Annotated in this window: 56 protein-coding genes (2 of these 56 running past the window's edge); 27 read left to right on the plus strand and 29 right to left on the minus strand. The window is 71.9% G+C overall.

Features of this window, described 5'->3' with window-relative positions; translation table 11 throughout:
• From O7618_RS01820 to O7618_RS01830, 3 genes are all read right to left on the minus strand, one after another.
• Positions 1-50, minus strand: the start of a protein-coding gene (locus tag O7618_RS01820; protein WP_278104196.1) for a hypothetical protein. It extends 655 nt beyond the left edge of the window; only the first 50 of its 705 coding nucleotides appear in the window; the start codon lies at positions 48-50; its stop codon lies off the left edge, out of view.
• Positions 51-238: 188 nt separating this feature from the next.
• The gene (locus tag O7618_RS32155; RefSeq protein ID WP_347405406.1) at positions 239-499 is read right to left on the minus strand and encodes a hypothetical protein; all 261 of its coding nucleotides are present in this window, start codon (positions 497-499) and stop codon (positions 239-241) included.
• Positions 496-894 carry a helix-turn-helix transcriptional regulator gene (locus tag O7618_RS01830; protein WP_278104198.1) on the minus strand — a complete coding sequence of 133 codons (399 nt, stop codon included), beginning with the start codon at positions 892-894 and terminating at the stop codon, positions 496-498. The genes O7618_RS32155 and O7618_RS01830 overlap by 4 nt, the downstream gene beginning before the upstream one ends.
• 596 nt (positions 895-1,490) lie before the next feature.
• On the opposite strand from O7618_RS01830, the gene O7618_RS01835 reads away from it, so the two are divergent.
• Positions 1,491-2,558, plus strand: a complete 1,068-nt coding sequence (locus O7618_RS01835; protein ID WP_278104199.1) for a helix-turn-helix transcriptional regulator — start codon at positions 1,491-1,493, stop codon at positions 2,556-2,558.
• 550 nt (positions 2,559-3,108) lie between these two features.
• Positions 3,109-3,234: a hypothetical protein gene (locus O7618_RS01840; RefSeq protein WP_278104200.1), complete on the plus strand. Its 126-nt coding sequence runs from the start codon at positions 3,109-3,111 to the stop codon at positions 3,232-3,234.
• A gap of 252 nt (positions 3,235-3,486) precedes the next feature.
• Here O7618_RS01840 and O7618_RS01845 read toward each other — a convergent pair whose 3' ends face one another.
• Together O7618_RS01845 and O7618_RS01850 are read right to left on the minus strand one after the other, a co-directional pair.
• Positions 3,487-4,203, minus strand: a complete 717-nt coding sequence (locus tag O7618_RS01845; protein WP_278104201.1) for an LPXTG cell wall anchor domain-containing protein — start codon at positions 4,201-4,203, stop codon at positions 3,487-3,489.
• 41 nt (positions 4,204-4,244) lie between these two features.
• Positions 4,245-4,835, minus strand: a complete 591-nt coding sequence (locus O7618_RS01850; protein ID WP_278104202.1) for a hypothetical protein — start codon at positions 4,833-4,835, stop codon at positions 4,245-4,247.
• Between the two features lie 68 nt (positions 4,836-4,903).
• Here O7618_RS01850 and O7618_RS01855 point away from each other — a divergent pair, with 68 nt between their 5' ends.
• Both O7618_RS01855 and O7618_RS01860 read left to right on the plus strand, forming a co-directional pair.
• The gene (locus O7618_RS01855; protein ID WP_278104203.1) at positions 4,904-5,485 is read left to right on the plus strand and encodes a DinB family protein; all 582 of its coding nucleotides are present in this window, start codon (positions 4,904-4,906) and stop codon (positions 5,483-5,485) included.
• A 432-nt stretch (positions 5,486-5,917) separates the two neighbouring features.
• Entirely contained in the window at positions 5,918-6,151 is a 234-nt protein-coding gene (locus O7618_RS01860) for a hypothetical protein (RefSeq protein WP_278104204.1), read from the plus strand.
• Between the two features lie 131 nt (positions 6,152-6,282).
• On the opposite strand, the gene O7618_RS01865 is transcribed toward O7618_RS01860, so the two are convergent.
• Positions 6,283-6,684, minus strand: a complete 402-nt coding sequence (locus tag O7618_RS01865) for a nuclear transport factor 2 family protein (protein WP_278104205.1) — start codon at positions 6,682-6,684, stop codon at positions 6,283-6,285.
• A 97-nt stretch (positions 6,685-6,781) separates the two neighbouring features.
• Entirely contained in the window at positions 6,782-7,405 is a 624-nt protein-coding gene (locus O7618_RS01870; protein ID WP_278104206.1) for an NAD(P)H-binding protein, read from the minus strand.
• A gap of 102 nt (positions 7,406-7,507) precedes the next feature.
• Between O7618_RS01870 and O7618_RS01875 the strand changes: the two genes are divergently transcribed.
• The gene (locus O7618_RS01875) at positions 7,508-7,930 is read left to right on the plus strand and encodes a helix-turn-helix domain-containing protein (RefSeq protein WP_278104207.1); all 423 of its coding nucleotides are present in this window, start codon (positions 7,508-7,510) and stop codon (positions 7,928-7,930) included.
• Here O7618_RS01875 and O7618_RS01880 read toward each other — a convergent pair.
• Genes O7618_RS01880 through O7618_RS01890 form a run of 3 tightly spaced genes read right to left on the minus strand, consistent with a single transcriptional unit; the run spans position 7,875 to position 9,037 of the window.
• Positions 7,875-8,135, minus strand: coding sequence for a Rid family hydrolase (locus O7618_RS01880; protein ID WP_278104208.1), 261 nt, complete (start codon positions 8,133-8,135; stop codon positions 7,875-7,877). The genes O7618_RS01875 and O7618_RS01880 overlap by 56 nt on opposite strands.
• 3 nt (positions 8,136-8,138) lie before the next feature.
• Positions 8,139-8,573 carry a hypothetical protein gene (locus O7618_RS01885; protein WP_278104209.1) on the minus strand — a complete coding sequence of 145 codons (435 nt, stop codon included), beginning with the start codon at positions 8,571-8,573 and terminating at the stop codon, positions 8,139-8,141.
• Complete coding sequence (locus O7618_RS01890; RefSeq protein WP_278104210.1) at positions 8,570-9,037, minus strand: SRPBCC family protein; 468 nt, start codon at positions 9,035-9,037, stop codon at positions 8,570-8,572. The genes O7618_RS01885 and O7618_RS01890 overlap by 4 nt, the downstream gene beginning before the upstream one ends.
• A gap of 39 nt (positions 9,038-9,076) precedes the next feature.
• On the opposite strand from O7618_RS01890, the gene O7618_RS01895 reads away from it, so the two are divergent.
• On the plus strand, positions 9,077-9,661 hold the full coding sequence (locus tag O7618_RS01895; RefSeq protein ID WP_278104211.1) for a GNAT family N-acetyltransferase: 585 nt from the start codon (positions 9,077-9,079) through the stop codon (positions 9,659-9,661).
• A 73-nt stretch (positions 9,662-9,734) separates the two neighbouring features.
• Positions 9,735-9,923, plus strand: coding sequence for a hypothetical protein (locus tag O7618_RS01900; RefSeq protein WP_278104212.1), 189 nt, complete (start codon positions 9,735-9,737; stop codon positions 9,921-9,923).
• A gap of 139 nt (positions 9,924-10,062) precedes the next feature.
• On the opposite strand, the gene O7618_RS01905 is transcribed toward O7618_RS01900, so the two are convergent.
• Both O7618_RS01905 and O7618_RS01910 read right to left on the minus strand, forming a co-directional pair.
• A complete protein-coding gene (locus O7618_RS01905) occupies positions 10,063-10,437 on the minus strand; it encodes a type II toxin-antitoxin system VapC family toxin (protein WP_278104213.1) in 375 nt (124 codons plus the stop codon).
• Positions 10,434-10,685 (minus strand): type II toxin-antitoxin system prevent-host-death family antitoxin, encoded by a 252-nt coding sequence (locus tag O7618_RS01910; RefSeq protein ID WP_278104214.1) that lies wholly within the window; start codon positions 10,683-10,685, stop codon positions 10,434-10,436. Before O7618_RS01910 ends, O7618_RS01905 begins: the two co-directional genes overlap by 4 nt.
• A gap of 186 nt (positions 10,686-10,871) precedes the next feature.
• Here O7618_RS01910 and O7618_RS01915 point away from each other — a divergent pair, with 186 nt between their 5' ends.
• Together O7618_RS01915 and O7618_RS01920 are read left to right on the plus strand one after the other, a co-directional pair.
• Positions 10,872-11,162, plus strand: coding sequence for a hypothetical protein (locus O7618_RS01915; RefSeq protein WP_278104215.1), 291 nt, complete (start codon positions 10,872-10,874; stop codon positions 11,160-11,162).
• A gap of 59 nt (positions 11,163-11,221) precedes the next feature.
• On the plus strand, positions 11,222-14,455 hold the full coding sequence (locus O7618_RS01920; RefSeq protein WP_278104216.1) for a BTAD domain-containing putative transcriptional regulator: 3,234 nt from the start codon (positions 11,222-11,224) through the stop codon (positions 14,453-14,455).
• On the opposite strand, the gene O7618_RS01925 is transcribed toward O7618_RS01920, so the two are convergent.
• Together O7618_RS01925 and O7618_RS01930 are read right to left on the minus strand one after the other, a co-directional pair.
• Positions 14,381-15,205, minus strand: a complete 825-nt coding sequence (locus O7618_RS01925) for an ABC transporter permease (protein WP_278104217.1) — start codon at positions 15,203-15,205, stop codon at positions 14,381-14,383. The genes O7618_RS01920 and O7618_RS01925 overlap by 75 nt on opposite strands.
• Positions 15,202-16,158 (minus strand): ATP-binding cassette domain-containing protein, encoded by a 957-nt coding sequence (locus O7618_RS01930; RefSeq protein WP_278104218.1) that lies wholly within the window; start codon positions 16,156-16,158, stop codon positions 15,202-15,204. Before O7618_RS01930 ends, O7618_RS01925 begins: the two co-directional genes overlap by 4 nt.
• Before the next feature lie 111 nt (positions 16,159-16,269).
• On the opposite strand from O7618_RS01930, the gene O7618_RS01935 reads away from it, so the two are divergent.
• The gene (locus O7618_RS01935; RefSeq protein ID WP_278104219.1) at positions 16,270-16,827 is read left to right on the plus strand and encodes a Uma2 family endonuclease; all 558 of its coding nucleotides are present in this window, start codon (positions 16,270-16,272) and stop codon (positions 16,825-16,827) included.
• Between the two features lie 51 nt (positions 16,828-16,878).
• On the opposite strand, the gene O7618_RS01940 is transcribed toward O7618_RS01935, so the two are convergent.
• The 3 genes from O7618_RS01940 to O7618_RS01950 form a co-directional block, all read right to left on the minus strand.
• The gene (locus tag O7618_RS01940) at positions 16,879-17,766 is read right to left on the minus strand and encodes a glycine betaine ABC transporter substrate-binding protein (protein ID WP_278104220.1); all 888 of its coding nucleotides are present in this window, start codon (positions 17,764-17,766) and stop codon (positions 16,879-16,881) included.
• A 77-nt stretch (positions 17,767-17,843) separates the two neighbouring features.
• Positions 17,844-18,737, minus strand: a complete 894-nt coding sequence (locus O7618_RS01945) for an ABC transporter permease subunit (protein WP_278104221.1) — start codon at positions 18,735-18,737, stop codon at positions 17,844-17,846.
• On the minus strand, positions 18,734-19,993 hold the full coding sequence (locus tag O7618_RS01950; protein ID WP_278104222.1) for a glycine betaine/L-proline ABC transporter ATP-binding protein: 1,260 nt from the start codon (positions 19,991-19,993) through the stop codon (positions 18,734-18,736). The genes O7618_RS01945 and O7618_RS01950 overlap by 4 nt, the downstream gene beginning before the upstream one ends.
• A gap of 453 nt (positions 19,994-20,446) precedes the next feature.
• Between O7618_RS01950 and O7618_RS01955 the strand changes: the two genes are divergently transcribed.
• Complete coding sequence (locus tag O7618_RS01955) at positions 20,447-21,040, plus strand: biliverdin-producing heme oxygenase (RefSeq protein WP_278104223.1); 594 nt, start codon at positions 20,447-20,449, stop codon at positions 21,038-21,040.
• A 3-nt stretch (positions 21,041-21,043) separates the two neighbouring features.
• Here the strand turns inward: O7618_RS01955 and O7618_RS01960 are convergent, their stop codons facing one another.
• Positions 21,044-21,622 (minus strand): TetR/AcrR family transcriptional regulator, encoded by a 579-nt coding sequence (locus O7618_RS01960; protein ID WP_278104224.1) that lies wholly within the window; start codon positions 21,620-21,622, stop codon positions 21,044-21,046.
• A gap of 72 nt (positions 21,623-21,694) precedes the next feature.
• On the opposite strand from O7618_RS01960, the gene O7618_RS01965 reads away from it, so the two are divergent.
• Positions 21,695-22,873 (plus strand): FAD-dependent monooxygenase, encoded by a 1,179-nt coding sequence (locus tag O7618_RS01965; protein WP_278104225.1) that lies wholly within the window; start codon positions 21,695-21,697, stop codon positions 22,871-22,873.
• Positions 22,874-22,876: 3 nt separating this feature from the next.
• Here O7618_RS01965 and O7618_RS01970 read toward each other — a convergent pair whose 3' ends face one another.
• Both O7618_RS01970 and O7618_RS01975 read right to left on the minus strand, forming a co-directional pair.
• Positions 22,877-23,407, minus strand: coding sequence for an SRPBCC family protein (locus tag O7618_RS01970; RefSeq protein WP_278104226.1), 531 nt, complete (start codon positions 23,405-23,407; stop codon positions 22,877-22,879).
• A gap of 2 nt (positions 23,408-23,409) precedes the next feature.
• Positions 23,410-23,718: a metalloregulator ArsR/SmtB family transcription factor gene (locus tag O7618_RS01975; RefSeq protein WP_278104227.1), complete on the minus strand. Its 309-nt coding sequence runs from the start codon at positions 23,716-23,718 to the stop codon at positions 23,410-23,412.
• A gap of 123 nt (positions 23,719-23,841) precedes the next feature.
• Between O7618_RS01975 and O7618_RS01980 the strand changes: the two genes are divergently transcribed.
• On the plus strand, positions 23,842-24,771 hold the full coding sequence (locus O7618_RS01980) for an LLM class F420-dependent oxidoreductase (RefSeq protein ID WP_278104228.1): 930 nt from the start codon (positions 23,842-23,844) through the stop codon (positions 24,769-24,771).
• Positions 24,772-24,867: 96 nt separating this feature from the next.
• Here the strand turns inward: O7618_RS01980 and O7618_RS01985 are convergent, their stop codons facing one another.
• The gene (locus O7618_RS01985) at positions 24,868-25,224 is read right to left on the minus strand and encodes a hypothetical protein (RefSeq protein ID WP_278104229.1); all 357 of its coding nucleotides are present in this window, start codon (positions 25,222-25,224) and stop codon (positions 24,868-24,870) included.
• Positions 25,225-25,291: 67 nt separating this feature from the next.
• Between O7618_RS01985 and O7618_RS01990 the strand changes: the two genes are divergently transcribed.
• Entirely contained in the window at positions 25,292-26,518 is a 1,227-nt protein-coding gene (locus O7618_RS01990; RefSeq protein WP_278104230.1) for an FAD-binding protein, read from the plus strand.
• A gap of 16 nt (positions 26,519-26,534) precedes the next feature.
• Here O7618_RS01990 and O7618_RS01995 read toward each other — a convergent pair whose 3' ends face one another.
• Positions 26,535-27,674: a site-2 protease family protein gene (locus O7618_RS01995; RefSeq protein WP_278104231.1), complete on the minus strand. Its 1,140-nt coding sequence runs from the start codon at positions 27,672-27,674 to the stop codon at positions 26,535-26,537.
• A 61-nt stretch (positions 27,675-27,735) separates the two neighbouring features.
• On the opposite strand from O7618_RS01995, the gene O7618_RS02000 reads away from it, so the two are divergent.
• The 7 genes from O7618_RS02000 (at position 27,736) to pglX (ending at position 40,063) form a co-directional block, all read left to right on the plus strand.
• The gene (locus O7618_RS02000; RefSeq protein ID WP_278104232.1) at positions 27,736-28,020 is read left to right on the plus strand and encodes a hypothetical protein; all 285 of its coding nucleotides are present in this window, start codon (positions 27,736-27,738) and stop codon (positions 28,018-28,020) included.
• Positions 28,017-28,427, plus strand: a complete 411-nt coding sequence (locus O7618_RS02005) for a hypothetical protein (RefSeq protein WP_278104233.1) — start codon at positions 28,017-28,019, stop codon at positions 28,425-28,427. The genes O7618_RS02000 and O7618_RS02005 overlap by 4 nt, the downstream gene beginning before the upstream one ends.
• 65 nt (positions 28,428-28,492) lie before the next feature.
• Positions 28,493-32,623 (plus strand): BREX system serine/threonine kinase PglW, encoded by a 4,131-nt coding sequence (gene pglW / locus O7618_RS02010; RefSeq protein WP_278104234.1) that lies wholly within the window; start codon positions 28,493-28,495, stop codon positions 32,621-32,623.
• A 63-nt stretch (positions 32,624-32,686) separates the two neighbouring features.
• On the plus strand, positions 32,687-33,943 hold the full coding sequence (locus tag O7618_RS02015) for an AAA family ATPase (protein WP_278104235.1): 1,257 nt from the start codon (positions 32,687-32,689) through the stop codon (positions 33,941-33,943).
• A complete protein-coding gene (locus O7618_RS02020) occupies positions 33,933-34,772 on the plus strand; it encodes a hypothetical protein (RefSeq protein WP_278104236.1) in 840 nt (279 codons plus the stop codon). Before O7618_RS02015 ends, O7618_RS02020 begins: the two co-directional genes overlap by 11 nt.
• Positions 34,773-34,785: 13 nt before the next feature.
• The gene (locus O7618_RS02025) at positions 34,786-36,495 is read left to right on the plus strand and encodes a DUF262 domain-containing protein (protein ID WP_278104237.1); all 1,710 of its coding nucleotides are present in this window, start codon (positions 34,786-34,788) and stop codon (positions 36,493-36,495) included.
• A 34-nt stretch (positions 36,496-36,529) separates the two neighbouring features.
• Entirely contained in the window at positions 36,530-40,063 is a 3,534-nt protein-coding gene (gene pglX / locus O7618_RS02030) for a BREX-2 system adenine-specific DNA-methyltransferase PglX (protein ID WP_278104238.1), read from the plus strand.
• 8 nt (positions 40,064-40,071) lie between these two features.
• Here the strand turns inward: pglX and O7618_RS02035 are convergent, their stop codons facing one another.
• From O7618_RS02035 to O7618_RS02065, 7 genes are all read right to left on the minus strand, one after another.
• On the minus strand, positions 40,072-40,782 hold the full coding sequence (locus O7618_RS02035) for a hypothetical protein (protein WP_278104239.1): 711 nt from the start codon (positions 40,780-40,782) through the stop codon (positions 40,072-40,074).
• Positions 40,783-40,836: 54 nt separating this feature from the next.
• Positions 40,837-41,481, minus strand: coding sequence for a hypothetical protein (locus O7618_RS02040; protein ID WP_278104240.1), 645 nt, complete (start codon positions 41,479-41,481; stop codon positions 40,837-40,839).
• Positions 41,481-42,116, minus strand: coding sequence for a hypothetical protein (locus O7618_RS02045; protein WP_278104241.1), 636 nt, complete (start codon positions 42,114-42,116; stop codon positions 41,481-41,483). The genes O7618_RS02040 and O7618_RS02045 overlap by 1 nt, the downstream gene beginning before the upstream one ends.
• Positions 42,117-42,132: 16 nt before the next feature.
• On the minus strand, positions 42,133-42,393 hold the full coding sequence (locus tag O7618_RS02050) for a hypothetical protein (protein ID WP_278104242.1): 261 nt from the start codon (positions 42,391-42,393) through the stop codon (positions 42,133-42,135).
• A 65-nt stretch (positions 42,394-42,458) separates the two neighbouring features.
• Complete coding sequence (locus tag O7618_RS02055; protein ID WP_278104243.1) at positions 42,459-43,013, minus strand: hypothetical protein; 555 nt, start codon at positions 43,011-43,013, stop codon at positions 42,459-42,461.
• A 52-nt stretch (positions 43,014-43,065) separates the two neighbouring features.
• A complete protein-coding gene (locus tag O7618_RS02060) occupies positions 43,066-43,272 on the minus strand; it encodes a DUF397 domain-containing protein (RefSeq protein ID WP_278104244.1) in 207 nt (68 codons plus the stop codon).
• 13 nt (positions 43,273-43,285) lie between these two features.
• Positions 43,286-44,122, minus strand: a complete 837-nt coding sequence (locus O7618_RS02065; protein WP_278104245.1) for a helix-turn-helix transcriptional regulator — start codon at positions 44,120-44,122, stop codon at positions 43,286-43,288.
• Positions 44,123-44,501: 379 nt separating this feature from the next.
• Here O7618_RS02065 and O7618_RS02070 point away from each other — a divergent pair, with 379 nt between their 5' ends.
• The 6 genes from O7618_RS02070 to pglZ form a co-directional block, all read left to right on the plus strand.
• Complete coding sequence (locus O7618_RS02070) at positions 44,502-44,756, plus strand: hypothetical protein (RefSeq protein ID WP_278104246.1); 255 nt, start codon at positions 44,502-44,504, stop codon at positions 44,754-44,756.
• A complete protein-coding gene (locus tag O7618_RS02075) occupies positions 44,753-46,726 on the plus strand; it encodes a hypothetical protein (protein ID WP_278104247.1) in 1,974 nt (657 codons plus the stop codon). The genes O7618_RS02070 and O7618_RS02075 overlap by 4 nt, the downstream gene beginning before the upstream one ends.
• Before the next feature lie 258 nt (positions 46,727-46,984).
• On the plus strand, positions 46,985-49,447 hold the full coding sequence (locus O7618_RS02080) for an FtsK/SpoIIIE domain-containing protein (protein ID WP_278109876.1): 2,463 nt from the start codon (positions 46,985-46,987) through the stop codon (positions 49,445-49,447).
• Positions 49,444-50,112 (plus strand): hypothetical protein, encoded by a 669-nt coding sequence (locus O7618_RS02085; protein ID WP_278104248.1) that lies wholly within the window; start codon positions 49,444-49,446, stop codon positions 50,110-50,112. The genes O7618_RS02080 and O7618_RS02085 overlap by 4 nt, the downstream gene beginning before the upstream one ends.
• A 103-nt stretch (positions 50,113-50,215) precedes the next feature.
• Positions 50,216-54,034: a phage resistance protein gene (locus O7618_RS02090; protein WP_278104249.1), complete on the plus strand. Its 3,819-nt coding sequence runs from the start codon at positions 50,216-50,218 to the stop codon at positions 54,032-54,034.
• A gap of 190 nt (positions 54,035-54,224) precedes the next feature.
• A protein-coding gene (gene pglZ / locus O7618_RS02095; RefSeq protein ID WP_278104250.1) for a BREX-2 system phosphatase PglZ crosses the window boundary here: on the plus strand, positions 54,225-56,373 show its 5' portion. 578 nt of this gene lie beyond the right edge of the window; the window shows 2,149 of its 2,727 coding nt (coding positions 1-2,149); the start codon lies at positions 54,225-54,227; the stop codon falls past the right edge of the window.

A 56,373-nucleotide genomic window follows, 5' to 3' on the forward strand; every position in this document is an offset into this window, starting at 1 on the left:
AGAAGGCCGGCGACGATTGCGCCGCCCCTTCTGAGACTACGGATGTTCACGCTTTCTCCTCTCACAAAAACTGCCGGTGAATGCGGTCGTGAGAATTCTTGCGACATGCAGAACGGTCAATCAATGATTTGTCGTTTTACTGACATCCATCAACATCGATAAATGTATGCAAGGCGGAATTGCCGCACGGGCGAAATCGGACCCGGCGGTGAAATCGCGTTCAGCCTGTTTGGTTGGCCTAGCTTCGCTCCCTCTCTTGTAACTTCGGCCACCCCAAAAAGCGATCGAACAGCTCGTTCGCACTCGGCACGTCGGCGCGCAGCTTGGCGAGGTCGTCCGCCGCATCACCCAGCGTCCCGGCCAGGTACACGAACAGGCTCACCCTGTTCCGTTCGTACTCACTCAAGAGCGCAAGCTTCGCGTCCCCACACGGCCATGGATGGCCGCAGGCACGACACAGCCAGATCGGCCGAAGCGGCGTATGCGGCCGGCGCGTCACGACGACCACCCCGACTCCGCCAACAGCCGATGCAGCTCCCGACAGACACATCCAGGAGACGGCTGGGCGAGCAAGTAACGAATCTGCGCTTCCTTCTTCTGCTCCCTCAGCCGACGCGCCAGAGCGTCCGTGCGGCCCCACGCGGCCAGCAACGCACCCTCGCACCCCAACGCCACGTCACAGGCCATCCAGAACTCACGCGGCGCGATCTGGCGCCCTACCTCGACGTTGGCGATGCTGCTGCGCGACCGCCGCACCAGGAGCGCCAACCGCTCCTGTGTCACCCCCGCCGACCGCCGCGACTCCGCCAGAGCACGCCCCAACACCCGGCGTGAGTCCGCCACCACCTCTGGCGTGACCGCCTCCAGGCGCTGAGGAGCGGCGAGCGCGGCCACCACAGAAAGGGTCACCGCCGCCCGCCGCCCTCATGAGACAGGCGACCCGGCGGCCGAGCCGGCGCGTACTCCGCAGCGGTACGCGCCGGCACCGAGCCGGCCGTCTGCCCGTTCCTGGCTCTCCACACCAGCAGCGTTTCGCCAGCGCGACTGAGCCGAGCACAACTGCCGTCTGACTGGCACCGAGAGCACACGTTGCGGTGATGGAAGTCAACGACGAAGCCCGCCATCATCACGGCGAACGGGGGTTCGGGCAGCGGCGTTTCCACGTTCACCGCCGATCTCCACATGACCGGCGGCTGGCCTGATCAGCCCGCCACATGCCACCCCGCGTCAACAAGGGCCGATCATCTAGCAGCAAAGTGGGACCGTTCCAGCCGGGCGCTGAACGGACGCGGCCGACATGTAGGCCGCTACATTGCGCACGCGCCGAGCGCTCTGATACATCTCCGGGGTTCTGCTTGCGCCGAAACCACTTCCATCGAGGCACGTTCCTCTACCTCCCGTCGCGTCGGCCGTCTGGTCTCAGCCTGCAATCAACGGACTACGCTCGGAAGGAGGTCGATGCTTTCAGAGGCTTTCAACAGGGGGACCCCGTGGACGACCTTGGCGCGCAGTTGCGGCAGGCTCGTACCGAGGCCAGCGTGACGCTGGCCTCGGTGGCGGCCCGCTCGTGCTACTCGGCTTCGCACCTGAGCAACGTGGAGGCAGGACGGAGGGCCGCGACCCCTGACATCGTGCTCGCCTATGCGCGGGCGCTCGGGGAGGGTGACGTGAACCGCCGACAAGTACTCGGACTGGCAGCCGGCGTCGTGGGTCCGGTCGTGGCTGGAGAACTCATCCGTGCTGGCTTCACCGCCGCACTTGATGGCCGAGGGGCCGAGGAAGACTGGCGCGAGCGGGTTGACCAGTACGGCCGGGACTACATGGCTGTAGGAGCGGCCGTTCTCCAAGTCAGACTTGCGAACGACCTCGTGATCCTTCAACAGCACCTCGACACGCCGCACATGTGGTCGCACGCCGCGCGAGCCCTGGTCACCTATGGGAAAACCACACCGAACCCGGCTGAAGCGATCCGTTGGTACGACCTAGCGGCAACGGCGGCGGACCGGTCCGACGACCTTGGAGTCCGCGTATGGGTTCGAGGCAGGGCAGCTATCGCACTCGCCTACGAAGGTGCGGCGCTTCCAACGGCCCGGCGGTACGCCGACCAGGCCCTAGCCCTGTCCGACCGGCCCTCGCTCGGCCGCGTCCAAGCCCTCATGGCCGGCGCGCACGTCGCGGCGGGGCGCGGCGACCAGGCCGACGCGATTGCGCTTGACACCGAAGCGCGGCGCGTCTTCGATCACGTCGCGTCGCCGGACGGCGAGATCTCCGACACCGCCGTTCCGCCATGGCGTATGGCGACCTTCCGTAGCATGCTGTACGCCCGCTTGGGAATGCCGGAACCTGGAAGCGAGGCTCGAGAGGAGGCCGACCGGACACGGCCGGCAGGGCTCCCGCGCTTCGCGACGCACATCGAGCTACATCGGGGGCTGACGATGGCAAAGGCCGGCGACAAGGCTGGCGGCGTCATGTACGCCCGGCGGGCTTGGGACGCGCTTCCGGCCGAGCGGCGGTCACAGAGCCTCGCGTTGATGCTGCGCGAGGTCGAGCGAGCCTGACGGCGAGGCGGAGCTCACGGCGGCTGAGAGCACTCAGCCGGCCGGCGTGGGGGCCTGCCGTGAGCGCGGTGTGAGCCCGGACGCCTCCGGACTGATCGTCACGGGGCTAGTTGGGGAACCACGGTGAGGGGTGCCCACCAGGACAGATAGGCACCCCTCAACACGTCTTCGGACTGGCGATCACGCGGGAAATCTAACTCATAATCCCTCGGTCGCGGGTTCGAACCCCGCCCGCCCCACCACGCCGCTCCCCGCACGTGTTCCTTGGACATAAGGGCTGGTTGATACGCTGCGCGCCCATGAAGAAGCATTGGGCAGCAGTTGCACTGGCCCTGTCCCTCGGGGCGCTTCTCACCGCCTGCGGCGATCCGTCCCAGGACGAGCAGGACGAGTACCTGCACACGATGGCTCAGCGTGGGGCCGAGTTGGGGGCCGCGCTGAAGAGCCGGTCGCCGTTCTCTGCGTCCATCTCACCCATCCCCGTGACGAGGACGGATACCTGGCATACCTCAGGCAGTACGGCAACCGGCAGAGCGACGCGCCGCTGGAGGTGCTGCCACCGACCGCAGACCTGATCGCCGAGGGGGACGCGGCCTGCGACTGGCTCCGTGAGCAGCCGTACGCCCTCTGGCGACAAGGCCCGCGGTACGGCGAGTTGGCGGTCTACCGGCGCTAACTCGATCAGGTCGGCGACCGTTCGCCGAGGTGGGGCGACGCGCTGCCGGACCTGGACCCGGTGGCGGGAGGCTCCTGGAACTATCTCTGCGCGGCAGACCGGGAGCTACGGGCACCCCGCCGCAATCCCTTCGCCCCCCAGCCGGACTGACCGGCAAGCGCTCGCGCCGGCGGGCAGGACGATCCGCGTCCCGCACCGCGCAGGACGCGCCCGGCCCGACGGGGTGTCGGGACGGGCGCGTCGGGCGGGGGGTCAGGCCACGAAGCGGGCCCGGCGCCGGCGGCCGATCACGAAGCCCACGCCGCCGAGGAGCAGGAGCGCACCGCCGATGCCGGCCACGGTCGCGGTGTCGGAACCGGTCACCGGCAACCCGCCACCCTCGCCGCCGGGAGCGCCCGGGCTGACGGAAGGAGCGGAGGTCGGTACGGCGGTCGTTGTGGCGCTCGGCGTGGCGGTGGGCTGCGACGTCGGGGTCGCGGTGGGCTGCGACTTGCAGTCCAGCTCCCGCGCCTCGTACACGCCGTTGTTCAGGTAGGCCAGGAGGACGTCGATGGACCCGTCGTCGAGCGCCTTCTTCGCCGCGTCCTGCACGTTGGGGCCGGCGTTCGTCAAGGTCCGGTACGCCTCGACCCGCAGCGCCGCCAACCAGGCGCCGCTCAAGTCCGCCTTGAGGAACGCGCGCAGTTCGTCAGCCGTGCCGTCGAGCCGCTCCTGAATGGCGTCCGGCAGGGCGGTCAACTGCTCACGGTTCGCCTCGGCCAGGATCTGGTTGGCCAGCAGACGCACCTGGGTGGTGGTGGCGGTGTCCAGGTCGATGGTGACGAGTTCGCGGATGTCCTTGTAGACCTTGCGCTCGACCGTCTGGCAGGCCGGGTCCAACCCGGGCGTCTGGGCCTGAGCCGCCGCCGGCGCGGCCGGAATCAGAAAGGCGAGCGCCACCAGGACACCGGCCGCCAACTTTGATCGCATGTGGAAGGTCTTCCCCGTTGCAGGCAAAAAACAGGGAGATCCTAGCGGCAGCGGCCGGACCGCACTGCACCGCGAGATCGACCCTTGTGCGGCGTCCACCTAGGAAGCGCCGGCCTCGCCGGAACTGCGCAGCGCACCGACGGCCACCAGCCCCGTCCCGGCGAGCGCGACTGCCACCTCGACGGCCTCCGACACCCGAGGCAGGTCGTCCGTTCCCGCGCGCACCGCCACCGGCCGCGGGACGGCAGCGCCGCGACCCCGACCGCGAGACAGAGGACGCCGAGCGCCACGCCCAGCGCGGCGAGCCTCTCCCGGTCGATCTGTTCCCGCCAGTGCGCCGCCAGGGCCGCCCTCGCCAACCCCTGGCCGGTGGTCGGCCAGCCGGCATCGTCGGCCTGCTCCTGGTACCAGATCAGCCGGGTCGCCGTCGCCACGGCCCGTAGCCCGACGCCCGCGGCGACGGCCCACCTGACCCGGCGCACACCCGGGCTCGCCAGCACGTGGCCGACCAGTGCGAGCAGCATGACCAGACCGATCCGCAGCGACGCGGTCCGCATGGCGAGCAGCGCCGCCGCGACCGAGAGCAGGCCGGCCGCGACGGACGCGACGAGCAGACCGTACGGGAGACGCATCGTCGAGGATCGTGGCACATGCGCAACCGGGGCTCCGCGCCGACGGTCGATGCTGCATGCTGTCCGCCATGGCGATCTACGACCCGAAGGCGGATCTGCGCGACTACCTGAGCGGGGCGCGCGAGGCGATGGTGTGGAAGCTCGACGGGCTGAGCGAGTACGACGCCCGGCGCCCGTTGACGGCCACCGGCACGAACCTGCTGGGCCTGGTCAAACACCTGGCCCGAGGCGAGTTCGGATACTTCGGTGAGACCTTCGGGCGTCCGAGCGACGCCGTTCCTCGGTGGCCGGAGGGCGAGGAGGCGTGGGAGGCCTGGGCGCTGCCGACGGAGTCGCGCGAGTCCATCGTCGACTTGTACCGGCAGGCCTGGGCACACGCGGACGCGACGATCGAGGCGTTGCCGCTGGACGCGGTCGGTCGGGTGCCGTGGTGGGGCGACGGCGGCGAGGTGACGCTGCATCAGGTCCTGGTTCACGTGACCGCCGAGACGCAGCGCCACGCCGGTCACGCCGACATCGTCCGGGAGCTGATCGACGGCACGGTCGGGCTGCTGCGTACGACGACGAACGTGCCGGCGGCGGACGCGGCGCACTGGGCCGCGCATCGCGACATGGTGGAGCGGCACGCGCGGGAGGCCGCCGGGCGGTGAGGCGTCCCGCGGACCTCGCTCACCGTCTCTCGCACGTGCGGTGGCTCGCCGGGGGCACCGGGTCGGGCAAGAGCACCCTGGCCCGGGCCCTGGCCGAGCAGCACGACGTGCTGGTCTACGACGGCGACCGCGCGGAGCGCGGCTACGTCGGCCGGTGCACCGCGGCGGAACAGCCGTACCTCTGGGCGTTGCTGCACGCCCCGGAGGCGCGGCGGTGGAACGGCCGCAGCGCGCAGGAGATCTACGAGTCGATGCCGAGCCTGCACGGCGAGACGTTCGGGTTCGTGGTGGACGACCTGCTGGCGCTGCCCGCCGATCGTCCGGTCCTGGTCGACGACTTCCGTACCCTGCCCCGGGGAGGTCGCCCCGCTGCTGACGTGGCCGGAGCAGGCGGCGTTCCTCCTGCCGACGCCGGCGTTCCGGGACCGGGCGTTGCGTGCCCGGTTCGGCGACCCGGCCCGGGCCCGGGCGAACTGGGGAGACGGCGACCACGACGAGGCGTTGGTCCTGCGGCTGGCGCGCGACGAACTGTGGGACGCCGAGATCCGCCGCCAGGCCGTCGCGTCGGGCCTGCCGGCGGTGACCGTCGACGGCTCGCGTGACGTGCGCGACCTCGCCGACGACCTCGCGGTCCGGTTCCGGTTGGCCGCCCGGCCACCTCGGTGATGATCAGCAATCCGAAGCGAGTGACCCTCGCCGCGGTCGCGGCCGTCGTGCTGCTCCTGATCAGCGCCTACGCCGTCGCGTCGGCGGTAGGCGCGGGGCCGCTCCGGCTCCGGCGGGGCCGGGCCTGCCGTTCAGCGGATCAGGCCGGCCGGGGGCGGGGTGCGGCCCGTGCTGACGTGGGAGTAGTCGCGAGCCTCGGTCACCAGCCCCGCGCGGTCGAAGCGCAGCAGCGTGCAGCCGGAGATGGTGAGGGCCTGGCCGTTCGGGTAGGTCACGGCCCAGTACTCCACGGCCGCCGTGTCACCGTCGACCCGCGCCTCGTCGAACCAGACCTCGGCGGGGCGGGTCTCCTCGTCGAAGCACTCCCGCAGATAGTCGCGCAGGCCGGCACGTCCACGGTAGGGCCGGAACATCGACGCCCAGTGCACGCCGTCCTCGGCCAGCAGGCCGACGAGGCCGTCGGTGTCCTTCGCGGGCCATCCCTGGGCCCAGACGCTCGCCCACCGGTCGGCCGCGTCGCGTGTGTCCACCATCCGTCTCCTCTCCTCGATGCTCGACGCACTTCTACCAACCGCCTCCGACAGCCGAGCTGACGGCGCCGGACCCGAGGACCGACCGGCGAGCCGGCCGTCACACCTCTCGGATGCTCGCGGTGCGCTGATGATGGCGCGGATCCTCGACCTCGTCGAGCAGCGCGATCGCGAAGTCCGGGTAGCTGATCCGGCTGGCCGGATCGCCGTGCGCGGCTGACCGGTAGCGGCCGGTGCGCGCCCTACCACGGTCGAAGTCACCGGCCGGTGCCACGTACGCCCAGTCGAGTGCGCAGGCCCGCAGCTCGGCCAGGCCGGCGGCGTGACCCAGGTGGAAGTCGCGGTACGCGTCCGGACATCCGGGCTCGTCCATCAGGGCGGCGCCGGACGGCCCGGGCAGGACCGACGCCAGGCCGACCACCACCAGCCGGCGTACGCCCGCCCGGGCCAGCCCGGTGGCCAGCGCGCGGGCCGCGGCGGTGAAGAAGTCGTGCGGCGGCGCGCTCAGGTCCACCGCCGCGCTGACGGCTGCGTCGTGCCCGCCGGCCGCCCGGGCGACGCTCTCCGCGTCGGTGACGTCGCCCGCCACCACCCGCGCGTCGAGCGGGTCGGGGTGGCGCGCCGGGTCGCGTACCACGGCGGTGACCTGGTGGCCGCGTCGCCGCGCCTCGCCGACGGCCGCTCGCCCGGCGCGACCGCCCGCGCCGAAGACCACGATGTTCATGTCGGAACGCCTCTCGCCAGGGCCGGAACTGTTACGCCCGGCCGGTTCGGCGACCGTATCGGCGGCGGCGGTTACCGCCGGGATACCCGTATCGTGGATGGGATGAGGCAGCCGTTGCCCGCCGACATGTTCGACGAGCTGTGCCCGTCGTCGCTCAACCCGATCCGGTTCGGCGACAAGTGGGCGGCGCTCGTCATCCGGTGCCTCGAAGGCGGCCCGCGCCGGTTCTCCGAGCTGCGGGTGCCGCTGCGCCGGGTCACCCCCAAGGTGCTCACCCAGTCGCTGCGCGCCCTCGAACGGGACGGCCTGGTGACCCGCGCCGTCCACCCGGGACGGACGTCGCACGTCGAGTACGAGCTGACGCCGCTGGGCCGCAGCATGCTCGAACCAATCGCGGTGGCGTGCGCCTGGACCGAGCGGCACTGGGGCGAGTTGCTCGACGCCCGTGAGTCCTACGACAAGGCCGGGCCTACGACGCCTCGGGCAACGCCGCGGTCACGTCAAGTTCGACCAGCTGCCCGGTGAAATCGAGCTGGGCCACCCCGAGCAGGGTGCTGGCGGTCGTGAACGCGGCCGCGAGGGGCGAGGCCAGGAACCGCTGCCACACCTGGGCCAGCACGGCCTGGTCGGCGCTGACGACGTAGACGACGGTACGCACGACGTGCTCCGGGCCGGCGTCGACCGATCGGAGAGCGGCCAGCGTGTTCGCGGCGATAGGAAATAGCGGCACGCGCTACATCCAGGGCGGTGTGTGCCGCCTCAGGTAGGCGCGGGCGCGGGGGAGCGGATCCGCCCAGTACTGGTGCGGCATCCGGCTGTGGTGCGCCGCACAGAACTCGGCCAGGTCGTCGGCGAGCGCGACGGCTTCCACCGGCCGGCTCTCGAAGTCGCGGTTGGCCGCCAGCAGGTCCGGCTCCGGGTGCCAGCCGGAATGGTCGAACGCCCACCCGGCCCAGGTCGCGTAGACGTGCCAGACCTGCGGGTCGTCGGCGAAGCGCAGCCCGGCGAGCCCGACCGGCCGGTCCGGGTAGGCGTCCCGGCACGTCCAGGCCAGGATGTGGCACGCACCCGCGGCGAAGAACGCCTGATCGTCGCGGTCCCACGCGACGCGCTGGTCGGACCGATCGAGAGGAGTGCGACGGAAGACCCCCGCCGCCACCGCCGTCATGCGCCGCGCTCGACGTACGCGGCGAGGTTGGCCAGCGAGGACGCGATGCCCTCCTCGTGGACGGCCTGGTCGATGCCGGGCGGCACGCCGGTCGCGGTGACCGTCACCTCGGTGCCGGCGCCGGCCGCGGCGAGGTGCCAGGTCATCGTCATGGTGCCGGCGTACGCCGGGTCGTCGGCCTGGAACACCGCGGTCTGCACCACCCGCGCCGGCCGTACCAGGTCGGCGAACCCGACGTCGACGACGTCCGTCGTGTCTGACGTCTTGCCGGGGCTGTCGGTGGGGTCGAGATAGGTGAGGACCATCCGGAACCCGCCGCCGGGCCGGGGATCCCACTGCTCGATCCGCCCGCGCATGCCCTGGGGCGGCAGCCACGCCTCGAGCGCGTCCCGGCGCAGGAGCGCGTCGTAGACCGCCGCCGGTGTCGAGGCGATGGTCCTGCTCGCCCGGTCGATTCTGCTCACCGCCCGATCCTAGGGTCCGATCGGGTGGAGGATGGGTGGGTGCGGTTTCCACTCTCGACACCCCCGACGATTCCCGCCGGCACCCTCGCTGCCGGCCCGCAGCCGACGCTCGCCGCCGGCGACCTTGTCCTACGGCCCTGGCAGGACGGCGACGCGTCGACGTTCCTGGCGGCCTACCAGGATCCGGAGGTCCGACGCTGGCACACCCGCCGGCCCGCCTCGGAGGAGCAGGTCCGCGAGTGGTTCGCGTTCTACCGCCGGGCGTGGCGGCAGGAGACGGCGGCGAGCTGGGCGATGACGTACGGCGGCGGCGCCATGCTGGGACGCATGGTCCTGGGCGGCATGGACCTCGGTGACGGGGTGGCGGTGTGCGCGTACTGGGTGGTCCCGGCCGCTCGCGGCGCGGGCCTGGCCTCCCGGTCGTTGCGGGCGGTGAGCGACTGGGCGCTGGGTGCGGCCGGCTTCCACCGCCTCGAACTCGACCACTCGACCCGCAACCACCCCTCCTGCCGGGTCGCGGTCAAGGCCGGCTTCCGTCCGGAGGGCACCAGACGCCGCGCCGCCGTGCACGCGGACGGGCCGCACGACATGCACCTGCACGCCCGGGTCCGCGGCGACGACTGACATCCGGCCCGCGCCGGCCGTGCGCGACGCGGCCCGGGCTGCGGAACGCGGCCACCCGTGACACCGTGGCGGCATGGACCGGCAGCGGGCGGCGTGGTCCCGCCGCACCAGGAAGCAGCGCGTCGTGGTGTTCGCCGGCATGGGGTTGGCGCTGGTCGGGCTCGTGTTGGCGGTGACGGTCGACGTGGCCCTCGGCGCCGCCGTCGTCTCGGTGGCGTCGCTGGTCGTCATCTTCACGTCCGTGTTCGCCCCGCCGCACTGAACCGCCGGCGCGGCGCCGGCCGCGACACTTCGGAACACGCCTCGAGACACCCACGGCGTCCGGTTGACGGGCGCGGCGGGGCATGGGTGGAACGTCGTGGGTGTCAGCGAGGGAGCGGGAGCGGGGGATGCCGGTGCGGTCAAACCTTGAGGATGTCGACGTCGTACTGCGCGATCGAGCCGTCGCGTGAAGCCAAGGTCATGTGCTCGGTGACCGCTTGGGCCACCAACATGCGGTCGAACGGGTCACGGTGATGGGGTGGCAGCCGGCCGGCGCAGATCGCGTGGGCGTGGGTCACGGGTAGCTCGTGGAAGCCCATGTTCCGGATCCGTTCGGCGAGATCAGCCGGCCCGTCGAGCTTGCCCAAGCCTTGTTTGGTGGTGATCTCCCACAGGCTGACCGGGGACAGGAAGATGTCGGGGTCGTGGCGCAACCGGTCGAGGAATTCGGAGTCGAGCGTCGAGTCCCCGGCAATGGCCCAGAGCGCGACGTGGGTGTCCAGCAGGAGGCTCATGCACCGACGCCGAAGTCAGCCGCGATCTCGGCGTTGGTCTCTGGTGAGTCCCAGTCGCCGGAGAGGTCGAGCTGCCCCGCGAGTGACCCGATGGCGGTGCGGTTGGTCCGTCGGACCAGGGGCACGACCTTCGCGACCGGCGTCCCCGCCCGGTCGATGATGATCTCCTCGCCGCGTTCCACCCGCTCGATGATCCGCGAGAGGTGGGTCTTGGCGTCGTGCATGTTGTAGTGCACCTCGGCAGACATGAGCACCCCTTCGGTTAGCTAGGAGCTTAGTCCAGTTCGGCGGCGGCTGCCACGGGCACGCCGTATTCGGCCCTCGTACATCCCGCCGTGCGTTCGGCCGGTGGTGGTCGCGGGGCCGTGCCGAGGAGCGGCCGTGTGTGATGATCGGTGCCGGGAAGAACGCGGGAGGTCGGGTGCCCGCCCAGAGTGGCCACCCGGCCGGACCCCGAGATCGACATCTACGACGCAGGCGGCTTGGTCCACAGCTTTCCCATCTGGGCGGGCCTGGCCAGGTGGAGTTCGGCCGGCGTGCCGAGCCGGCAGGACTGCATCGCCCTGCTGAACGGATACGCGACGATCGACTCCACCTATCGCAAGGGCAGCCGATACTGCGTGCACACGCGGGGGGAGGTCCACGTCGCGTTCGTCGAGTTCGTCTCGCCGATCGAGGGCGGCTGGAAGATCCGGGTGACCGTCTGGCCGGGCACCGCCGACTGACCTGCCCGCCACCGCCCCAGCCGCATGGCCTGCTGGTGCGCGGATGAGAGAGTGGCAGCGTGCGGGTGGGGATCCTCGGGCCGCTGGAGGTCCGCGACGGCGAGCGGCCCGTCGACGTCGCCGGGGCGCGGCTGCGGGCGCTGCTGATCCGCCTCGCCCTCGACCCGGGCCAGCCGGTGAGCGTGTCGGCGCTGGCCGAGGCGCTCTGGGCGGACGCGCCGCCCGCCGACACCGTGAACGCCGTGCAGACGCTGGTGTCCCGGCTCCGCCGGGCGGTGCCCGGCCTGGGCGTCCGCAGCGGCCCGGCCGGTTACCGGCTCGACCTGGACCCGGACGACGTGGACGCCGAGCGGTTCACGCGGCTAACCCGGGACGGCCGGGAGGCGCTGCGGGACGGGGACGCGCCCCGGGCGCTGGCGACGCTGCGGGAAGCGCTGGCGCTGTGGCGTGGCCCGGCGCTGGCGGAGGTCGGCGACGCGCCCTACGCGGCGGCGGCGGTGGCGCGGCTGGCGGAGCTGCGGCTCACCGCGCAGGAGGACCGGATCGAGGCGGAGCTGCGGACCGGCCGCCCCGAGCTGCTGGTCGCCGAGCTGGACGAGTTGACCGCGGCGCACCCGCTGCGGGAGCGCCTGGCCGCGCTGCGCCTGCGGACGCTCGCCGCCGCCGGGCGACCCGCCGAGGCGCTGGCCGGGTACGAGCGGGTTCGGGCACGGCTCGCCGACGAACTGGGCGTGGACCCCTCGCCCGAGCTGCGGGCGGCACACCTGGCCCTGCTGCGGGGCGACGCGGCCCCGCCGCCGGTGGCCGCCGCGCCGCGCGGGAACCTACGCGCCGCGCTCACCACGTTCGTCGGGCGGGACGAGGACCTGAGCCGGCTCACCGGCCTGCTCGACGGCAACCGGCTGGTCACGCTGATCGGGCCGGGCGGGGCCGGCAAGACCCGGCTGGCGAGCGCCGCGGCGGGACGGCTGGCCGGCGGCGTACCCGGCGGGGCCTGGCTGGTCGAGCTGGCGCCGATCACCGATCCGGCCGACGTGCCGCGCGCCGTGCTCGACACGCTCGGCCGGCGGGACCGGCCGCGGGAACCGGCCCGGCCGACGGTGCGGGACACGCTCGGGCGGCTGGTCGACGCGATCGCCGCCGACGAGACGCTGATCGTGCTGGACAACTGCGAGCACGTGGTGGAGGCCGCTGCCCGACTCGCGGAGGAGCTGCTCGGCCGGTGCCCGGGGCTGATCGTGCTGGCCACGTCCCGCGAGCCGCTGGGCATCGTCGGCGAGGCGCTGGAACCCGTACCGCCGTTGCGGCTGCCACCGGCGGACGCGACGCCGGCCGACGCGTCGGCGTACCCGTCGGTGCAGTTGCTGCGCGACCGGGCCGGGGCCGTGCGGGCCGGGTTCGCGGTGACCGACGACAACGTCGCCGACGTGGTGGAGATCTGCCGCCGGCTGGACGGTCTGCCGCTCGCCATCGAGCTGGCCGCGGCGCGGCTGCGGACGCTCTCGCCGCGGCAGGTCGCGGCCGGTCTGGACGACCGGTTCCGGCTGCTGACCGGCGGCAGCCGGACCGCGCTGCCCCGGCACCGGACGCTGCGGGCGGTGGTGGACTGGAGCTGGGGGCTGCTCACCGGCAACGAGCGCCGGCTGGCCGAGCGGCTCGCCGTGTTCCCCGCCTCGGTCACCGCCGAGTCGGCCGCCGGCGTCGCCGGGCCGGCCGCCGCCGCGCTGCTCGACGCGCTGGTCGACAAGTCGCTGCTTCAGGTGGTCGGCGACGGGCGGTTCCGGATGCTGGAGACCATCCGGGAGTACGGGCTGGAGCGGCTCGCCGCCACCGGGGTCGCCGCCGAGGCGCGCGCCGCGTACGCCGCGTACTTCCGGGACCTGGTGGCGACCGCGGAGCCGCACCTGCGCACCGCCGGCCAGTTGCCCTGGCTGCGGCTGCTGACGGCGGAGCGGGAGAACATCGTCGGTGCGCTGCACTTCGCCTGCGACGCCGGTGACGCGGACACCGCGCTGCGGATCGGCGCGGACCTGGCGCTGCCGCTGATCATCTGGGGCGACGACGGCGGGATCGGCGGTGACGTGCTGGCCCGCGCGCTGGCGTTGCCCGGGTCGGCGCCGGCGGCGGAGCGGGCCGTGGTGCTCGCCATCCGGGTGATCACGGAGATGTTCCACAGCGCCCGCGAACCGACGCCCGAGCGGGTCGCGGAGCTGACCGACGCGGTGCGGGCGGCGGAGGGTGCACGCCACCCGATCGTGGCGTTGCTCGAACCGGCTCTGTCGATCTTCACCGACGACACGGCGGCCGGCATCGAGGCCGTGGACCGGGCGCGCGGGCACCCCAACCCGTGGACCGACGGGACGTTGCTGGCGATGCGCGGCCAGATCAAGGAGAACGACGGCGACGCCGAGGGCATGCTGCGCGACCTGACCGGCGCGGTCGAGGAGCTGCGCGCCGTCGGCGAGCGGTGGAGCCTGTCGATGGTCCTCAGCCAGTACGCCGACGCGCTGACCAAGCGCGGTGACTTCGCGGCGGCGACGGCGGCGCTTGAGGAGTCGGCGCGGCTGGTCCGCGAACTCGATCCGACCGCCGAGCCGAGTTTCCAACTGATCTGGCTGGCCGGCATCCAGGCCCGTGCCGGCGACATCGCCGGGGCCAAGGCGGAGCTGCGTCGGTTCGTCGCCGCCCGGGCGGCCGACCGGGACGGCCGGGACGCCGCGTTCGGGTTGATGATGCTCGGGGGCATCGCCCGGATCGAGGGCTCGCTCGACGAGGCGGCGGAGTGCTTCGCCGAGGCGATGCGCCGCCAGGAGCAGGCGCCGCTGGTCGCGCCGCAGTTCCGGGGGCTGCTTCAGGCCGCGATGGGGCACCTCGCGCTCGCCCGGGGCGACGTGCCGGAGGCACGGGTGTGCCTGACCGAGGCCACCGACCGGGCCCTGGTCGCCCGGGACATGCCGGTGGTCGCGATCATCGCGGTCGGCTGGGTCGCGGTCGCCGAGGCGGAGGGCCGCTACGAGCGGGCCGCCGAGATGCTCGGCACCTCCGACTCGCTGCGCGGCTGGCCGGACCGGTCCGACGCGGACGCGCAGCGGCTCGCCGAGCGGCTGCGCGAGAAGTTGGGCGACGACGGTTACGCCGCCGCGTACGCCCGGGGGCACGGGCTGAGCCGGGCCGACGCCCTCGCGTCCGTGGGCGGCGACCCGGCTCGATGCGACCGGTCAGGCGCGACGCCGGTAGGCCCGGACGGCGAGCGGCGCGAAGACCGCGATGATCGCCACGGTCCAGAGGAGTGAGCGGGTCACCGGCCCGGCGACCGGGCCGCCGATGACCAGTCCCCGGGCCGCCTCCATCACGTCGGCCACCGGGTTCACCCCGACCCACCACTGCAACCAGCCGGGCAGCGTGTCGGTCGGCACCATCATGTTGGTGCCGAAGGTCAGCGGGAACAGCAGCAGGAACGCGGTGCCCTGGACGGCGCCCGGGCTGCGCATGAGCACGCCGAGCAGGACGCCGATCCAGCTCACCGCGAACGCGAACGCGATGGTCAGCAGGCAGGCCGCCAGCGTGGACAGCGGATCGGTGCCGATCCGGAAGCCGATGGCGTAGCCGAACGCGAACAGCACCACGATGGAGACCACGAACCGGACCAGGTCGCCGACCACGGAGCCGACAAGCGGTGCGGAGCGGGCGATCGGCAGGCTGCGGAAGCGGTCGAAGACGCCCTTCTCCACGTCGGTGTTCAGGCTGACCCCGGTCGCGATGGACGCGAACAGCACGGTCTGCACCATGATCGCCGGGAGCAGGAACTCCAGGTAGGCGTGCTGCGAGCCGGAGATCGCGCCGCCCAGCAGGTAGACGAAGATGACCACGAAGACGATCGGCTGAAGCGTCACGTCCAGCAGTTGCTCCGGGGTGCGCAGCGTCTTGATCAGGCTCCGGCCGGCGAGCGACAGGCTGTGCCGGGCCAGCCCGAACGGGCGGCTGCCGGCCCGGGGCGCGCCGGTCCGGGGCGGCGTCGCCGCCGCGCGGATGGTCGTGGTCATGCCGCCACCTCCGTGGGCTCCTCGGCGCCGTGGCCGGTCAACGTGAAGAACACCTCGTCCAGGCTGGGCAGCCGCAGCGCCAACTCGACCACCCCGATGCCCGCCTCGTCGAGCCGGCGGACCACCGCGGTGAACGTCGCGTCGTTCTCCACCGGCACGGTCAGCAGGCCGGGTCGGGGCAGCTCGGGTTCGACGCCGGTGCCGGCGCGCAGGATGTCGGCGACCTCGCCGATCCGCTCCGGCTCGGTCGGCCGGACCACGATGGTCTGGCTGCCGGCGATCCGCTTCAGCTCGCCCGGCGTGCCGTGGGCGATCACCCGGCCGTGGTCGATCACCGAGATCTCGTCGGCGAGCGCGTCCGCCTCGTCCAGGTACTGCGTGGTGAGCAGCACCGTCGAGCCGTCGTCGACGAGCGAGCGGACCACCCCCCACATCTCCTCGCGCTTCGCCGGGTCCAGGCCGGTCGTCGGCTCGTCCAGGTAGATCACGTCCGGCCGGCCGACCAGGCTGGCGGCCAGGTCCAGCCGGCGGCGCATGCCACCGGAGTACGTCTTGGCCGGGCGTCCGGCCGCCTCGGTCAGGTCGAACCAGGCGAGCAGCTCCGCCGCCCGGGCCCGCGCGTCGCGCCGGCTCAGGTCGAGCAGCCGGCCGATCAGCACCAGGTTCTGGGTGCCGGTCAGGTCCTCGTCGACCGAGGCGTACTGCCCGGTCAGCCCGATCAGCCGGCGCACCTGGCCGGCGTCGCGGACCACGTCGTGGCCACCGACGGTGGCGCGCCCGGAGTCCGGGCGCAGCAGGGTGGCGAGGATCCGCACCGCGGTGGTCTTGCCGGCGCCGTTCGGCCCCAGCACCCCCAGCACGGTCCCCCGTCGTGCGGCGAGGTCGATCCCGGCCAGCGCGGTCGTCGTACCGAACCGCTTGACCAGGCCCTCCGCCTCGAATGCGTAACTCATGGCACCGACCTTGGCGGGGGCCGCTGGCAGCGGGCGCACACCGCGCTGACACCGGCGCACACACCGCGCCGACCTGCCGGGTGCCGCGCTCCGCTCGCCTAGGATGGCGGCATGAGCGCTGAGGCCGTCGGCATGCACATGCCCGCCGTCGTGACGCTCGACGACGTGGCGACGATGAACGCCGCCGACGCGAACGGTCACCGCTACGAGACCAGCCCCGAGGGGGTCCTGTCGGTCATGCCGCCGCCCGACTCGGAGCACGCGATCATCGCGAGCCGCCTCTTCGCCTGGCTGATCATGGCCGGCTGGCCCGCCGAACAGGTGCTCCAAGCGGTCGGCGTACGCGTTCCCGGGCGCAACGGCGACGGCGGCCGGATCCCCGACCTGAGCGTATGGCGCAAGCCGCCCGGGCGTGGGGTCTGGTCGGCCGTGGCCGACCTCGTGCTGGCGGTCGAGATCGTCTCGCCCGGTTCGGAGGCGATGGACTCGGTGACCAAGGTCCGGGAGTACGCCTCGGCCGGCATCCCGCGCTACTGGGTGGTGGATCGCGACGGCGCGCAGACCGTGACGCTCCACGAGCTGACCGGCGACGGCCGGTACGCCGAACACGCCCGGATGCCGCTGGCCTGGCTGTTGCAGACCGCGCCCGGCGACCACCTCGACCGTTGACGACGAGGGGCCCCGCCGAACCGGCAGGGCCCCTCGTCAGCACCGGATCGCTCAGGCGAGCGTCTTGAGGTAGTCGGGGTTGGCCTTCAGCCACTCCTCGACGGCCTTCTCCTCGTCGCCCTTGTGCGTGGTGAACATCAGCTCCTCCAGCGAGGCGAGCTGGTCACCGTCCATCTTGAACTTCCTCAGCATGTCGGCGACCTCCGGGAAGTCCTTGCCGAAGCCCTGGCGGCCGAACGTGTTGATCTGCTCGGCCTGGCCCAGCGTGCCCTTCGGGTCGGCCAGGTCCTTCAGCTCGTACTTGGCGTAGGCCCAGTGCGGGTGCCAGAGCGTGACCACGATCGGCTTCTTGTTCGCGATGGCGCCGTCGAGCGCGGCCAGCATGGCCGGGGTGGAGGACGTCTTGAGCTTCATCGACCCCTCCAGCCCGTACTTCGGCAGCACCTGCTCCTGGGTGGCCTTGGTGAGGCCGGCACCCGGCTCGATGCCGACCATCTCGCCGCCGAACGTGCCGGCCTTGGCGGCCAGGTCCTCCAGCGAGTCGATGCCCTCGACGTACTTCGGCACCGCGATGCTGAGGCTGGCGTCGTCGTGCCAGACGCCCAGCTTCTCCAGCTTGTCGCCGTACTTCTCCAGGTAGGAGGCGTGGGTCAGCGGCAGCCAGCCGTCCAGGAACAGGTCGATGTCGCCGTTGGCGAGACCGCCGTAGACCAGGCCGGCCTCCAGGTTCTTCAGCTCGACCTGGTAGCCCTTGTCCGCAAGGATGTGCTGCCACAGGTGCGAGGCGGCGATCGCCTCGTCCCAGGCCATGTAGCCGATGGTGATCTTCTTGTCGCCGCCGGACGCGCCGTCCGAGGAGTCGCCGCAGGCGGTCGCGCCGCCGAGGGCCAGGGCGGCGGTAACCGCCAGCGCGAGGACGCGCTTCACTGTCGTGAACACAGAGTTTCCTTTCCTTGCGAGGTTGCCGGCGCTTGCGCGTACGCGGAAGCAGGGGTGCCGGCCGGACGGGCGACGGGTCAGGCAGCCTCCCGCGCGAGGCGTTGCGCCCGCGCGGAGGGGAACCGGTCGCCCAGTGAGTCGGTGAGCCGGTCGAGCACGACGGCGAGGACCACGACGGCGATCCCGCCCTCGAACCCGCTGCCCACCTCGACCTGGGAGAGCGCGAAGATGATCACGTCGCCGAGGCCGCCGGCGCCGACCATGCCGGCGATGACCACCATGGACAGCGACAGCATGATCACCTGGTTGACGCCGGTCATGATGGTCGGCAGCGCCAGCGGCACCTTGGTGCGCAGCAGCACCATCCACGGTGGCGCGCCGAAGGACTCGGCGGCCTGGACGATCTCCTTGTCGACCTGGCGCAGGCCCAGCTCGGTCAGGCGGACGCCGGGCGGCATGCTGAACACCACGGTCGCCAGCACGCCCGGCACCGTGCCGATGCCGAAGAAGAAGAGCGCCGGGATCAGGTAGACGAACGCCGGCATCGTCTGCATGAAGTCCAGCACCGGCCGGGCCAGCGCGGAGGCCCGCCTGTTCTCGGCCACGAAGACGCCCACCGGGACCGCCAGCAGCAGGGCGAGCACGCTGGCCACGAGCACCTGCGCGAGCGTGCTCATGGTCTCCTCCCAGTAGGGCATGCCGGCCACCAGCAGGAGGCCGACCGCCGCGCCGAGGGCGAACTTCCAGCCACGCAGCCACCAGCCGAGCCCGGCCAGCACCGCTACGACGGCCACCGCCGGCACGCCGTTGAGCAGTTGTTCGAGCGGGCCGACCAGGGCCTCGACCCCGGCCGTGATCGCGTCGAAGACCGGCCCGAGGGTACGGGTGGCCCAGTCCACGGCGGACTCGACCCACTCGCCGAGCGGCACTCGGGGCAGCGCGGCGTCGAGCGGGAACTCGCGCAGGCTCATGCCGGTGTCTCCTCTGCGGTGACCAGTTCGATGTCGGTGGGCTCCGCCGGGTCCGGCTCGGCCGGCTCGTCGGGTGCGGCGCTGGCCAGCGCGCTGAGCAGCGTGATCCGGGGGATCACCCCGGCCAGCCGTCCCCGGTCGTCCAGCACGGCGACCGGGTGTCGGCTCTCCGCGCAGTCGGCGAAGAGGTCGGCGACCGAGGTGTCCTCGGTGACGGTGCGGACCTGGTCGGTCGAGACGTGGCCGTCGAGGCTGGTCCGGTTCTCGCGCAGCGCACGCAGCACCTCGTCCTCGGTGACCGTGCCGAGGAACCGCTTGCCCGGGCCGGTCACGTAGACCACCGAGGTCTGCGTCTCCCGCAGCGCCTTCGCCGCGACCCGCGGCCCGGCGCTCACGTCGAGCACCTGGTGCGGCTTCTCCATCACCGAGGCGGCGGTGAGGATGCGGGTGCGGTCCACGTCGGCCACGAACTGTGCCACGTACCCGTTGGCCGGGTCGGTGAGAATCTCCTCGGCGGTGCCGATCTGGACGATCCGACCGTCCCGCATCACCGCGATCCGGTCGCCGAGGCGCATCGCCTCGTTGAGGTCGTGGGTGATGAAGATGATCGTCTTGCCCAGCTCGGCCTGGAGTTCCAGGAGCTGGTCCTGGATCTCCCGCCGGATGAGCGGGTCGAGCGCCGAGAACGCCTCGTCCATGAGCAGGATGTCGGTGCCGGCGGCCAGCGCGCGCGCCAGGCCGACCCGTTGCCGCATGCCGCCGGAGAGGTCGTGCGGGAGGTTGTCCGCCCACTCGGTGAGGCCGACCATGCGCAGGGCTTCCATCGCCCGCTCGCGTCGCTCCGCCTTGGGCAGGCCGGCGACCTCCAGCGCGTACCCGGCGTTCTCCGCCACCGTGCGGTGCGGCATGAGCGCGAAGTGCTGGAAGACCATGCTGATCTTGTCCCGGCGGAGCTTGCGCAGTGCGGCGGGCCGGAGCGAGGTCAGCTCCACCCCGTCCACCCGGACGCTGCCGGAGGTGGGACGGAGCAGGCCGTTGAGCATCCGGATGAGGGTCGACTTCCCGGAGCCGGAAAGGCCCATCACGACGAAGATCTCGCCGGGGCGTACCTCGAAGGTCGCGTCGATGACGGCGGCGGTGGCCGGGAGCCCGGCCAGCGCCTCGGCGCGCGGCGCGCCGTCCGCCAGGCGTCTTACCGCTTCGTAAGCTCGATTCCCGAATATTTTGTAGAGCGACTGCACTGCGAGCGCGGACACGATCCCCTCTCCGACGCCCGTGGGGGCCGTCTTCGGTCTCGTCCGTCGAATCAACATCGGTCAGATTGGGTGGCTCACGAGGGCCGGCCGAGAAACCTACCGACGTCATCGCCGACATTCCAGCCGGGACTGCGGGGCGTGTGGACCTGCACACAAAAATTGACACCCGAATTCGGTCGACCGATCCGTTCCGGTACGCGCGCGCCACGCCCGCGCAGAGAGCGTTTCCACTGGTCCGTGAGTTACGTCTGGGCGATTACGTGAGGTTGCGCGGTCCGTCGCGAATATGAAGGCGCTGATAGCGAACCGTCATGCGTTCGTCATATCCGCCCGCGGCTTGCCGGTCGACTCCGCCGTCCCATTCCGAATCGGACGGGCCGGCCCGCGGGGCGATTCCCGTCGTAACGATTCCGGGAATGTGCGCCGCGGGCCGGGGCGGGGCATACTCGCCGGATGCCCGATCAGCCCCGCCGTCCGGCCGAGGTGTCGCCGATGCTGGCCGCGCTGCGGGACGGCACCCGTGACCACCACACCGCGGTGGAGCGCCGGCTGGATCTGCCCGACCGGATCCGCACCCGGGGCGATCTCGCCGCCGTGCTGGTCGGGTTGCTCGCCGCCTGGGCGCCGGTGGAGCGGGACCTGGCCGGCGCGGACTGGTCCGGGCTTCCGCTCGCCCCCCGGATCGGTGAGGCCGCCGCGTTGCTGCGGACCGACCTCACCGCTCTCGGCGTCGCGGTCGACCGACCGGCCGACGCGTCGTCGGGCCTGGACCTCACCACCACCGCCCGGGCCGTCGGTGGCCGCTACGTCCTGCTGGGCAGCGCCCTGGGTGGCCGGGTGATCGCGCCGGAGGTGGAGCGTCGGCTGGGCCTGCGGGCGGGGGAGGCGACGGGCTTCTTCCGCCGGGCCGGCGGCGAGCCGGGCCGCGACTGGCGGACCTTCCGGGTCGCGGTGGCCGGGCGGGAGTGGTCCGCCGAAGAGCTGACGGACGGCGTCGAGGCCGCCCGGTCGACGTTCGACCTGGTCGGCCGGGTGGCGGCGGGCTGACGGTCACGCCGGGCGGTCGGGGCCCAGCTCCCGGGCGACGATCCGCAGCGCGCGGGTCAGCTCCCGCGCCGAGGGGGCGGCGTCCGGGTCGACCAGCCACTGCGCGGCCACGCCGCCGAGCAGCGCCTGGTGGAACGCGCCGAGCGTGAGTGCGGTGGTCTCGTCCGCGTCCGGGTCGAGCCGGTGGAACGCCTCGGCCAGGCCGAGGCGCGCCCGGCGGTTGGCGTCGGCGAACGCCACGCGCAGCTCGGGGGAACGGTCCATCCGAGCGATCAGCTCGAACTGGACCGCCCAGAGCGGGCGCAACCGGGCGAACGATTCGATGATGCGTTCCCATGCCGCCTCGAACCGCCGCTCCGGGTCGCCGTCGTGGGCCAGGGCGCGGTCCAGTTCCTCGCCCCACTCCGCCATCGCCTCGACGAGCGCCTCGTCGAGCAGCGCCCGGGTGGTGCGGAAGTGGTAGCCGATGGCGGCCAGGCTGGTGCCGGCCGCGGCGGCGACGTCCCGGGCGGTGGTGGCGCCGTAGCCCTTCTCGATCAGGCAGCGCTTCGCGCCGGCGAGCAGGTCCTCCCGATTTCCCATGCGGGCAGCGTACCCACGCCTTTGAACATCCGTCTTGCACAAACGTCTCACACGGCACGTACCGTCATCGCCATGACCGATGTACTGATCTCCGGCGCTGGTGTCGCCGGCTCCGCGCTCGTCTGGTGGCTGCGTCGCCACGGCTTCCGGCCGACCATCGTCGAGCGGGCCCCGGCCCCCCGCGACGGCGGCTACAAGGTCGACGTGCGGGGCGCCGCCCTGACCGTGCTGGACCGGATGGGCCTCGCCGCGCCGGTGCGGGCCCGCGACACCGGGATGCGGCTGGCCCGCTTCCTCGACCGGAGCGGCCGGCAACTCGCCACGATGGACGCCGCGCTCTTCGGCGGCCGCTCGGCCGACGACGTGGAAATCATGCGCGGCGACCTGACCCGCATCCTGCGGACCGCCGCCGACGTGGAACACCGGTTCGGCGACTCGGTCACCGCGCTGCACGCCGACGCCGACGGGGTGGACGTGACGTTCGCGCGAGGCGACCACCGCCGCTTCGACCTGGTGATCGGTGCCGACGGACCGCACTCCGCGGTACGTCGGCTCGCGTTCGGCCCGGCGTCGGCGCACCTGCGTCCGCTCGGGCACCACATCGCCATCTGCACGGTGCCGGCAGCCCTGGGCGAGGAGCGGGTCGAGCTGCTGCACCCGGAGCCCGGACGGACCGTCGGCGTCTACCGGACGGCGGGCGCGCCCGACGCCCGGGCGCTCTTCCTCTTCCGCTCGCCTGCCGACGTGCTTGGACGCCCTCATCCGGCCGTGTTGAGCGGAGCCTTCGCCGGTGCCGGCTGGCGGGTGCCCGAGCTGCTCGCCGCGGCGGCCGACGCGCCCGACCTCTACCTCGACGCGATGAGCCGGGTGCGGATGGAGAGTTGGTCGACCGGTCGGATCGGCCTGGTCGGCGACGCCGCGTACGCCGCGTCCCCGGCGTCCGGACAGGGCACCAGCCTGGGACTGGTCGGCGCGTACGTGCTGGCCGCCGCGCTGGCCGAGGCGGGCGGGCGGCCGGCGGCCGGGTTCGCCGCGTACGAACGCCGGATGCGGCCGTTCGTCGCGGCGAACCAGGCGCTGGCCGAGCGGAACCTCAAGGGCATGGTGCTCGGCTCGGCCGGGCAGATCCGGTTCCAGACCACGATGCTGCGGGTCCTGCCGCACCTGCCCGGCCGGGAGCGGATGATCAGCCGGGTGGCCGAGCCGATCCGCCGGGCGGCCACCGCGATCGCGCTGCCGGACGCCGCTTGAGCCTCAGTCGCGGTCCAGGCGTTCGGCGTACGCGTCACGCAGCTCCGCCCAACCGAACTCCTTCGCCTCGGCGCCACGGATCGGGCCGACCGGGTCGCCGTCGAGCAGGTGGCCGGCGACGTCCAGGCAGAGGTGCCAGCCGGCGGCCACCATCGGCGCCAGGTCGGGCCGGTCGATCCGGTGCCGCAGGGTCAGCGTGGTGCCGGCTCCGGTCGATGCCAGCTCCCAGCGGAGCAGACCGTCGCCCCAGGTGTACTCCAGCACGCTCGGCCGGTCGGCGCGGCGCACCGTGGCCGGCGCCGGATCGGCCCGGTCGCCGTCGACCGTGCTGAGGATGGCCTCGCCGGGGTGGCCGAGATCGCGGTCGGCGAGGAACGGCGCCCACTCGGCGAGCTGCCCGGGGTCGGTCAGCGCGGCCCACACCTTCTCCGGCGGGTGCCGCAGCCTCCGGACGAGCACCAGGTCCCACCGGTCGTCGACCGGGACCCGGCCGACGTCGGCGAGCGGGCCGGGGCGGAAGTCGTCACGCTGCATCGTCACTCCTGACGGTCGAGATGGCGTTCCAGGGCGTCGAGGTGCTCGGTCCACATCAGTCGGTAGGGCCCGAGCCAGTCGTCCAGCGCCCGCAGCGGCCGGGTGTCCACCCGGTAGATCCGCCGCTGGGCCGCGGTGCGGCAGGTGACCAGGCCGGCCTCGCGCAGCACCCGGAGGTGCTTGGAGACGGCGGGTTGGCTCATGCCCAGCGCGTCCACCAGCTCGCCGACGCTGCTCTCGGCCCGGCGCAGCCGGTCGAGGATGTCGCGTCGGGCGGGCTCGGCCAGCACGGTGAAGGCGTCCACGGTCACCCCGCCAATATGTCACCACGGTTATATGCCGGTCAAGGCATATAGACTGGTTGGTGCTGTCCAGGCCGGTGCCACGGGGGTGGATCGCGCCGCACCTGGGTCGACCGCTCCTATGCTCGGGGCATGGAACTGCGGATCTTCACCGAACCCCAGCAGGGCGCCAGCTACGACCAGTTGCTCACCGTGGCGCGTCGCGCGGAGGAGACCGGCTTCGCCGCGTTCTTCCGCTCCGACCACTACCTGAAGATGGGCTCGGTGGACGGCGACCCCGGTCCGACCGACGCCTGGACCACGCTCGCCGGCCTGGCCCGTGACACCACCCGGATCCGGCTCGGCACGCTGATGAGCGCCGCCACCTTTCGCCTGCCCGGCCCGCTCGCCATCACCGTGGCGCAGGTCGACCAGATGAGCGGCGGCCGGGTCGAGCTGGGCATCGGCACCGGCTGGTACGCCGAGGAACACGCCGCCTACGGCATCCCGTTCCCGCCGCTGGGCGAGCGGTTCGACCGGCTGGAGGAGCAGCTCGCGATCATCACCGGGCTCTGGACCACCCCGGCCGGCGCCACCTTCGACTTCCCCGGCCGGCACTACCCGGTCAGCGACTCGCCGGCGCTGCCCAAACCGGTGCAGCGGCCCCACCCGCCGATCCTGCTCGGCGGCATGGGCCCGAAGCGCACGCCGCGACTCGCCGCCCGGTACGCCGACGAGTTCAACCTGCCGTTCGCCTCGGTCGCCGACACGACGGCGCAGTTCCGGCGGGTGCGGGACGCCTGCGCCGAGATCGACCGGGACCCGTCCACCATGACCTGGTCCAACGCGCTGGTGCTCTGCTGCGGGCGCGACGACGCCGAGGTGGCCCGCCGCGCCGAGGCGATCGGCCGGGAGCCCGCCGAGCTGCGCGCCAACGGCGCCGCCGGCACGCCCGCCGAGGTGGTGGAGACGCTCGGCCGGTACGCCGAGGCCGGCGCCGACCGGGTCTACCTCCAGGTGCTCGACCTGGCCGACCTGGACCACCTGGAGCTGGTCGCCGCCGAGGTGATGCCGCAGCTCTGAGCGGCGGGCCCCGCCGCCCCGGTGTCCGCCGCCCGCCGTTTCGACCAAACATCTGGTGACGGCCGCTACCGGATGTAGCGGTGCCGACGAGCCCGCCTACGCCCGCCGTACGGTGTCGAGTCGGCCGTCCCGGTCGCTGTCCAGGTACATCACGTCCGGGATGCCGTCGCCGTCGATGTCGACCTGCACCACGTCGGCCACGCCGTCGCCATCGAGGTCGGTCACCACCTCGACGGAACCGTCCAGGTGCCGGGTCACGATCGACCGGCCCGGCCCGTCGTGCGGCAGCGGCCCGTCGTGCGGCGCCTGCCCGTCGCGCGGCAGCGGTCCCGGGTGTGGCGCCGGTTCCGGTTCGGGTTCCGGCGCCGGCGTCGGCACCGGGGCGGTCAGATCGATCTCCTCCTCCGACGGGTACACGTCACCGTGGAGGCTCGGGTCGCGGTAGCTGCTCATCCCGCCAGGATTCCCGCTGCGACCCCGGAGCAACCCTGCCCGCACGCGATGGCGGATGATGCAGCGCATGACCGACACCAACTGGGCCGGCAACGTCCGCTGGTCGGCCCGGACCCGGCACCGGCCGACCTCCCTGGACGAGCTGCGCCGGCTGGTCGCCGGGGCGGACCGGGTCCGGGCCGTCGGCACCGGTCACTCGTTCAACCGACTCGGCGACACCGCGGGCGCCCAGATCGCGCTCGCCGGGCTGCCACCCACCGTCGCGCTCGACCCCGACCGGGGCACCGTCACGGTCGCCGCCGGCCTGCGCTACGGCGACCTGGCCACCACGCTCCAGGACCGGGGGTACGCGCTGGCGAACCTCGCCTCGCTGCCGCACATCTCGGTGGCCGGCTCGGTAGCCACCGCCACCCACGGCTCCGGCGTCGGCAACCGCAACCTGGCCGCCGCCGTGGCCGCGCTGGAACTGGTCACCGCCGACGGCGACCTGCTCACCGTCGACCGGGCCGACCCCAGGTTCGCCGGCCTGGTGGTCAACCTCGGCGCGCTGGGCGTGGTCACCCGGCTCACGCTCGACGTGGTCGAAACGTTCGAGGTGCGGCAGTACGTCCGGCTCGGGCTGCCCCGGGAAGCCCTGGCGGAGGCGCTCGGCGCCGCGTACAGCGTCAGCGTGTTCACCGGTTGGCGGTCGGAGCGCCTCGACCAGGTGTGGATCAAGCAGGACGCCGACCAGCCGCCGCCGGCCGCCGACTGGCTGGACACGGTGCCCGCCGAAACCCCGCAACACCCGGTGCCCGGCATGTCGCCGGAGCACTGCACCGCCCAGCTCGGCGAACCCGGGCCGTGGCACGAGCGGCTGCCGCACTTCCGGCTCGGCTTCACCCCCAGCAGCGGCGACGAACTCCAGTCCGAGTGGCACGTGCCCCGGGCCGACGCGGCGGCGGCGCTGGCCGCGCTCGACCCGGTGGCCGAGCGGATCGCCGCCGTGCTCCAGATCTGCGAGCTGCGTACGGTGGCCGCCGACGAGCTGTGGCTGAGCCCGAACTTCCGGCGGGACACGCTGGCGGTGCACTTCACCTGGATCGGCGACCCGGTGGCGGTAGCGCCGGTGCTGGCCGAGGTGGAGCGGCGGCTCGCCCCGTTCGCACCCCGCCCGCACTGGGGCAAGCTCTTCGACCGCGACCCGGCCGCCGCGTACCCCCGGCACGCCGACTTCGCCGCCCTGCTACGCGAGTTCGACCCGGCCGGGAAGTTCCGCACCGAGGAGCTGGACCGCTACTTCCCCCGCGACTGACGGTGCCGGGCGGCGGTCAGCGGCCGGCCGACGACTGCCGGCGCAGGCTGCCGCGCTGCACCGCGCGGCTGATGTCGCTGGGGGAGACGATCCCCACCAGCCGGTCGTCTACCACCACCAGCGCCCGGCCGTCGGTGCACTCGTTGAGTCGGGGGAGCAGCTCGGTGAGCTGCTCGTCCGGGCGGGCCAGCACCAGCTCGTCGGCCCGGCAGGACACCTCGGCCAGGGTGGTCGACGGGCGGCGGTCCGCCGCGACGCCGCGTACCCGGTCGAGCGTGACCAGGCCGACCGGCCGGTCGTTCTCGGTCAGCGGCAACGCCGAGTGCCGGTACGCGAAGAGGTAGTGGTCGACGAACTCGGCCACGGTCAGGTCGCCGGACGCGGTCTGCGGCTGCGGCGTCATCACGTCACCGACCCGGATGCCGCGCAGCGCGTCGCCCATCCGGGCCTGCCGCTCCTCCTGCCCGGCGGCGCCGATCAGGAACCAGCCGATCAGCGCCAGCCAGAGCCCACCGAACCCGGCCCCGCTGAGGAACCGCCACAGCCCGAGGCCGATCAGCACGATGCCCAGCACCCGGCCGGCGCCGGCCGCCACCACCGACGCCCGGGTCCGGTCGCCGGTGGCCTTCCACACCGCCGCGCGCAGCAGCCGCCCGCCGTCCAGCGGCGCCGCCGGGAGCACGTTGAAGAGCGCCAGCAGCACGTTGATGCCGGCCAGCCAGGACAGCGCGCCGAGCAGCAGGCCGTGCCCGCCGGCCACCGCCACGGCCACGGCCACGGCGCCGAACACCACGCCGATGACCAGGCTGACCAGCGGCCCCACGCCGGCGATCCGCAGCTCGGCGCCCGGGTCCTTCGCCTCGCCCTTCAGCTCGGCGACGCCGCCGAAGAGCCAGAGCGTGATCCCCTCGACCTCGATGCCGTTGCGCTTGGCCACCACCGCGTGCGACACCTCGTGGGCGAGCAGGCCGAGGAAGAAGACCACCGCGGCGGCCAGGCCGGCCGCGACGTAGGCCAGCGCGGAGTGGCCGGGGTACGAGCGCGGGAACAGGCTCGCCGACAGCGTCCAGGCGATCAGCACGAAGATGACCAGGACACTCCAGTTGACGCCGACGGGAACGCCGGCGATCCGGCCGAGCCGGAAACTCGCCCTCATCGCTCCTCCATACCCAGCGCGCCGTCCCGGTAACGGAGTATGCGCCGGTTATGCTGAGAGTATGACGCGACGCATCACGATCAGCCTGCCCGACGACGTCGCCGAGTACGTCGAGCGCTCGCACGGCACGACGTCCGGCTTCATCGCCGCTGTTTTGCGGCGGAAGATGCGGGCGGACGGGCTGCGGGCTCGCTGGGCCGAGCACGGTTACGTGGTGACCGACGAGGACGTCGAGCGCGCACGCCGCCGGCTGGCGGAGCACCCGCCGATCACCGACGAGCAGCACGACCGGAACATGCAGTGGCTGCGCCAGTTCGGCGACGAGGGCGGGGTGGCCGCCGCGTGAACGGGCTCGTCCTGGACACGTGCGCCCTGCTCGCGTACGCCTCGGGGGACAGCGTCGAGCCCGGTGCGCTGCTGACTCTCGCGCAGGAGGACCCGGAGCAGGAGGTGTGGATCCCGGCGCTCTGCCTGGGGCAGGCGCAGCTCCAGCTCGCCGGGACGCCGGCAACCGATCTGCTCGACCTGCTCCTGGACGCCGATCGGGACATCCGAATCGCGGTGTACGACGGTCCGACCAGCCGCCGGGTGGCCCGGATCGCCGCGAGCTGCAAGGTGCCTCTCGATGTGGCCCACGCCGTCGCCACCGCCGTCCTCTACCGCTGTCACCTGGTGACCCGGGACGCCCCGACAGCTGCCGCCGCGGCCCCACCCGATCTGGAGATCCTCGACATCGCCAACTCCTGGGAGTGAGCGGCGGCCCGGTAAGGTTCCGGGGTTGAGCTTGACAGCGACGATCGGGCCAGAGGGGGCGGCGCATGCGCGAGGACTCGCCGCGCTGGGAGCAGATCAACGCCAGCTCCTACACGTGGGAGCAGGACGGTCTGCGGGAGCTGGCCGGCTACCTGCCGGACACCGAGCCCTACCACGTCTGGGCGAACGTCGAGTTCGTCGGCGCGGACGGCTCGATCAACGAGGTCGACGCCCTGGTGCTCACCCCGAGCGGCCTCTACGTGCTGGAGCTGAAGCACTGGCAGGGCGAGATCCGTGGGGACGGCACCCAGTGGGTGCGCCGCGCCCCCAACTCCCGGCTCATCCCGGAGGACAACCCCTACATCTTGGCCAACCGGAAGGCCAAGCGGCTGGGCAGCCTGATCCGCCACTACGCCAAGCAGCAGGGACGGCAGGACGAGACGCCGTTCGTCGGCGCGGCGGTTTTCCTGCATGCCAGAGCGACGCGAGCGGAGTTGGACGCGATCGGCAGCCAGCACGTCTACGGCTTGGACGGTCATCCCGAGGCCAACCTGGCGAGCCTGAAGACGTTCCTGCTCTCGCCGCCGCGTAACCCGGGCCACCTGGTGGATGAGGCTCGGGGTCGGCAGATCGTGGACCTGGTCCGCGGTGCCAAGATCCGACCGTCGGTGGCGGACCGCAAGATCGGCCAGTTGCTCCTGCACCCGAAGCCGTTCGCCGAAGGGCTGGGCTGGCAGGATTTCCTCGCCGGGCACACGCTGGACACATCGCTGGTGCGCCGGGTTCGGTTCTATCTCACCAGCCGGGCCGCCGAGCACGAGGTGCCGGCGATCCGCCGGGCGGCGGAGCGGGAGTTCCGGCTGCTCCAGGGGATCCACCATCCGGGCGTGGCCCGGGCGCACGACCTGGTCGACCACGCGTGGGGCCCGGCGGTCGTCTTCGACCACCAGCAGAACTGGGTACGCCTCGACCAGTGGCTGCTGCGGCGGGGGGACACCCTCACCCTGGCCCAGCGGCTGCATCTGGTGCAGGACCTCGCCGAGATCATCGACTATGCCCATTCCCGTCGGCTGGCCCACCGGGCGCTCTCACCCCGGGCGGTCTACGTCGGAGACCCCGATGGGACGCGCCCGACGCTTGTGGTGACCGACTGGCAGACCGGTGGGCGTCTCGCCGGCACGTCCCACCTCACCCGGCTCGGCCCGTCGAGCGATCCGGCCACCCTGGACCTGTTCTTCGACGACGAGGTCCGCCGCTACCAGGCGCCGGAGGCGGACCATGCGGCCCGGCTGCCCGGCCACCGGCTCGACGTGTTCTCGCTCGGCGCGCTCGCCTTCCGGATCTTCGCCGGGGCGGCGCCTGCCACCACGGCCGAGGATCTGGCCAACACGGTGCGGGACAGCGGGCTGCACCTGGACGCGGTGGTCGACGGGATGCCGTCCGAGCTGGTCAAGCTGGTCTACGACGCCACCCGCGGCGACCCGGGGCAACGGCTGCCCAGTGTGTCGCGGTTCCGGAGCGACCTGGAGAAGGTCTGGGACGAGCTGACCGCGCCGGAGCCCGAGCCGGTGACCGATCCGCTCGCCGCCCACCGGGGTGACCTGCTCGACGGCGGGCTGGAGGTGAAGGACCGCCTCGGCTCGGGGTCCACCGCCGTCGCGCTGCTGGTCAGCCGCGCCGACGAGGGCCGTGACCTGGTCCTGAAGGTGGCCCGCGACGAGCAGCACGAGGAACGGCTGACCGCGGAGGCGCGTACCCTCGCCGGGCTCAAGCACCCCCAGGTGGCCGCGCTCGTCGACGGCCCGGTGCGGGTCGGTGGCCGGACCGCGCTGTTGATGGAGAGTGCCGGGCGGCGGACCCTTGCCGAGGAGCTGCGCGCCGGCCGGCTCGCGCTGGACCTGCTGGAGCGGTACGGCCGGGACCTGCTCGACATCGCCAACTATCTGGACGGGCAGGGCGTCTGGCACCGCGACCTGAAACCGGCCAACCTGGCGGCCCGGCCCCGGCCGAAGGACAAGCAGCCGCACCTGTGCGTCTTCGACTTCTCACTGTCGTCGGTCCCGGCCGACCAGCTCAGCGCCGGCACGGTCGGCTACCTCGACCCGTTCCTCGGGGCGCCGCGCCGGCTGCGGTACGACGCGGCGGCGGAGCGCTTCGCGGCGGCGGTGGTGCTCTACGAGATGGCGACCGGCACGCTGCCCCGGTGGGGCGACAACGCCAACCCGACGGCGGTGAGCGACGAGGTGACCCTGGACCCGTCGGCGTTCGACCCGGCGATCGCCGACCGGCTGGTGGAGTTCTTCCGCCGGGCGCTGGCCCGGGAGGCCACCGCCCGCTTCGACACGGTCGACGAGATGACCGACGCCTGGCGGGCGATCTTCCAGCAGGTCCCGCAGCCGGCGGTGACGCCGGTCGGCCCGCAGCCGGCGATGGTGGGGCTGACCCGCGAGTCGCCGCTGGAGGTGACCGAGCTGACCGCGCGGGCCCGGTCGGCGTTGGAACGGCTCGGCATGCACACGGTCGGCGAGCTGCTGGACGCGGAGTTGTCGGAACTCACCCGGGCGAAGGGCGTGCCGGACGCCACCCGTAAGGAGATCATCGCCCAGGCGCGGGCGCTGCGGGCGGTGCTGCCCGGCGGGAACGAGCCGTCCGACAGCGAGGCCCGCCCGGTGGCCCAGGGTGTCGAGGCGCTCTGCGCCACGCTGCTGCCGCCGAAGCAGTCCCGACATCACGGGATTCTGGCCGCGCTGCTCGGCCAGGCCCCCACCGAGGACGGCACGTTCCTGCACTGGCCGGTTGAGGGAGACGTGGCCCGCGCCACCGGGAAGAAGCAGCGGCAGGTCTTCGCGGCGTTGCGTAACCAGACGCCGCGATGGCTGGACGATCCGGCGCTGGCGGCGGTGCGCAACGAGATCGTGGCGCTTCTCGACGCCCGAGGCGCGGTGATGTCGGCCGAGGAGTTGGCGCGGGCGGTGATCGCCGCGCGCGGCTCCTACACCTCCGAGCCGAAGCGGCTGCCCCAGGCGATCGGCCTGGTCCGCGCCGCCGTCGAGGCCGAGCTCAGCACCGGTGGGAACGCCCGCGTGGCCACCTACCGCTTCCCCGGTTCGAGCATCGTCCTGGTCGGCCGGGAACCGGACGACCCGACCTCCGTCGTGACCGCCGACGATTTCCTCGGGTACGCGGTCAAGCTGGGCGACCGGGCCGCGGAGCTGACCGAGAGTGACCCGCTACCGACCCGGCAGCGTGCCTTGGAAGAGCTGCGCCGGCTGCCGGTGCCGGCCGGCATGCCGCCGGTGGCCGATCCGCGGCTGTTGCAGCTCGCGTCGGCGGGGAGCAACGACCGGGTTGACGTCAACGCACAGGGCCAGCTCTATCCGGTGGGGATGCCGGCGGTGCGGGCGCTGCGGTTGTCGGCGGGCAACCTCATCGGGCAGTGGCTCGGCGAGCAGCAGGTCCGCGACCGGGTGCACGGCCGCTTCCCGCGGGCCGAGCGGCTGCCCGGCCGCCCCGCCCTGACGGACCTGCTGGTCGCGGCCGAGGTGCCGTTGACCTGGCACGCGCCCGACCAGAGGTACGGTCGGCCGAGCGCGATGTCGTCGGTGACCGGCACCCGGATGGCCACCAGCCACGCCCCACTGCTCGGCATGTCCGCCGCCGACGAGGTCGGCGAGAAGCTCGGCACGGCGATCCAGCGGCGGGCCTTCCTCGCGGTGCTGGCCCCGTGGCGTCGGCTCGGCCCGGCCCGGCGGGCGCTGCTGGCCCGGCTGCCGCTGACCGAGGTGGACGTCACGGCGATCCTGCTGACCCGGCTGCGGGGGCTGGGCTTCCCGTGGGAGGCGATCGTGGCGGCCGACAACGGCATGCCGCTGGACGCCGACTTCCGCAGCCTGGTGGATCTGGTCCGGCATCAGGTCGTGCCGGCGATCAGCGAGGCGATCGCCGCCGCCGATGGCGCGGTGCTGCTCACCGAGGCGGCGCCGCTGGCCCGTTACGGGCAGCTCGGGTTGCTTCAGGAAGTGGCGGACCTGACCCGGCCCCGGCCGGCGGCCCGGCTGCTGCTGGTGCCGGCGCGTCGTCCCGACCCGGCGGTGCTGGACGGGGTGCAGTTGCCGCTGACCTCGCCGGCCAGCCAGTCGCTCTGGCTCGCCGACGACTGGATCACCACCGAGGTAAGTGCCGCGCCGGCGCGCTGACTGTCGTGTTGCGGACACGGGCCGGGGTGATTCGTGTTCGGGTGTCCTGGTAGAAACGTGTGAATGCCCCTGAGGACGATCACGCTTGAGAACTACCGGTGCTTCCGAGACCGGCAGGAGATCGAGCTGGCCCCGGTGACCGTGGTGCTCGGCAAGAACAACTCCGGCAAGAGCGTGCTGACCCGGGCACCGCTGGTGATCGCCACCGGCTTCGACACCACCAGCACCGCCCCGCTCGACCTGGACCGGCTCGACCCGCTGCCGGTGGACGGTTTCCCCGACCTGATCTTCGAGCAGAGCACCCATGGCCGTTTCACTCTCGGCGTCGAGGTCGACGGTCCGGCCTCGTTCGGCCTGGAGGCGAGCATCCGTTACGTCGACGAGGATCGGTTGGCTTACGTCTCCGCTCTGCACTTCGCCACCGCCCGTCAGGCCGTCGAATTCCGCCTTCAGCCGAGCATTGAGCTGACCGATGACGGCCCGCTCTACGAGGTACGTGAGCCGGGTGGTCAGCCGACGATTCGACCGGTCGATTTTCGCGGACTGCTGCCACGGTTGCCGGACTCGGGTTTCCGATGGCCGCACCCGCCGGGAGAGGGGCCCTCCATCGGGCCGATCCGGTTCCTGAGCGCCTACCGGGACCGTCCGAGCAGGCAGCACCGCCTGCCGTTCGGGGCACCAAGGGAGGTGGGGGAGCAGGGCCAGGAGGTCTATGGAATCCTCGCCGACGATCGCGCCCGGCGCAGCGGCGAACTGATCGAGCGGGTCAACGAGTTGCTCGCCCATATCGTGCCCGAGTGGCGGATCGAGGAGGTCCCGGTTGGCCCGCTCTGGTCGACGGTGCTCACCCGTCGGGGCAGTTCCGTGCAGGTCAACCTCGCCGACGCCGGCACCGGCCTGGCCCAGGTGTTGCCGATCCTGGTGCAGTGTGCCATCGACGAGTTGCGTGGTGAGGGCGTCGATCCGTTGCAGATCGTCGAGGAGCCCGAGATGCACCTGCATCCGGCCGCCCACGCCGCGCTGGCGGATCTCTACCTGGACACCGCCAGGACGACCGGGACGCGGTTCCTCGTCGAGACCCACAGCGAGACGCTGCTGCTGCGGTTAAGACGCCGCATCGCCGAGGGGGCGTGTCAGCCCGGCACCGTGGCGGTCTACGTGGTGCACCAGCAGAACGGCGTCTCGACCGTTCAGCGAGTGGCGATCGACGAGCTGGGCAACCTCGGTGCCGGCTGGCCCGACGGCTACTTCTCGCAGGACTACCAGGAGGCCCGGGCGTTGGCCACCGCGCAGCTGAGCCGGAGCGGCTATGCATCTTGACATCAAGCCCGAGGTGTTCGTCCAGGGCGATAAGTTGGCCGTGGTCAAACTGCTCGAGTTGCTCATGCAGGAGCGGCACGAGTGGCGGCCGGACCGGACCACAGCCGACAGTGCCGCACGCTTCGCCGACACCCTGCCAATCGACGGCGTGAAGGTGTTCGTCGAGGCAGCCTTCACCGAAGCCACGAGCACTGTGGCCGCGCCGTCCGGGCGGCGCGCATCGATCACCGCCGCCGAGCTGAAGGACCTGGTGGCGGATCTGAGCCGTCCGGCGGTGCTGGTCGTCGAGGACGAGATCACCGAGGAGTGTTTCCTGCTCGCGCTCGCCGAGGCATTCGACGCGAAGCGCATCGTGCACGCCATCCGCGCCGACTGGCTGACCATCGGGCATGCGGGTGGCAAGGACCGGATGCCGCAGTTCGTCGAACGTCGCCGTCGCCACTTCGCCATCCTGGTTCGGCTGGCGGCGCTGATGGACAGCGACCGCAAGTATGCCGGGCATCGGACGCGTAACGACACCTACGCTGCGAAGATCCGCGCTGTCGAGGGCGTCGAGCTGCACCTGTGGGGCGGTCGGGAGATGGAGAACTACATTCCCTGCCGGGCGTGGGAGGAGAGCCTGCCGACACGGATGCCGAAGGTGGACGCGCTGCGCGGCAAGAGCGTCGAGGAGCGGCGATACCTGGACGTCAAGAAACATTTCGGTGAAATGCCGAGGCCGCTGATCGCCGAGCACACCTGCCTGACCGAGGACGACTTCGCCGAGTTGGGGCCGGAGGTCGTCGCGGAGCTGCGGGAGTTGCTCGCGATGATCCACCGGATCCTGTAGGAGACTGGGCTCCATGCGCACCGACCAGGCCGAGATCCGGCCCGATCCGACCATCGCACTCGTCGATGATCTGCTGGGCGGCATCGGTCGGGGTGAGATCCGGGTGCCCGCCTTCCAGCGCCCCTTCGTGTGGCGGCCCCACCAGATGCTAGAGCTGTTCGACAGCATCGAGCGCGGCTACCCGATCGGCAGTCTGCTGCTCTGGCAGACCGACGAGCGGGTGCCCTCGCTGGACCGGATCGGCGGGCTGGACATCCCGCCTCCGCCAGCGGGTCGGCAGGTCTCCTATCTCCTCGACGGGCATCAGCGGGTGTCGACGCTCTTCGGTGTGCTCAACCGGCCACTGCGGGACGGCCCGGCCGAGGACGAGGGGGACTGGATCTGGCAGATCTACCGGGACTTGCGTCCCGACCCGCTGGGCTCCGACCGTTACCGCCACCACCGGTCCGGCAGGTTCTCGCCGCACCTGCTGCCGCTGGCGGCGGTGATGCGGACGCGGGACTTCCTTCGGCACTTCCACCGCGTGGAGCTGGGAGTCAAGGATGCCGGTCAGGTCGACTCCCTGATCCGGGAGGCCGAGGCCGTCACGCAGCGGATCAAGGGATACAAGCTGACCCTGGTGCGCCTCCAGGGCGCGAGCATCGACCAGGCGGTCAACGTCTACGCCCGGCTCAACCGCACCGGCACCCGGATGGATCCGGACCAGATGGTGTCCGCGCTGACGTACCGGAAGGAGCAGCCTTCCCTGGCCAGCCGGATCGACGACATCGTCACCGCCATCGCGGATACCGGCTTCGGTGAGCTGCCCCGGTTGGCGGTGTTCCGGTCGCTGCTGGCGATCGCCGGGGAGACGGACATCATGTCGCCCAGGTGGAGTCTGGTGGCCGACTATGTGCAGAACCGCCTGCACGACGCCCTGCCGCAGACCGACCGGGCGGTGCGACTCGCCGCGCAGTTCCTCCGGAACGGCGTAACTTTGCCACACGCGAAGTTCCTGCCATATTCGCACCAGCTCGTGTTGCTGGCGATGTTCTTCCACACCTGCTCCGACCCGACCGGCTGGCAGTACGACCGGCTGCGCCGCTGGTTCTGGATCACCTCCTGGTCGGGCGCGTTCGCCGGGGCCACCTCTACGGTCCTGCGCCGGGCGCTGGGGGAGATGCGGGCGTTCGCCGCCGGCGACGGGGACCTCCGGCCGGACGAGGGCGACGTACAGCCGATGCCCGAGTCGTTCAACCTCAACAGCGCCCGCACCAAGGCCTACGTCGCCTGGGAGGCGCTGGAGTTCCCGCGTCGGCTCGACATGCTGGGCCAGCCGTTCGACGTGGCGGACCTGCTCGCGAACTCGGACCCGCAGGTGTTCCGGCACGTCGTGCCGAAGGACAGCCGCCCCGCCAACAGGTTGATCTTTCCGACCACGCCGAACGTCGGGGTGCTCGCCGCGCTCAAGGGGCTCGGTCCGCTCCGGGGTGGCCCCGGTCTGTTCGACGGCCATCCCGAGCTGAACAGCGCGGTCGGCCGCTCGGTAACCGAACAGATCCTCGACAGCCACGGCATCCCGGTCAAGGCGTGGCGGCGGTTGTGTGAGGGCGGGGCCGGCGGTCACATCTTCGTCGACGATCGCACCGAGTATCTGGAGCAGCGTCTCCGAGCCTTCGCCGCTCACCTGGACGTGCGGCTCGGCGGAAAAATGGAAGGCGTGGCCGACGACGACTCGGAGTAGCGGTTGTCGGGGCGTCGGATCGTAGAATCTGGCGGTGATCGAGCTGAAGGCGTTGCAGGCGCAGGTCAAGAGCCTGGTGGATGATCTCCGTGGGCAGCTCGCGGAGGCACCGGGGCTGCGGGCGGAGCTGCGGCAGGAGCACGCCCGGGCGGAGGCCGCCGAGCGGGTCGGCGCGAGCTTCGAGACCTGGCTCGACGACGTGCTCGACCAGGCGGCGGTGGCATGGGTGCTCGGCTGCGTGTTCGTCCGGTTCTGCGAGGACAACGAGCTGATCACCGACCAGCTGTGGATCGGTGGCGACGACCCGGAAGCACCGGCCGACCGGGCGATCCAGCACCGGCAGGCTTACCTGATCGCCAATCCCCGGCACAACGACCGGCACTGGCTGCGGGAGGCGTTCCGCTATCTGGCTCAGCTCAAGGCCACCGCGAAGATATTCGACCGGCACAACCCGGTCTGGCGGTTCGACATCTCCGGCCCGGCCGCGGAGGACTTGAGCGACTTCTTCCGGCGGGGCGCCGGTCGCGAGTCGCTGCGCCGAGACGACCTGGGCACCCGTTTCCTCGGCGACCTCTACCAGGACCTGTCGACGCATGCGAAGAAGACGTACGCACTGTTGCAGACGCCGGAGTTCGTGGAGGAGTTCATCCTCGACCGCACCTTCGAGCCGGCGGTCAAGGAGTTCGGTCTCCCCGCCACCAGCGTTATCGACCCGACCTGCGGCTCCGGTCACTTCCTGCTCGGCGCGTTCCACCGGCTGCTGCGCAAGTGGCAGGACCGGGAACCGGCCACCGACGTGCGGATCCTGGCAGAGCGGGCGCTCGGCCAGGTGACCGGTGTGGACATCAATCCGTTTGCGGTGGCAATCGCGCGCTTCCGGCTGCTGATCGCCGCGATGACTGTGTGCGGCCTGACCAAGCTGGAGCGGACGCCGGCCTTCCCGGTGCGGGTGGCGACCGGCGACTCGCTGCTGCCCTGGGGGCCATTCGACTCCCGAGCCCAGGGCGACCTGATGAAGGAGTTGGAGATCCAGACGCAGGCGGGTAGTGAAGCCGAGAAAGAGAAGGAAATCTTCGCGTACGACAGCGAGGATGCCGACCTGCTCAAGGACTATCTTGCCGAGAACCAGTACACGGTGGTAGTCGGCAACCCGCCCTACATCACGGTCGCCGACGGCAAGCGCAGCGGGCTCTACCGCAGCATCTATCCCACGGTCTGCCACCGGCAGTATGCCCTCACCGTGCCGTTCGCAAAGCGGTTCTTCGATCTGGCCAAGTGGTCGGACAAGCACGGTGACGGCGCTGGTCACGTCGGCCAGATCACCGGCAACGCCTTCATGAAGCGCGAGTTCGGCAAGAAGCTCGTCGAGAGATACTTCGCGCACGAGGTGGAGCTGACCGAGGTCATCGACACCTCGGGTGCCTTCATTCCTGGCCACGGCACACCGACAGTGATCCTGGTCGGCCGCGCCAACAAACGCCGTCGCGCGTCGACATTGCGCACGGTCCTTGGTGTTCGAGGCGAGCCGGCCGCTCCGGAGGTTCCGGCCGATGGCAGGGTGTGGGGCGCGATTGTCCGTCAGATCGATTCGCCCGGCTCGGAGTCGGAATGGGTCACTGTTTCTGATCTCGATCGGGGTCAGCTCAGCGGTCACCCATGGAGCCTGTCGGGCGGCGGCGCGGTCGGACTGATGCAGATCCTTACGCGCGCAACGAGCCGTCTCTCCGACCTGATCACGGAGATCGGTTTCGGTGCGGTAACCCGCGAGGACAGCGCCTACATGGTCGGGGCCGGAGCGCTACGCCGCGCCGGGGTGCCGGACGCTCAGCAGCGCCCACTGGTGGAGGGCGAGTTCAGTCGGGACTGGGCGATCACGGACCCGGTGATATCACTCTGGCCCTATCGCGAGGAGACATTCGATCCCGTCGGGCCAGCGCCGGTGCGAAAATTGCTCTGGCCGATGAAGACGACGCTGGCCGAGCGTGTCGCCTACGGGGAGAGCCAACTGGAGCGCGGCCTCAAGTGGTTCGAGTACTCGATGTTCTTCGCGAAGCGGTATCGGGTGCCCATGTCGATCGCGTTTGCGTTCGTGGCGACACACAACCGATTCGTGTTGGATCGCGGCGGGAAGGTCTTCAACCGTTCAGCGCCGGTGATCAAGTTGCCGGAGGGGGCGACGGAGGACGATCACCTGCGGCTGCTCGGGGTGCTGAACAGCTCCACCTCCTGCTTCTGGCTGAAGCAGGTGAGCCACGACAAAGGTATTCGTGGAGAAGGCGGTGGATTCACGAGTGATGACTGGGAACGGTTCTTCGAATTCACCGGGACCAAGCTTCAGGAGTTTCCGCTGCCTTCGGCGTACCCGTTGGAGCGGGCTCGGGAAATCGACTCGCTGGCGCGGCGGCTGTCGAGCGTGACCCCGGCGGCGGTGGCCGCCTCGGGGGTGCCGACCCGGCAGCGGCTCGCGGAGGCCGAGACGGAATACCACTCGACCCGGGCGCGGATGATCGCGCTTCAGGAGGAGTTGGACTGGGAGGTCTACCGGCTCTACGGGCTGGTTGATGAGGATCTGACCTGCGCCGACCCGCCGGAGTTGGCGTTTGGGGAGCGGGCCTTCGAGATCGTGCTGCACACCAGCGGGGCGCAGACCGAGTGGTTCAAGCGGCACAAGTCAGAGCCGATCGATCGACCGCGATCGGATTGGCCGGCGGAGTACCGGTCATTGGTGGAGCGACGGATCGCCACCATCGCGAGCAACCGGCACATCGGGCTGATCGAGCGGCCGGAGTGCAAGCGGCGCTGGTCTGCTGATGACTGGAAGGACATGCAGAAGGCCGCGCTGCGGGAGTGGCTGCTCGACCGGCTGGAGGCGCCCGAGCTGTGGGGCGGCACCCCCACGCCGCTGTCGGTGGCGCAGCTCGCCGAGCGGGTCGGGTCCGATCAGGACTTCCGAGCGGTGCTGGAGCTGTGGGTGGGGCACGACAACTACGACCTCGCTCGGACGCTCGGCGGGCTGGTCGCCGACGAGTACGTGCCGTACCTGCCGGCGCAGCGCTACAAGCCGGCGGGGCTGCGCAAGCGGGCGCAGTGGGAGCGGACCTGGGCTTTGCAACGCCGGGAGGACGCGGGCGAGAAGGTGGAGATCCCGGTGCCGCCGAAGTACACGTCGGCGGACTTCGTGCGGTCGTCGTACTGGAGGGCGCGCGGCAAGCTCGACGTGCCGAAGGAACGGTTCATCTCGTATCCGCAGGCGGGCCGGGACAGCGACGGCAGCGAGCTGCTCGGCTGGGCCGGGTGGGACCACCTCGCGCAGGCGCAGGCGCTCGCCGCCGTCTATCTCGACCGCCGGACGCAGGAGCTGTGGCCGGCGCACCGGCTATTGCCGCTGCTCGCCGGGCTGGCCGAGATCGAGCCGTGGCTGCACCAGTGGCACGCCGAGAAGCAGCAGGCGTTCATGGGTGGGTCACCGGCCGACTTCTTCACCACGTTCATCGACACCGAGTTGGCGCAGCTCAGCTCCGACCGGTCCGCGTTGGCTTTGCTGCGGGGCGTACCCGAGCTGCGGTAGCCCTTCGGTTACCCGACGACGGTGGTGTAGTGGTAGTTGCCGGCGCCGACCGAGCGGTCCAGCACCCTCATGATCCGCTCGGCGTTGTCGTTCGGCCCCTGGAGGAAGAAGGGTGTGCCATCGCGGCCGAAGGTGATCCGGCTCGGCGGCTGCCACTCGCCCAGGTGACCGGCGGCCGAGTAGTAGTCCGGGTGCGGGTCGAAACCGATGCCACGGGCGAATTCGACGGCCCCGAAGACGAGATGCTGGGCCAGGTCGATCGGGGCCGGCAGCGGAAGCGCCTCATAGCTGCCGAAGAACTCGTCGGCAAAGGCTGACACGTCCCGCTCGTCGAAGGCGCTGGGCGCCAGGGCGTTCTTCGCCCCGAGACAGTAGGTGTCCACCAGGAAGCCGACCAGGCTCACCGCTGCGCCTTCCCGGCGGGCGACCAACACGCTGGCCAGACCGGCAGTATCGGTCATCGATCCGTCGTCGTCGACGTCCACCCAGTCGTCCGGCCGGTCCTCGATGAGCAGACCCTCGCTCCACCCGGGGCTGATCCAGCATCCCAGCAGAGGCAGGTCACCTGGTCGGCTCCGGCCGGGCCGCTCCACTTCGACGCCGCGGACCAGAGGCCCGACCACGGCCCGTGTGAGGCCCAACTCCCGGGCGATCTGCTTCGGAGTGCGGCCTGCGGCGCGCAGCGCAACTGCCTCGGCCCTCAGCTCATCGGAAACCATCGGCACATCGTCGGACCGGGGGTAGCGGGTGTCAAACACCCGCGCCGGTCGGCGTCACAAACGCGAACGGTACGCCCGGAGTTCTTCTTTCGCGGCTGCCAGCGCGACGGTCGAGTCGTGGACCAGGCCGCGCGCGGTGGTGAGGCGGGCCTCGGTGGTGCGGACGATGTCGGGGCGGCCACCCGCGAGGACGGCGAGCAGGGCATTCTGGCTCGCCCACATCTTCTGGTGAATGTTCGCGACCCGTCCCGCCGTCCGTTCGAGCTGCTCGATGATCTGCTCGATGCCCCCGATCACCTGGCCGGCGACACTCGCCGTGCCACCGCGCCGGCTCGACATGAATGCGCCTCCGCTGGAGCTTCCGGCGGCATGTGCGTGACGCCAACTGGGGCGGTTGGACGAGCGTCGGGACGTGCGCGCCTGCTGCTCTTCACGGCGCTCCCGCAACTGGTCGAGACTGGCAGCGACGAAGCCCTTGCCGACGCTGCCGAGGGTGCCGCCGACGATGGCACCCGTAATCACCGAGGCAGAGGGCGGCAGCCCCCACGTGCTACCCATCAACCCGGCCAGCGCGCCGAGCGCAGCGCCGGCCTGTTGCAGCAGCGTGCCCCCGCCCTCCTTCGCCGTTTCGTAGCCGATCCGTCGTGTGAATGATCGGTCTGGCTGCGAGTGGCGTTGCCCGACCCTGCGGTATCTCATCAGATTGCAACTGGATCAAGGAAGCCGCAGCTCGTGGCCAGCAGTAGCGGTATGTTCTGGGCGATCTCGGTCGCGAGAGACGCGGGGGTCAGGTCAAGTGGCTCGCCACCGTCGGCAACATGCTCAGAGTCATCGGCGTAGTACACGCATGCTTCCCAGAGGCTGCTATGCAGTATCGAGAAACTCCACTGCATGTAGACATCGTTGGACATGGCCACGATGGGCTGGTTGGCGAGCCCGACTCGGTGTAGGTGAGGCTCGTCGGCGGTGGAGCCGAGCCCCTGCCCAAGCGGAAAGAGCTTGTGACGGCGGAAGACGGGTTCGAGATCGCCGTCGGTGTCGAACTCGACGAGCAGGCCGCGTTGGATCAGGTGGTCGACGATCTCGGCAGCCTGCGGCTCCGGCTGGGGTGCGGTCTCCAATAGCCGGATCAGAGATTCGCGGTTGACCTCAAGCTTGGCGTGCCGTTCGGCGTCAATGAAGGACGCCGCCCACACCGCCGCCTCCGTCTCGGTCAGCTCCACCAGGTCGTCTCCGAGGTGGAGTTCGTAGCACTCGGGGGTCGGGTCCGGTGGATGGACATAGCGGTAGCGGGGGCCCATGGACAGGCCGACGGGCACGATGACACGGGGCATCGGGTGTCTCCTCGGGTCAGAAGCTGGCGGCGTACCGCTTGGTCGCCTCGATGGAGGCGCCGGCGAGTTGCGATGCGTCGTTGAGGTTCTTCTTGACCTGTTCCATCCGGGCGATGGCCTCGGCGACACTCGGGTGGGCGGTGCCGGCGGTGACGGCTCGTAGTTGGGCGAGGCTCTGGTTGATCGAGTCGTGCACCGCCCGCATCTGGGCGATCTGTTCCTGACTCGCCTTGCCGAACTGGTTGATGCCGGCCTTGATCTCCTGGATCGATGCCACCGTGCGCCCCTTCGATCGGCAACCGTCGCTCCCGGGTACGACCGTACCGGATCATGCACGCTCCGTCACCCCTCGGATGCGAGGTTGCCAGTCTGTCGGGATTCGAGCCGTTTCCTTTGATGGGGTGGCTTTCCTCGTCCAGTTGTCCTCAGCTCGCCCCGGAGATCGTCCAGCTCAGCCAGATTGTTCTTGTACTCACCGGCGATCTGCCTTCCCTGATGGTCGACGTAGTTCCACTTGTTGCGGTCGAGCGCTTCGCAGCACCAGATGGCCTTTTGGGCGAGGTCGGCGAACTGCTCGCTGGTCACAAGTTGCGCGGCAGCATTGGCGGTCAATAGATCAAGCCAGGCGGCCCGGTACCGCTCACGAAGATCGGCGGTTGCAGAGTCGATGTCGCCATCCAGGCGCTGCGCCTCCTTCTTCGCCCAGACGAGTTCATCAACGACTACGCGATAGATGTCCAGCCGGGCAAGGAACAACGAACACGCCTCCCGTTCGGTCGAGATGCGCGTGTTGGCTCGCTGCCGTCGTCCGTCCATCGATGCACCGAGCAGGGCGCCGCCAGCGCCGATTCCTGCCCCGAGCACGCCTGCGGCCGCCGTGATGACCTGCTCAATCATCGATGCATCTAAACAGGTGCGAGGTGCCGATGGTGTCCCTGATTGCTTCTCGTCAGGAGCGAAAAGACCCTTGGGCGATACCTGCGACGAAGCGCACCCACGCCTCCGGCTCGAAGGCGAGAACTGGGCCGCTCGGGTCCTTGCTGTCTCGTAGTCCAACCCGTCCACGCGGGTCGCCTGCGACCTCGACACAGTTCCCGGAGCCGTTGCTGCGTGTGCTCTTTCGCCAGGTCACGCGGGCCGTGCTGACCTCGTCCACCCGCGCCGTCCTCTCATAGCTCGTCGATCGCCCCCTGGATCAGGTCGCGCGACTCGCGGGCGCTGGCGGCTGTGGCGACCAGATGCTCGAAGACTCGGCTGTACTCCCTGACCTGATGGCCCTCAAGGTAGAGGCTACCTGCGCGGGTTTCCATGTACACAACGCCTGGATCTGCGGGCTCCGGGAAGGTGAGAACGCTGAAGGCGCTGCCCATCGAGCCGTACTCGCCGGCGGCGAAAGTCAGAATCTGGATGGTGCACCCGGGGCGCGCTGCCTCCTCGGCCAGCCGCTCCAGTTGACTCTTGAATGCCGCGCGCCCGCCGACCGGTCGGCGCAGCGCCGACTCGTCGAGCACCATCCACAGCTTGGGTGGGCTGTCCGACTTCTGCCGACGCATCCGCAGCTCAACGCGCCGGTCGACTTCGTCGACACCCGCATCCGGATGCTCGGCACGGATGACCGCGCCGGCGTAGTTGGCTGTCTGGATCAGCCCCGGGATGAGTTGCGGCTCGAAGGCGCGGATCTCTGACGCCTCCGCTTCCAGGCCGACGTACACCTCGAACCAGTCCGGGAGCACATCGTCGTACGCCTGCCACCAGCCTCGTTTGCGGGCATCCCGCGCGACCTGGACCAGGGCGTCCACCTCGTCGCCCTCGACGCCGTAGAGCTCAAGCAATCCGCGCGCCACCGGCGGCATGACGGATACCTGGGCGTTCTCGATCCGACTCAGGGCCGACTTGGAGATGCCGATCTCCTTTGCGGCCTGGTCGGCGGTCATGCCCGTCTGCTCTCGCAAGCGTCGGAGGGCGGCGGCCAGGCGACGACGGCGGACCGTCGGACTTCCAGTCATGGCGATCAGTCTGGCGGAAAAGGGGCCGGGTACGCAACGATGCTGATCCTAATCGGGAGTTGCGTAAAGGGCGCGTTGCCCGGCACGATGGGTGAGGTCTCGGCGAGCAGACAGTGATCATATGCCCGAGGCCGGTGAGCTGCCCTGCTGTCGTACTGCTGGTCGAAGGCTGCGGTGGCAGGTGCGGGTGGGGTCCGTCGGCGCGCGGCGGGCCGACGGACCCACCCATTCAGATGGCGTCCAGGTGCGAGAGGCGGTCTCCCATGCGGGTGTTCTTCCGGCGGCGCGAGCACGCGGAACGGCTGCGGCCGGTCGGCGGCTCCACCTCCTACCGGTCGGCGTCCTGCCGGCCGCTGTGCCCGGTGCGACGGAGTGTGCGGTGAGCCGGCGGTGGGTGATCCACCTGCCGGTGGTCGCGCCGGACCTGCCCGCCGCGCAGCGGCTCGCCCGGCTGGTGGCCCGTTGGACCCTCGTCCTGCCGCAGAGCGACACCGGCGAGACCACCGTGTCCGCCGAGGACGAGCAGGGCGTACACCATCGGGTTTTCTGTGACCTGCGGATGCCGGGTGGCCGGCGCTGCCTGCTCCGGGCCGACCACGACGGAGCATGCGCCCGCCGGTTGGGGCGCCGGTGAGCGGGCCTGCGCCGACCGGCGCCTGCCCCGACTGCACCGGGTTGGCCTTCCAGGTGCGGCAGTGCGCCTGCACCGACGGCGGTGACCGGCTGTTGGTCGACAGCGACAGCTTTGCCGACGAGCCCTACCGAGACTGCCGGCTGTGCCGGGGCGACGGCGGGGTGGCCGAGCCGTGCGCGGCCTGTGCGCGCACCGGCCTGCGGCGGGCGGAGTTGGTGGTGTCGGTGGTCAACCTGGACACCGGCGCGGTGGCCTCCGAGCGGCTGCGGCCCGACCGGGTCGTGCCGGAGCGCGACACCGACGGGACCTGGGTGGTGCCGCTGGGCACGGTCGCGGACCGGCTGGTCGCGCGAGCAGGTGTCGGGAGCGTCCACGCCATCCTGCCCGCCGGTCAGGCCCTCGACACCCCGCTGCTCTGGCTGCCTCGCACGTGGCGGCCGGACCTGCCGGTCGACAGACGGTGGGCGATGGCGGCCGACGCCCTGATCCGGGCCGACCACTCGCCCTGGCGGGTGCTTGTCGGTCGGGTCGCCACCCCGCCACCGGAACCGTCGCCCGGTCGACGGTTGGGTGAACTCTGCCGGCTCGCCGGCCTGCTGCACCTGGACCTGGTGGTGGAGGCGCGGTGGTGGCACGACCGGGCGTGGTGGGACCTCCGGTTCGAGCTGCCCGGCGGCGACGTGCCCGAGGTGCCCCGCCGGTCCGCGCCCGAACTGGCCGACGCCGTCACGGCCACCACGGCTGTCGCCGCGCTGGCCGGGCTCGCGGAGCACGGGCGGGCCGCGCCCGCGTACACGATCCGGTCGTCCGCCGGCCCGGCCCCCGCGCCGGCCCACGCGGACCTCGCTGCGCTCGAGCGGCGGATCCACACCGACCTGGCCGGTGGGTCCGGCGCCCAGGCGATCTGGCGGGACGGCCGCTGGTGGCACACCCCGCTGCGACCCGGCGGCATCGCCGAGGTGCTGCACGAGCAGGACACCGGGCAGGTCGTACGCCATGCCACGACCATCCTGCTGCGGGTCACCGAGCCGCCCGAGCCAGCCTGGTGGGGTGCGTCGATCCGACACCGGGAGTGCCCGCGCTGCTCCGGTGCCGGCGCGGCACCCACCTGGGGTTCCTGCGCCACCTGCGGGGACAGCCGTCGCCTGCACTCGGCGTTGACGGTGACGGTCACCGACCTGACCCGGGTCGCCCACCGGCTGTGGCAGCCGGTCGCGGGCGAGCCGGTGACCCCGGTCGGCACCCAACCCGACGGCACGCCTGTCGTCCAGCTCCGCGGGCACTACCGGGCCGCGGAGCTAGCGACGCCGTTCGGGGTACGTCCGGAGGATCTCACCCGGCTCGACCGGCCCGGCCGCCAGTGCGTCGGCCAGGATCTGCTGGACGGCACGGTCACCTGCGACGAGCCCGGCGTGGATCCGGCGACCCGCTACGTCGAGGTGGCCGCCCGCGGCCTGCCCGGCGCACGGCTGCTGGTGCTGGCGCGGCCACCGGACGTGCCGCCGGTGGCCGACCTGCTCCGGCTCGGGACCGGCCTCGACCTGGCCGTCGTGGTCACCGCGCAGGACCACCGGCGGGACGCCGGTGACCCTACCCGGGTGCAGGGCGTGCGGTGGCGTGTCGAGATCGTGTCCCGGGAGGCGGCGGTCGTGCTCACCCCGCCCTGGTGGCCGAGCCTGGAGGCGGCCGTCGCGGACGGGCTCGACGGGTTGGGCGCTGCGCTCTCGGCGGCCGTGCCGATTGACCCGCGCCGTCCGGTGCCGGCCCCCGAGCATCCGCCGTCGCCGGTGGCGGCCGGCGATCCCACCCTGGTGTTGCGGCGGCTGGCCCGCCGGTACGCGGGGGAGGTCGTTGCCGTCCGCGTGGACCGGGGTACGTGCCAGTTCTGGTTGGCCGGCGAGACGGGTCAGCATGCGCTCACCGCTGCGGTGGCCCTGCCGGACGCCGCCACCGCCCTGCGGTTCGGCTGAGCGGACGAGGAAGCGGAGCGCGACGCGGGGCTGACGCAGGGTGTCCATTGTGGGTAGGGTCTCCGCGAGTGGCCATGCTCGATGGGCTTGGGGAGACGTGGCGTGGAGTCGGTGGCGTCGGCTTTCGGTCGGGCGGTGACGGCGCACCGCGAGGCCGTGTCGCATGTGGAGGCGGCGCGTGTCCGACTGCGGGAAAACGCAGGCGACGGTGCCGTCCCGGCGCAGGTCGTCGAGGAGGCGCGGCGGTTCGCGGCCGGCATGCAGCGGCTCGCCGAAGGGCTGACCCCGGGCTGGCTCGGCTGCCGGCTCGACGGTGCCGCCGTGGATCTGCCCACCGGGGTCGACGCGGTGCCGGGGCGCCCGCTGCCGGTGCGGTTGGGCGCGGCGTCACCGGTGGCCGGCAGTGTCTTCGGTGTCGTGGTGCCGTTCGTGGGTGCCGGTCATTTGGCGGTCGACAGCGACGCCCGCGATCCGTCCGTCGCGCGCTGGCTGCGCGGGTTGCTGCTTCGGGTGCTCGCGGCGTTGCCGGACGGCGTACTTCGGGTCGCGGCCGTGGACGGGGCGACGCTGGGGGCGGTGTTCGGTCCGTTCCGGGCGATGGTGGAGGCGGAGGCGTGGCGGCGGCCCGCCATCGACCTTCCGGGTTTCCAGCAGGTGCTGGCCGAGGCGGAGGAGCGGATCGAGCGGGTTCAGGCCGGCGAGGCTGATCCGTCGGTGCTGCTGGTGTGTGTCGCGGCGCTGCCGCAGGGCACCGGGCGTGCGGAGTGGTCGCGGTTGGCGGCGATCGCGCACGCCGGTCCGGCCGCAGGGGTGTTCCTACTGTTGGCCGGCTATCCGCCGCCGCAGCATCCGGGGTTGGAGGCGGCGCCTCGATTGGAGCGGACGACGCATCTCACGGCGGCCGGCGGCGGCTTGTTCCGGGTGTCGGACCCGCCGGGCCCCTACCGGTTCAGTGACGACGGCACGGGCTTGGCGGTGCCGGTGCGGCTGGACGGCGGCCCGCCGGACGATCTGGTGGAGGCGGTCTGCCGACGGTTGGCGAAAGCCGCGCGGGTGCAGTCGTCGACGGACTTCGCGGCGCTGCTGCCGGCCGACATCTGGCAGGAGTCGTCGGTCGACGGCTTGCGGACCGTGGTGGGTCGGGAGGGCCGCGCCGAGTGCGTGCTGGCGCTGGACGATGCGACGCCGCACTGGTTGGTGGGTGGCCGCACCGGGTCGGGCAAGACCGTCTTCCTGCTGGACCTGCTCTACGGTCTGGCGTCGCGCTACTCCCCGGACGAGTTGGGCCTGTATCTGCTGGACTTCAAGGAGGGGGTGTCGTTCGTGGAGTTCACCCCGACGGCGGTGGACCCGTCGTGGATCCCGCACGCCCGCACCGTCGGCATCGAGTCCGACCGGGAGTACGGGCTGGCGGTGCTGCGCACGCTGTCGCGGGAGATGACCCGGCGGGCGACCGAGATGAAGCGGGCCGGGGTGACGAAGCTCGCCGACCTGCGGGCCGGGCGGCCGGATGTGGCGATGCCGCGGCTGGTGGCGGTGATCGACGAGTTTCATGTGCTGTTCGAGGGCAACGACGCCGTCGCCCGGCAGGCGGTGGCGTTGCTGGAGGAGCTGGCGCGTAAGGGCCGCTCGTACGGCATCCACCTGGTCCTGGCGTCGCAGACGATCTCCGGGGTGGAGGCGCTGTTCGCCAAGACCGAGTCGATCTTCGGGCAGTTCCCGCTGCGGGTCGCGCTCGCCGGTGGCGGCGGGATCCTCGACCAGCTCAACGACGGCGCCGACAACCTCCCCATCGGCGCAGCAGTCGTCAACGCGGCGGCCGGGATACCGGGAGCGAACCGGGTGATCCGCTTCCCGAACGCCGATGCCGCCTCGGTGACCGCGCAACGGCACCTGCTGTGGAACGCCCGGCCACCGGGCGACGCACCGCCCGCGGTGTTCGCCGGCTACGCCGAGCAGCACCCCGACGCCGACCCCACCTTCGCCCGCCTGACACCTGACGTACGCCGACGGCGCGCCCTGGTCGGCCGCGCCGTCGACGTCGGCCTGCCCACCGCCGGGTTCACCCTCGACGCCACCCCCGGCAGCCACCTCGCGGTGCTCGGCACCTCCCCCGTCGGAGCCGACGTGCTCTACGCAGCCGCGGTCAGCCTGGCCCGCCAACACGCCCCCGGCACCGCCCGCTTCCTCGTCGCGCCGCTTGTCGCCGCCGCCGACGAGGCTGCCGACGCCACCGTCGACGCGATCACCGCCGCCAGCCACCAGTGCGACACCGTCACCGCCGCCCGCCTCCGGACCCACCTGGCCGACCTCGCAGCCGATCTCCCGGCCGGCCCGCCGACCTGGCTGGTGGTCTTCGGCGCGGACGCCGCCAGCAGCCTGCTCGCCGTCAGCGACCCGACGACATACCGCACCGGCCACGACGACCTGCGGGCCGTGCTGGCCAACGGCCCCGGCCACGGCGTGCACCTGCTCGGCTGGTGGCGCACGTTCAGCCGCTTCACCGACGACCTCGGGCCCGGCGGTGGCGGGCAGATCGCAGGCCTGGTCGTCCTCAACGTCCCCGGCGCCGACGTCGGCCTCCTGCTCGGCGACTACACGTCGACGTGGCAGCCACGCCCCAACCGGGCCCTGCTGATCGACCGGCACGACAACCGCCGCACCCTCATCGTCCCCTACGTCCGACCCGGCACCCTCGACCAGATCGACGACCTGACATGACCGACCCATTCACCCCGATGCCCCGCGACGGCGGCTGGGCCGCCTACACCGACCACGCCCGCCGCCTCGCCGCGTTGCTGCACGACGAGCAGGCCCGCGCCGACCGGCGGGCCGCCGACGCTCGCGGTGGGCAGGCCGCCGTCGACCAGACCACCCACCGGCTGGCGGCCCAGCGACAACACCTCCACCACCTGGCGGCGACGCTCCGGCTGCCCGAGCCGCACCTCGGCGTCGTCCCGCCCAGCCCGGTCGCCGATGCCGGTGAGGCGTTGCGCCGGGCCGGTGCCGCCGCCGCGGCGGCCGACGCTGCCGCCGAGCACGCCCACCGGCGGGCCGCGCAGCCACCACTGCTGCCCGGCTTCACGCCGCTGGCCCGCAACGCCCTCGTCTACGCCGCCGCGGCGGCCCTCGGCACGTTCGCGTCGATGCTGATGTTCGCGGTCAGTCCCGACGCCGACCTCGGCCGGGTCCCCTGGCAGTTGGTGCCCTGGTCGATGTGCGGGCTGCCCGCGCTGGCCTTCTTCGCCGGCTACCTCACCATCAGCCTCGTCGGGCAGCCCCGCATCGATGGCAGCGGCACCCGCTCGATGCGGGCCGGCGGGGCGATCTGTCTCGTCGGCATGCCCATCCTGTGGTTGATCTTCATCGCGGCGACTCGTGGCTGAGCGGCCGCCGCATCGGCTGGGGCCGGTTCCGGTCACCCCGTAGGATCGGCGGGTTGTCGGTGACGGGGGCGTCACCCGGGGGAGCGGCAGAGCGAGGAGTGGTATGACCCTGCTACGGGACGTGATCGACATTCCGGTCTCGGTCGGCGACGGGGACTTCGTCGTCCGGGCCGCCGAAGGCGCCGACCTGCGCCGGTACGTCGTCACCGACCAACTTCGGGACAATTTCGCCGACGCGCTACGCCGGATCGGCCACGCGGTGACCACCGGCCGCTCCCAGGCGGTGTTCCTGCACGGCTCGTTCGGCTCCGGCAAGTCGCACTTCATGGCGGTGCTGCGGGAGATCCTCCAGCACAACCCGGAGGCCCGCGAGGTGCGCGGCCTGGCCGAGCCGGTCCTTGCCGCCGACCCGTGGCTGCGCGACCGCCGGCTGCTCAGCCTGACCTTCCACATGCTCGACGCGCGCTCGGTCGAGCAGGCGGTCCTGGAGGGCTACCTCAACCAGATCACCCGGCTGCACCCGGAGGCGCCCGTCCCCGCCGTACACCGGTCGGACGCGCTGCTCGACGACGCCGCGCGGCTGCGTGCGCGGATGGGCGACGACGCCTTCTTCGCCGCGTTGCGCGACGGTGGCGGCACGCCCACGGCCGCCGGCGTTGGCCTGGCCTCGCACGTCGCCCGAGCCACCGGCTGGACCCCCGAGCTCTACGCCGCCGCGGCGGCGGAGCCACCCGGCACCGAGCAACGAGACCGCCTGGTCAGTGCGTTGACCAGCGCGTTCTTCACCGGTGCGGTCCGCAGTGGCGAATACCTCGACCTGGACACCGGCCTCGCCGTGATCACCCGGCACGCCAGGGCGCTCGGGTACGACGCGCTCGTGCTCTTCCTCGACGAGCTGATCCTCTGGCTCTCCACGAAGATCAGCGACTACACCTTCGTCAACACCGAGGGCGCCAAGCTCAACAAGCTCATCGAGTCGGCCGACGCCACCCGCCCGCTGCCGCTGATCTCGTTCGTCGCCCGGCAACGCAACCTGGAAGACTTCCTCGGCCCGCAGGTCGGCGGCACCGAGCGGGAGGCGCTGGCGCACGTCATGCGTAGCGTTCAGGGGCGGTTCGGGGAGATCGCCCTCGCCGACACCAACCTGCCGGAGATCACCGAGAAGCGCCTGCTCAAGCCGCTCACCGACGACGGGCGGGCAGTCATCGACAACGCCTTCGCCGTGGTGAAGGGCAACCGGGAGGTGTGGGACGCGTTGCTGCTCGGCGCGCAGTACGGCGACGCCGGCATCGGCTCCGACGCCGCCGCCTTCCGCAAGCTCTACCCGTTCTCCCCGGCGCTGGTCGCCACGCTGGTCGCGCTGTCCCAGGCGTTGCAGCGCGAGCGGACCGCGTTGAAGGTGATGACCGAGTTGCTCGTCGCCCGCCGGGACACCCTGCGGGTCAACGACCTGATCGGGGTGGCCGCGCTCTTCGACCCGCTGGTCCTGCACGGTGAGCTGCCCGACCGGCCCGAACTCAAGCAGCTCTTCCAGTCCGCCCGGACGCTCTACACGCAGAAGCTGCGGCCGATCCTGCTGAAGCTCAACGACATCGGCGAGCAGGATGCGGCCGGGCACCAGCAGTTCCAGCTCGACGACAAGCTGATCAAGACGGTGCTGCTCGGTGCCCTGGTGCCCGACGTGCCCGCCCTGCACAACCTCACCGCCGGCAAACTGCACGCGCTCAACTTCGGTTCGATCACCTCGCCGATCCCCGGTTACGAGCGCACCATCGTGATCAATCGGCTCGACCGGGTCGCCGACGCCGCCGGCGAGCTGCACCTGACCAAGACCCCCGACCCGGTGGTCAGCCTCAAACTGCACACCGTCGACTACGACAAGCTGCTCGACCTGGTGCCCGACCAGGAGGCCACCACCACCGGCGTCCGGCAGCAGCTCATCCGCGAACTGGTGACCGCCGAGATGGGCATCGTCGGCGGCGAGGGGCAGCTCGGCGAGTTGCTCTACGCCCGGGCCTGGCGCGGTCGGTCGCACACCGTGCAGGTGAAGTTCGGCAACGTCCGCGACCCGGACACCATGCCGGCCGCGGCGCTGATCGCCACCGGCGAGGCCTGGCGGCTGATCATCGACTACCCGTTCGACCCGCAGGGCTACGAGCGCAACGCCGACCTGGCCCGGATCGAGCGGCTGGAGCGCGGTTCCCGGACCCTTTTCTGGCTGCCGTTCTATCTCACCGATGAGCTGATGGGGAAGGTCGGCCAGCTCATCAAGATCAATTATCTGCTGAACGGCGCCGGTGACCGACTCAACTCGCTGGCCGCCGACTGGCCGCTGGCCGACCGGCAGCAGGGCAAGGTCTACCTCCAGCAGCGCCAGTCGCAGCTCCGGAGCACGTTGACCGGCGCGCTCATGCAGGCGTACGGGTCCGCCACCTCGCGTGGGTCGGACGTGCAGGACGACACCATCGGCGTGTTCCACACCCTCGCCGACGGCCTGTACGTCGGCGATCCCCGCGGCGGCACCCTCGCCGAGGCGTTCACCAACCTCACCGGGGAGTTGCTCGCCTGGTCCTACCCCGGCAACCCGGCCATGCCCGAGGACGAGAAGCCCGTCACCCGCGGCGAGCTAGCCAAGATCCTCGACTACGCCAGGCAGGCCGCCGCCGACCCCACCCGAGGCGTCACCGTCACCAACCCGGTCGACCAGCGGACCCTCCGGCGGGTCTGCAACAACCTGCGGCTCGGCGAATACATCGACGGCCGGTATGTGCTCACCACCTCCACCTCCCGATGGAGTCGACACCTTCTCCAGGCCGCGGCCAACGAGGGCTACACCGACCACTTTCCCGTCTCGAAGCTCCGCGATTTCATCGATCAGCCCGCGGCGTTCGGATTCGACCGCGACCTGCAGAACCTGATCATCATGACCTTCGGGCTGGACCAGCAGCTTGCCTGGTACCAACACGAGGTCAAGGTCGACGTGCCGCACCTCGCCGCGGTCCGGGACGACCTGGAGTTGCGGCACCCGCCCATGCCCGGCGAAGAGGACTGGTCGAGCGCGGTGAGTCGAGGCGCGGCGATCTTCGGTGGCGTGCTGCCCGTCTGGCGTACGCCGGCCAACCTCGGCAAACTCGCCGGCGCGTTGCGCGAGGCCGCGCGGGAACGGAAGCGGGCGGCCGGCAGGCTGGTGGACATGCTGGACACGCATGCCGACGTGCTGGGCCTGGACGTCTCGGCCGCCACCGGTCGATTCGCCACCGCCCGACGGGCGTACCGGTTCGTGACCGACGTCGCCGCCGAGCGCGACGACGTGGTGCTTGTCGAGACGGTGGCCCGGGCCGACCTGGGCGACGTCGACGACCAAGCCGTCGGCGCGGTGCTCAGTCAGGCCGGCAGGCTCACCGACGAGTTGGCCGAGAACCCCCAGTGGTCGCTGCTCCGAGCCGTCTCCGCGAGGACCGGCCACGACCAGCGCGCCAGAGAGGTCATCGGTCAGCTCCAGGACGTCGCCCGGCGGGAACAGCACGGGAAGGACCTCGTCGAGGCATTCCACACCGCGGCCGCCGCCTCCGCGGCGCTGCTCGCGGCCCAGCCGCCCGCGCCACCGGCCGACCCGGCACCGGTCGGACCCGCCTCCGGCGGCACCGGCCAGGTGCCGAAGCAGCAGGGCACCCGGCCGGTCGGCCCCACCCCGGGCCAGGACGATGACCCCGCCGACGCGGTGCCGGCCGGTGGCGTGCCGGACGCCACCGGGACGGTCACCGTGCCCGGTGGCGGAGAGGTGACCGACGGAAGCCTGCTCGCCACCCAGCACCGGCGGCACGAGGTCTCCGACCCGGAGACCTGGACGAAGATTGCCGCCGAGATCGACGCCGAGGTCGCCGCCGGCCGACGGGTGGTCGTCACCTGGGAGATCCGGTGACCGGCTTGCCTGGGGGCACCGCATGAGCGAACGCACCGAGCGAAGCGAGGGCCGTGAGGGCATGCCTGGGGGCACCGCATGAGCGAACGCACCGAGCGAAGCGAGGGCCGTGAGGGCATGCCTGGGGGCACCGCATGAGCGAACGCACCGAGCGAAGCGAGGGCCGTGAGGGCATGCCTGGGGGCACCGCATGAGCGCGCCGGTCAGCGTCGCGCAACCGGACTCGGTCCGGCGCAAGGTCGAGGCATGGCTGGCCGAGGACGACCCGGGCGACGCGATCGCCTTGACGGCCCGCCCCGAATGGTCGATCGACCCGGTGCTCACCGTCGACGGCACCCGGGTCCGGGTGGTGCCGTGCCCCACTCCGCTCGCCGCCCGCGCCGCCCTGCACGACCGGATCGACGGGGAGCGCCTGGTGCTGCTCACCGAGCTGACCGACAGCGATTTGGGCGATGGGCTCCTCGCGCACCTCAGCAAGCAGAAAGTCCGCAAGATCGATCCATGGGACCTGGTCCGGCAGATGTTCGGTGGCGTGAGAAATCTCGACCCCACGCTGGTCCGGGTCGGGCGCTGGGTCGCCGACGCGCTGACCGACCACGCCCCTTCCGCGGGCTGGCCGGTGCCGCCGGGGGCGATCCTCACCCGGGACCACGCGCTGCGCAGCCTGACCGCGGAACTGCTCGACCTGCCCCCGACCGCACTCGACGACAGCGGCCTGGTGCAGTGGAGCGCCGACGCCCGACGCCAACTCCGATTCACCTCGCTGCCGGAGACCGTCGCCGAGGGGGTCACGGCCTACCTGACCAGCATCGCCGGTCGGTCCGCCGTGCCGATCATGGCGGCCGTCCGGGCCGGGCACGGGGTGGACGTCATCCCGCTCGGACTGTTGGCCGGGCTGCTCTGGCCCACCGGCGGGGGCAGCGCGGCCGAGGTGCAGGCCGCGGTGGGGCGTACCCGCCTGGAGCCGTGGTTCGGTGGGCTGCGGCTGTCGCAACACCAGGCCGAAGGGTTGCACCAGGCTGCCGAGGCGTGGGTCTACCGTACGGCCGACTCCGGCGACAGGGGTTGGGACGAGGCCATGCGGATGCTACGACGGGCCGAGACGCTCGCCGCGGAGATCGGCATCACCGCGCTGCTCGGGGCGTCCACCGTGCTGCCCAGCGGATTCGTCCACCGGCTGCGGGCCTTCGCCGCCGCGGTGCGGCTCGCCGTCCCGGCCGGTGGGTCGGCTCTTCCGGCCGCGGTGGCCCGCGCGCAGTCGGCGCTCGCCACCGTGGAGGAACATCGGGCCGTCGAACCGCGCCGGGTGGAGACCGCCCGGATGGCAGTCCGGCTGCTGCGTTGGCTGCACCGGGCCGACCGGCCTGAGCCAGCGACACTGCTCGACGCCCTGAACCGGCAGGTCCGAGAGGACGGGTGGGTCGACCGCGCCCGACTCGACGTCTTCGCCGGGGACCCCGACCCTCAGGTCGCCGACGCCTACCGGCTGCTGCACCGGGCCGTGGACACCCGCAGGTCCCGGCATGACCAACGGTTCGCCGCCCTGCTCGCCGCCGCGACCAACGCCGAGGCCGAGCCGGGTGCGCTGCTCCGGGTCGAGGATGTGCTCGACCGGGTGGTCCAGCCGATCATCGATCACGGCCGGCGGGTGCTGCTGCTCGTACTCGACGGCATGGGCGTCGCCGCGGCCACCGAGCTGGCCGAGTCCGTCGTCCGCGGCGGCGCATGGGTGGAGCTCACCCCCGACGGCGGCCCCCGCACCGGAGTGCTGGCCGCGCTGCCCACCGTGACCGAGGCCAGTCGATGCAGCCTACTGAGCGGCCGGGTCAAATCCGGAGGTCAGCAGGCCGAGGTGAAGGCGTTCACCGGGCGGTGGCCCAGTGGGCTGCTGCTGCACAAGGGTGCGTTACGCACCGGTGCCGGCGCTTCCCTGGATCCGGACGTGCGCGCCGCCATTGAGGACTCCTCCGTCCCCGTGGTCGCCGCTGTGGTCAACACGATCGACGATGCGCTGGACCGTAGCGATCCAGGCACCGCGGTCTGGGGTGCGGACACCGTCACCGCGGTGGGAGACCTGTTGGCCGCCGCGACCGACCGGGTGGTTGTCCTGGTTTCCGACCACGGCCACGTGGTCGACCGGGGGCCCGAGTCGGTCGTCCTGCCCAGCACCAGCAGCGAGAATCGTTGGCGGCCGGCCAGCGGCCCGACCGTGGATGCCGAGGTCGCGGTGAGCGGCAGCCGGGTGGCGCTCGGCGGCGGCTCGGTCGTCCTGCCCTGGCGGGAGGACGTGCGATACGGACCCCGCAAGGCCGGATATCACGGCGGCGCCGCGCCGGCGG

Origin of the sequence: Micromonospora sp. WMMD980, assembly GCF_029626035.1 — a bacterium.
Taxonomy (GTDB): domain Bacteria; phylum Actinomycetota; class Actinomycetes; order Mycobacteriales; family Micromonosporaceae; genus Micromonospora.

Coding starts and splice junctions, on each gene's coding strand:
- O7618_RS01865 (WP_278104205.1), bottom strand. CDS start 6,684: ATGGTGGACACACGCGACGCGGCCGACCGGTGGGCGAGCGTCTGGGCC.
- O7618_RS02000 (WP_278104232.1), top strand. CDS start 27,736: ATGACGCGACGCATCACGATCAGCCTGCCCGACGACGTCGCCGAGTAC.
- O7618_RS02035 (WP_278104239.1), bottom strand. CDS start 40,782: ATGGTTTCCGATGAGCTGAGGGCCGAGGCAGTTGCGCTGCGCGCCGCA.
- O7618_RS02065 (WP_278104245.1), bottom strand. CDS start 44,122: ATGACTGGAAGTCCGACGGTCCGCCGTCGTCGCCTGGCCGCCGCCCTC.
- O7618_RS02020 (WP_278104236.1), top strand. CDS start 33,933: ATGCATCTTGACATCAAGCCCGAGGTGTTCGTCCAGGGCGATAAGTTG.
- O7618_RS02040 (WP_278104240.1), bottom strand. CDS start 41,481: ATGAGATACCGCAGGGTCGGGCAACGCCACTCGCAGCCAGACCGATCA.
- O7618_RS01980 (WP_278104228.1), top strand. CDS start 23,842: ATGGAACTGCGGATCTTCACCGAACCCCAGCAGGGCGCCAGCTACGAC.
- O7618_RS02085 (WP_278104248.1), top strand. CDS start 49,444: ATGACCGACCCATTCACCCCGATGCCCCGCGACGGCGGCTGGGCCGCC.
- O7618_RS01955 (WP_278104223.1), top strand. CDS start 20,447: ATGCCCGATCAGCCCCGCCGTCCGGCCGAGGTGTCGCCGATGCTGGCC.
- O7618_RS01985 (WP_278104229.1), bottom strand. CDS start 25,224: ATGAGCAGCTACCGCGACCCGAGCCTCCACGGTGACGTGTACCCGTCG.
- O7618_RS01960 (WP_278104224.1), bottom strand. CDS start 21,622: ATGGGAAATCGGGAGGACCTGCTCGCCGGCGCGAAGCGCTGCCTGATC.
- O7618_RS01995 (WP_278104231.1), bottom strand. CDS start 27,674: ATGAGGGCGAGTTTCCGGCTCGGCCGGATCGCCGGCGTTCCCGTCGGC.
- O7618_RS02025 (WP_278104237.1), top strand. CDS start 34,786: ATGCGCACCGACCAGGCCGAGATCCGGCCCGATCCGACCATCGCACTC.
- pglW (WP_278104234.1), top strand. CDS start 28,493: ATGCGCGAGGACTCGCCGCGCTGGGAGCAGATCAACGCCAGCTCCTAC.
- O7618_RS01910 (WP_278104214.1), bottom strand. CDS start 10,685: ATGTCTGCCGAGGTGCACTACAACATGCACGACGCCAAGACCCACCTC.
- O7618_RS01965 (WP_278104225.1), top strand. CDS start 21,695: ATGACCGATGTACTGATCTCCGGCGCTGGTGTCGCCGGCTCCGCGCTC.
- O7618_RS01935 (WP_278104219.1), top strand. CDS start 16,270: ATGAGCGCTGAGGCCGTCGGCATGCACATGCCCGCCGTCGTGACGCTC.
- O7618_RS01875 (WP_278104207.1), top strand. CDS start 7,508: ATGAGGCAGCCGTTGCCCGCCGACATGTTCGACGAGCTGTGCCCGTCG.
- O7618_RS01970 (WP_278104226.1), bottom strand. CDS start 23,407: ATGCAGCGTGACGACTTCCGCCCCGGCCCGCTCGCCGACGTCGGCCGG.
- O7618_RS02055 (WP_278104243.1), bottom strand. CDS start 43,013: ATGATTGAGCAGGTCATCACGGCGGCCGCAGGCGTGCTCGGGGCAGGA.
- O7618_RS02090 (WP_278104249.1), top strand. CDS start 50,216: ATGACCCTGCTACGGGACGTGATCGACATTCCGGTCTCGGTCGGCGAC.
- O7618_RS01945 (WP_278104221.1), bottom strand. CDS start 18,737: ATGAGCCTGCGCGAGTTCCCGCTCGACGCCGCGCTGCCCCGAGTGCCG.
- O7618_RS01990 (WP_278104230.1), top strand. CDS start 25,292: ATGACCGACACCAACTGGGCCGGCAACGTCCGCTGGTCGGCCCGGACC.
- O7618_RS01850 (WP_278104202.1), bottom strand. CDS start 4,835: ATGCGTCTCCCGTACGGTCTGCTCGTCGCGTCCGTCGCGGCCGGCCTG.
- O7618_RS01845 (WP_278104201.1), bottom strand. CDS start 4,203: ATGCGATCAAAGTTGGCGGCCGGTGTCCTGGTGGCGCTCGCCTTTCTG.
- O7618_RS01900 (WP_278104212.1), top strand. CDS start 9,735: ATGGACCGGCAGCGGGCGGCGTGGTCCCGCCGCACCAGGAAGCAGCGC.
- O7618_RS01885 (WP_278104209.1), bottom strand. CDS start 8,573: ATGACGGCGGTGGCGGCGGGGGTCTTCCGTCGCACTCCTCTCGATCGG.
- O7618_RS02015 (WP_278104235.1), top strand. CDS start 32,687: ATGCCCCTGAGGACGATCACGCTTGAGAACTACCGGTGCTTCCGAGAC.
- O7618_RS01925 (WP_278104217.1), bottom strand. CDS start 15,205: ATGACCACGACCATCCGCGCGGCGGCGACGCCGCCCCGGACCGGCGCG.
- O7618_RS01930 (WP_278104218.1), bottom strand. CDS start 16,158: ATGAGTTACGCATTCGAGGCGGAGGGCCTGGTCAAGCGGTTCGGTACG.
- O7618_RS02045 (WP_278104241.1), bottom strand. CDS start 42,116: ATGCCCCGTGTCATCGTGCCCGTCGGCCTGTCCATGGGCCCCCGCTAC.
- O7618_RS01855 (WP_278104203.1), top strand. CDS start 4,904: ATGGCGATCTACGACCCGAAGGCGGATCTGCGCGACTACCTGAGCGGG.
- O7618_RS01905 (WP_278104213.1), bottom strand. CDS start 10,437: ATGAGCCTCCTGCTGGACACCCACGTCGCGCTCTGGGCCATTGCCGGG.
- O7618_RS02080 (WP_278109876.1), top strand. CDS start 46,985: ATGCAGCGGCTCGCCGAAGGGCTGACCCCGGGCTGGCTCGGCTGCCGG.
- O7618_RS01870 (WP_278104206.1), bottom strand. CDS start 7,405: ATGAACATCGTGGTCTTCGGCGCGGGCGGTCGCGCCGGGCGAGCGGCC.